43 protein-coding genes are annotated in these 55,313 nt (G+C 74.4%); 19 read left to right on the top strand and 24 right to left on the bottom strand.

Features of this window, described 5'->3' with window-relative positions; genetic code table 11:
- Window positions 1-278: 278 nt before the first annotated feature.
- Entirely contained in the window at window positions 279-1,130 is an 852-nt protein-coding gene (locus AB0O29_RS14685; RefSeq protein ID WP_365151470.1) for a DUF3626 domain-containing protein, read from the top strand.
- On the opposite strand, the gene AB0O29_RS14680 is transcribed toward AB0O29_RS14685, so the two are convergent.
- The 8 genes from AB0O29_RS14680 to AB0O29_RS14645 form a co-directional block, all read right to left on the bottom strand.
- Window positions 1,127-1,459, bottom strand: coding sequence for a DUF3040 domain-containing protein (locus AB0O29_RS14680; protein ID WP_365151467.1), 333 nt, complete (start codon window positions 1,457-1,459; stop codon window positions 1,127-1,129). The genes AB0O29_RS14685 and AB0O29_RS14680 overlap by 4 nt on opposite strands.
- A 171-nt stretch (window positions 1,460-1,630) precedes the next feature.
- The gene (locus tag AB0O29_RS14675) at window positions 1,631-2,260 is read right to left on the bottom strand and encodes a hypothetical protein (protein ID WP_365151464.1); all 630 of its coding nucleotides are present in this window, start codon (window positions 2,258-2,260) and stop codon (window positions 1,631-1,633) included.
- A gap of 202 nt (window positions 2,261-2,462) precedes the next feature.
- Entirely contained in the window at window positions 2,463-5,153 is a 2,691-nt protein-coding gene (locus AB0O29_RS14670) for a SpoIIE family protein phosphatase (RefSeq protein WP_365151461.1), read from the bottom strand.
- A gap of 167 nt (window positions 5,154-5,320) precedes the next feature.
- Window positions 5,321-6,034 carry a ribonuclease H gene (locus AB0O29_RS14665; RefSeq protein WP_365151459.1) on the bottom strand — a complete coding sequence of 238 codons (714 nt, stop codon included), beginning with the start codon at window positions 6,032-6,034 and terminating at the stop codon, window positions 5,321-5,323.
- 48 nt (window positions 6,035-6,082) lie between these two features.
- Window positions 6,083-7,324, bottom strand: a complete 1,242-nt coding sequence (locus tag AB0O29_RS14660; protein ID WP_365151457.1) for an MFS transporter — start codon at window positions 7,322-7,324, stop codon at window positions 6,083-6,085.
- On the bottom strand, window positions 7,317-8,636 hold the full coding sequence (locus AB0O29_RS14655) for a condensation domain-containing protein (protein WP_365151454.1): 1,320 nt from the start codon (window positions 8,634-8,636) through the stop codon (window positions 7,317-7,319). The genes AB0O29_RS14660 and AB0O29_RS14655 overlap by 8 nt, the downstream gene beginning before the upstream one ends.
- A 12-nt stretch (window positions 8,637-8,648) precedes the next feature.
- The gene (locus AB0O29_RS14650) at window positions 8,649-8,894 is read right to left on the bottom strand and encodes a phosphopantetheine-binding protein (protein ID WP_365151451.1); all 246 of its coding nucleotides are present in this window, start codon (window positions 8,892-8,894) and stop codon (window positions 8,649-8,651) included.
- Window positions 8,891-10,795 carry an amino acid adenylation domain-containing protein gene (locus tag AB0O29_RS14645; protein ID WP_365151448.1) on the bottom strand — a complete coding sequence of 635 codons (1,905 nt, stop codon included), beginning with the start codon at window positions 10,793-10,795 and terminating at the stop codon, window positions 8,891-8,893. The genes AB0O29_RS14650 and AB0O29_RS14645 overlap by 4 nt, the downstream gene beginning before the upstream one ends.
- A 59-nt stretch (window positions 10,796-10,854) precedes the next feature.
- Here AB0O29_RS14645 and AB0O29_RS14640 point away from each other — a divergent pair, with 59 nt between their 5' ends.
- Window positions 10,855-11,604 (top strand): HAD family hydrolase, encoded by a 750-nt coding sequence (locus tag AB0O29_RS14640; RefSeq protein WP_365151445.1) that lies wholly within the window; start codon window positions 10,855-10,857, stop codon window positions 11,602-11,604.
- An 8-nt stretch (window positions 11,605-11,612) separates the two neighbouring features.
- On the opposite strand, the gene AB0O29_RS14635 is transcribed toward AB0O29_RS14640, so the two are convergent.
- Genes AB0O29_RS14635 through AB0O29_RS14620 form a run of 4 tightly spaced genes read right to left on the bottom strand, consistent with a single transcriptional unit; the run spans window position 11,613 to window position 18,637 of the window.
- Window positions 11,613-13,046, bottom strand: coding sequence for an SDR family NAD(P)-dependent oxidoreductase (locus AB0O29_RS14635; protein ID WP_365151442.1), 1,434 nt, complete (start codon window positions 13,044-13,046; stop codon window positions 11,613-11,615).
- Window positions 13,039-15,531 carry an HAD-IIIC family phosphatase gene (locus tag AB0O29_RS14630; RefSeq protein ID WP_365151439.1) on the bottom strand — a complete coding sequence of 831 codons (2,493 nt, stop codon included), beginning with the start codon at window positions 15,529-15,531 and terminating at the stop codon, window positions 13,039-13,041. The genes AB0O29_RS14635 and AB0O29_RS14630 overlap by 8 nt, the downstream gene beginning before the upstream one ends.
- Window positions 15,531-17,363, bottom strand: a complete 1,833-nt coding sequence (locus AB0O29_RS14625) for an aminotransferase class I/II-fold pyridoxal phosphate-dependent enzyme (protein WP_365151436.1) — start codon at window positions 17,361-17,363, stop codon at window positions 15,531-15,533. The genes AB0O29_RS14630 and AB0O29_RS14625 overlap by 1 nt, the downstream gene beginning before the upstream one ends.
- Complete coding sequence (locus AB0O29_RS14620) at window positions 17,360-18,637, bottom strand: FAD/NAD(P)-binding protein (protein ID WP_365151433.1); 1,278 nt, start codon at window positions 18,635-18,637, stop codon at window positions 17,360-17,362. Before AB0O29_RS14620 ends, AB0O29_RS14625 begins: the two co-directional genes overlap by 4 nt.
- Before the next feature lie 112 nt (window positions 18,638-18,749).
- Here AB0O29_RS14620 and AB0O29_RS14615 point away from each other — a divergent pair, with 112 nt between their 5' ends.
- Entirely contained in the window at window positions 18,750-19,835 is a 1,086-nt protein-coding gene (locus tag AB0O29_RS14615) for a glycosyltransferase family 2 protein (RefSeq protein WP_365151430.1), read from the top strand.
- A 33-nt stretch (window positions 19,836-19,868) separates the two neighbouring features.
- Here AB0O29_RS14615 and AB0O29_RS14610 read toward each other — a convergent pair whose 3' ends face one another.
- Window positions 19,869-21,107, bottom strand: a complete 1,239-nt coding sequence (locus AB0O29_RS14610; protein ID WP_365151427.1) for an ATP-grasp domain-containing protein — start codon at window positions 21,105-21,107, stop codon at window positions 19,869-19,871.
- Window positions 21,108-21,357: 250 nt separating this feature from the next.
- On the opposite strand from AB0O29_RS14610, the gene AB0O29_RS14605 reads away from it, so the two are divergent.
- The 9 genes from AB0O29_RS14605 (at window position 21,358) to AB0O29_RS14565 (ending at window position 35,277) form a co-directional block, all read left to right on the top strand.
- Window positions 21,358-22,896 carry a hypothetical protein gene (locus AB0O29_RS14605; protein WP_365151424.1) on the top strand — a complete coding sequence of 513 codons (1,539 nt, stop codon included), beginning with the start codon at window positions 21,358-21,360 and terminating at the stop codon, window positions 22,894-22,896.
- Window positions 22,893-24,974, top strand: coding sequence for a hypothetical protein (locus tag AB0O29_RS14600; protein WP_365151421.1), 2,082 nt, complete (start codon window positions 22,893-22,895; stop codon window positions 24,972-24,974). The genes AB0O29_RS14605 and AB0O29_RS14600 overlap by 4 nt, the downstream gene beginning before the upstream one ends.
- 89 nt (window positions 24,975-25,063) lie before the next feature.
- Window positions 25,064-27,175, top strand: coding sequence for a DUF11 domain-containing protein (locus AB0O29_RS14595; protein WP_365151418.1), 2,112 nt, complete (start codon window positions 25,064-25,066; stop codon window positions 27,173-27,175).
- 121 nt (window positions 27,176-27,296) lie between these two features.
- Window positions 27,297-28,325 carry a galactose-1-phosphate uridylyltransferase gene (gene galT / locus AB0O29_RS14590; protein ID WP_365151415.1) on the top strand — a complete coding sequence of 343 codons (1,029 nt, stop codon included), beginning with the start codon at window positions 27,297-27,299 and terminating at the stop codon, window positions 28,323-28,325.
- Window positions 28,322-29,488 carry a galactokinase gene (gene galK, locus AB0O29_RS14585; RefSeq protein WP_365151413.1) on the top strand — a complete coding sequence of 389 codons (1,167 nt, stop codon included), beginning with the start codon at window positions 28,322-28,324 and terminating at the stop codon, window positions 29,486-29,488. Before galT ends, galK begins: the two co-directional genes overlap by 4 nt.
- Window positions 29,489-29,550: 62 nt before the next feature.
- A complete protein-coding gene (locus AB0O29_RS14580; RefSeq protein WP_365151410.1) occupies window positions 29,551-30,339 on the top strand; it encodes a crotonase/enoyl-CoA hydratase family protein in 789 nt (262 codons plus the stop codon).
- A 140-nt stretch (window positions 30,340-30,479) separates the two neighbouring features.
- The gene (locus AB0O29_RS14575) at window positions 30,480-32,615 is read left to right on the top strand and encodes a molybdopterin-dependent oxidoreductase (protein ID WP_365151407.1); all 2,136 of its coding nucleotides are present in this window, start codon (window positions 30,480-30,482) and stop codon (window positions 32,613-32,615) included.
- The gene (locus AB0O29_RS14570) at window positions 32,612-34,066 is read left to right on the top strand and encodes an FAD-dependent oxidoreductase (protein WP_365151404.1); all 1,455 of its coding nucleotides are present in this window, start codon (window positions 32,612-32,614) and stop codon (window positions 34,064-34,066) included. The genes AB0O29_RS14575 and AB0O29_RS14570 overlap by 4 nt, the downstream gene beginning before the upstream one ends.
- Window positions 34,063-35,277, top strand: coding sequence for an FAD-dependent oxidoreductase (locus AB0O29_RS14565; protein WP_365151401.1), 1,215 nt, complete (start codon window positions 34,063-34,065; stop codon window positions 35,275-35,277). Before AB0O29_RS14570 ends, AB0O29_RS14565 begins: the two co-directional genes overlap by 4 nt.
- An 83-nt stretch (window positions 35,278-35,360) precedes the next feature.
- Here AB0O29_RS14565 and AB0O29_RS14560 read toward each other — a convergent pair whose 3' ends face one another.
- The 9 genes from AB0O29_RS14560 to AB0O29_RS14520 all read right to left on the bottom strand — a co-directional run bounded on the left by AB0O29_RS14560 (window position 35,361) and on the right by AB0O29_RS14520 (window position 44,644).
- A complete protein-coding gene (locus AB0O29_RS14560; protein ID WP_365151398.1) occupies window positions 35,361-36,389 on the bottom strand; it encodes a hypothetical protein in 1,029 nt (342 codons plus the stop codon).
- A 57-nt stretch (window positions 36,390-36,446) separates the two neighbouring features.
- Window positions 36,447-36,719, bottom strand: a complete 273-nt coding sequence (locus tag AB0O29_RS14555; RefSeq protein WP_365151395.1) for a DNA-binding protein — start codon at window positions 36,717-36,719, stop codon at window positions 36,447-36,449.
- Complete coding sequence (locus AB0O29_RS14550; protein WP_365151392.1) at window positions 36,716-37,441, bottom strand: hypothetical protein; 726 nt, start codon at window positions 37,439-37,441, stop codon at window positions 36,716-36,718. Before AB0O29_RS14550 ends, AB0O29_RS14555 begins: the two co-directional genes overlap by 4 nt.
- 11 nt (window positions 37,442-37,452) lie before the next feature.
- Window positions 37,453-39,447, bottom strand: a complete 1,995-nt coding sequence (locus AB0O29_RS14545) for a hypothetical protein (protein WP_365151389.1) — start codon at window positions 39,445-39,447, stop codon at window positions 37,453-37,455.
- Window positions 39,437-39,631, bottom strand: coding sequence for an S-type pyocin domain-containing protein (locus AB0O29_RS14540; RefSeq protein ID WP_365151386.1), 195 nt, complete (start codon window positions 39,629-39,631; stop codon window positions 39,437-39,439). The genes AB0O29_RS14545 and AB0O29_RS14540 overlap by 11 nt, the downstream gene beginning before the upstream one ends.
- A 234-nt stretch (window positions 39,632-39,865) precedes the next feature.
- Complete coding sequence (locus tag AB0O29_RS14535) at window positions 39,866-40,750, bottom strand: hypothetical protein (protein WP_365151383.1); 885 nt, start codon at window positions 40,748-40,750, stop codon at window positions 39,866-39,868.
- Window positions 40,747-42,915: a hypothetical protein gene (locus AB0O29_RS14530; RefSeq protein ID WP_365151380.1), complete on the bottom strand. Its 2,169-nt coding sequence runs from the start codon at window positions 42,913-42,915 to the stop codon at window positions 40,747-40,749. Before AB0O29_RS14530 ends, AB0O29_RS14535 begins: the two co-directional genes overlap by 4 nt.
- Window positions 42,912-43,838, bottom strand: a complete 927-nt coding sequence (locus tag AB0O29_RS14525; protein WP_365151377.1) for a hypothetical protein — start codon at window positions 43,836-43,838, stop codon at window positions 42,912-42,914. The genes AB0O29_RS14530 and AB0O29_RS14525 overlap by 4 nt, the downstream gene beginning before the upstream one ends.
- 152 nt (window positions 43,839-43,990) lie before the next feature.
- Window positions 43,991-44,644, bottom strand: coding sequence for a Crp/Fnr family transcriptional regulator (locus AB0O29_RS14520; RefSeq protein ID WP_365151374.1), 654 nt, complete (start codon window positions 44,642-44,644; stop codon window positions 43,991-43,993).
- Window positions 44,645-44,855: 211 nt separating this feature from the next.
- Between AB0O29_RS14520 and AB0O29_RS14515 the strand changes: the two genes are divergently transcribed.
- The 3 genes from AB0O29_RS14515 to AB0O29_RS14505 are packed head-to-tail and all read left to right on the top strand — an operon-like array spanning window position 44,856 to window position 48,402.
- Window positions 44,856-46,532 (top strand): FAD-dependent oxidoreductase, encoded by a 1,677-nt coding sequence (locus AB0O29_RS14515; protein WP_365151371.1) that lies wholly within the window; start codon window positions 44,856-44,858, stop codon window positions 46,530-46,532.
- The gene (locus AB0O29_RS14510) at window positions 46,529-48,022 is read left to right on the top strand and encodes an ATP-binding protein (RefSeq protein WP_365151368.1); all 1,494 of its coding nucleotides are present in this window, start codon (window positions 46,529-46,531) and stop codon (window positions 48,020-48,022) included. Before AB0O29_RS14515 ends, AB0O29_RS14510 begins: the two co-directional genes overlap by 4 nt.
- Window positions 48,019-48,402, top strand: a complete 384-nt coding sequence (locus AB0O29_RS14505) for a UBP-type zinc finger domain-containing protein (RefSeq protein WP_365151365.1) — start codon at window positions 48,019-48,021, stop codon at window positions 48,400-48,402. The genes AB0O29_RS14510 and AB0O29_RS14505 overlap by 4 nt, the downstream gene beginning before the upstream one ends.
- Window positions 48,403-48,414: 12 nt before the next feature.
- On the opposite strand, the gene AB0O29_RS14500 is transcribed toward AB0O29_RS14505, so the two are convergent.
- Window positions 48,415-49,125 carry a hypothetical protein gene (locus tag AB0O29_RS14500; protein WP_365151362.1) on the bottom strand — a complete coding sequence of 237 codons (711 nt, stop codon included), beginning with the start codon at window positions 49,123-49,125 and terminating at the stop codon, window positions 48,415-48,417.
- A 417-nt stretch (window positions 49,126-49,542) separates the two neighbouring features.
- Here AB0O29_RS14500 and AB0O29_RS14495 point away from each other — a divergent pair, with 417 nt between their 5' ends.
- The 3 genes from AB0O29_RS14495 to AB0O29_RS14485 all read left to right on the top strand — a co-directional run bounded on the left by AB0O29_RS14495 (window position 49,543) and on the right by AB0O29_RS14485 (window position 53,660).
- Entirely contained in the window at window positions 49,543-51,534 is a 1,992-nt protein-coding gene (locus tag AB0O29_RS14495) for an ABC transporter ATP-binding protein (protein ID WP_365151359.1), read from the top strand.
- Window positions 51,535-51,625: 91 nt separating this feature from the next.
- Window positions 51,626-52,897, top strand: coding sequence for a hypothetical protein (locus AB0O29_RS14490; RefSeq protein ID WP_365151356.1), 1,272 nt, complete (start codon window positions 51,626-51,628; stop codon window positions 52,895-52,897).
- On the top strand, window positions 52,881-53,660 hold the full coding sequence (locus tag AB0O29_RS14485) for a hypothetical protein (protein WP_365151353.1): 780 nt from the start codon (window positions 52,881-52,883) through the stop codon (window positions 53,658-53,660). The genes AB0O29_RS14490 and AB0O29_RS14485 overlap by 17 nt, the downstream gene beginning before the upstream one ends.
- Window positions 53,661-53,683: 23 nt before the next feature.
- Here the strand turns inward: AB0O29_RS14485 and AB0O29_RS14480 are convergent, their stop codons facing one another.
- Window positions 53,684-54,421 carry an SDR family oxidoreductase gene (locus AB0O29_RS14480; RefSeq protein WP_365151350.1) on the bottom strand — a complete coding sequence of 246 codons (738 nt, stop codon included), beginning with the start codon at window positions 54,419-54,421 and terminating at the stop codon, window positions 53,684-53,686.
- Between the two features lie 173 nt (window positions 54,422-54,594).
- Here AB0O29_RS14480 and AB0O29_RS14475 point away from each other — a divergent pair, with 173 nt between their 5' ends.
- The gene (locus AB0O29_RS14475; protein WP_365151347.1) at window positions 54,595-55,182 is read left to right on the top strand and encodes a helix-turn-helix domain-containing protein; all 588 of its coding nucleotides are present in this window, start codon (window positions 54,595-54,597) and stop codon (window positions 55,180-55,182) included.
- Window positions 55,183-55,313: the final 131 nt, after the last annotated feature.

Genomic DNA, 55,313 nt, shown 5'->3' with positions numbered 1-55,313 from the left:
GGCCGCGTGGCCCCCGGGCGCGGCCCGGGCACGGGGCGACGGGGGGCGTACCGGCGGGCGGCGGCGGGCGTACCGGCGGGCGGCGGCGCGGGGCCGGGCGAGCGGGCGCGGTGGGCCCGGCGGGGCACGGCGGGCGCGGACGGGCGTGGCGAGCACGGATGGGCGTCGCGAGCGCGGACGGGCCCGGCGGGCGCGGCAGGGACGGATGTGCGCGGCAGGCCCAGCGGGCGCGGGGAAAACGGGGTGCGTGGTCCGGGCGGTGCGGGGAGACTGCGCGGATGAGCGCCGATCATCTCCCGACACCGCAGCAGAGGGCCCTGGGGCACGTGGCCGGGCTGTCGTCCGGTCCCGCCGTGGACCCGGCGCTGCGGGTGACGCTGAACTTCCACCCGGACCGCGCGGTCCGGGGCGGCCCCCTGCTGGAGGCACTCGCGGAGACCGGCGTCTACCTGTCGCAGTTCGTCACCGGGACGAGCAACGGCGGCCTCACCGCCCATCCCGGGGGCGACCGGTGGCGGTGGGAGAGCCGGATCTTCGACGGCGCCTACGACGGCGCGGCAGCGAGCGAGCGGCCCGTCTACGGGGCGCTGAACTTCCGCCGCAAGGCGGTCGGCGGGGCGCCCCGGTTCGGCTCGGCGCACCTGCGGCTCACCGCCGCGACGCTGGAGCGGACGACGTTCTGCTACCCGGACAGCTTCCTGGAGCCCTCGGACTTCGGCACCGCGGACCGCATGGGGCTCATCGCGCTCGCCCTGGCCGACCGGCAGGACGCGCTCGACGACTACATCGAGGCGCAGGTCCACGGTCCCGTCCGGCTGGACCGGGACGTCGAGGCGCTGGTCCTGGACCCCTGCTACCGGGGCACGCCCGTCGAGGCGGCGGCCGGCCGGCTCCCGTGCCCGGTGGAATGGCACGACGGGTTCCGCCTGACCGTCGAGGAGCTCCGCCGGCACCCCGCCTACCGGGGTCCGGAGTTCGTGGAACTGGGCGCCCGGATCGCCGTCGGGGGCGGCCTCGACCCGCGGATCGTCGGAGCCGCCGCGGACACCGGCGGCCACGATCCGCAGGCGGTCAAGAGGGTGTGGCACTACCTGGCCCGCTTCGGGGCTCCCGCAGACACCGCCTCCTAGAGGCGGTCGCGTCGGCTCCAGCGGCGGACGAGGAGGAACAGGCCGACGAGGGTGGCCGTGTAGGAGGAGGCGAACGCGGCGATGAGGACGGGCGCGGACGTGGCGACGGCCAGCGGCAGCAGCACGAGGGCGGCGGCCGTCAGGGCGCAGACCGTGCCGGTCAGCGTGCCGTGGCGCTCGCCGCTCCCCCCGTCCGCCCGTTCCGGGTCGCGGGGGAACAGGCGCGTCCCGAACGTCATGGCCCGGTCGAAGCGCGGGTCCGCGCGCAGGGCGCGTTCGATCGCGGTCAGGGCCCTCCGCTCCCGGTGCGAGAGTCCGTCTCCGGCCATCACGGCCTCCTGCGCGTGGGTTCCCGGGTCTGTGGTCCGGCGTCTTCCCCGCCCGTGCGGCGCCATGCGCGGCCGGGCGCCCCCGTACGTGCCGGGGGGGGCAGCACCCCCAGGTCGAACCGCCGCCGTCCGCGGGGCCGGGCAGGCCGGGACGGCCCGCCCGGGCCGGACTCAGCGGTAGTGGGCGGCCGCCTCCGCGAAGGCCACGGCCTGCGCGGGCACGGAGGCCAGCAGGGCGACCCAGGAGCCGTCCGTGAACTCCAGGTCCATCCGGCCCCGCTGGAGCACGCCCGTCGGCCTGGCGCGCACGGCGGCGACGGCCGGGCGGGGCACCTCCCAGTACTCCTTCATCACGGGCGTCGACTGCCACAGGTGCGAGACGTCGGTGAGCCCGAACCAGCGCCGGTCGGTGACGGCGAGCACGCCCGTGACCGAACCCCGGGCGCCCGCCCGGCTGATGAGGAAGTGCCCGGCCGCGCTCTGCCAGCCGCCCTCCATGCTCTTGCCGTGCATCAGCCGGGTGCCGAGCTGGTCCACGGCGTCCGGCAGCCGGTCCACCGCGGCCGCGGCGGCGGCCGGGCGCGAACGGCGCGGGTCTATGACGTGGGTCCGGACCAGCTGGGCCAGCGGCCGGGGCAGCTTGGCCTCGATCCGGCGGTGCAGCGCGGACGGATCGGCCGGGGGGACCAGCTCGTCGGGCGGGGTGGGGACACCCGGGCCCAGCTCGTACGCGCACACGGCGACGACGTGCTCCCCCGCACGCAGGAAGGGTCGGACCTGTTCGCGCCTGTCCTGGTTCAACGGGCGTGCTCCTGTCGTGCGTAGGGCCGGTGGTGACCGGCACGGTGCTGCCGGGATGGTCGTGTCCGGCGTTCCGGATTCTGCCCCATGAACCGCCACGGATGATCATCGGGGGTGCCCCGGAGCCGATACCCGGACGGGGTACCGGCGGTAAGGCCTGATGGGGGCCGGGACGGGGCCGCGCGGAGCACCCCGGGCGGGCTCAGATGGGTTCGGCGTCCAGGAAGGCCGACGGGTCCGGCTCCTCCGCTTCCGCCGCGCCGGGGGGAGCCAGCTCGGCCCAGATGACCTTGCCCTCGGGGGTGTAGCGGGTGCCCCAGTGCTCGCTGAGCTGCGCCACCAGGAACAGCCCCCGGCCGCCCTCGTCGGTGGTGGCGGCGTACCGCAGGTGCGGGGCGGTGCTGCTGCCGTCCCAGACCTCGCAGGTCAGCCCGTGGTCGTGGAGCAGCCGTACGCGGACCGGGGCGCCGCCGTGGCGCAGGGCGTTGGTGACCAGCTCGCTGAGGATCAGCTCGGTGGCGAAGCCGAGCTCCGACAGGCCCCACGCGTCGAGGGTGCGGGCCGCCGCGCCCCGGATCTCGCCGACCGCGCTCGCCTCGAACGGCACGTCCCACTGCGCGACCCGGTCCGCGCCGAGGGTGCGGGTCCGGGCGACGAGCAGGGCCACGTCGTCGGCCGGGCGCAGCGGAAGCAGCAGGTCGAGGACGTCCTTGCAGGTCTGGCGCGGGTCCCCGTCGGAGCCGCTCAGCGCGGTGCGCAGCAGCTCCAGCCCCTCGCCGATGTCCCGGCCGCGCTCCTCGACCAGCCCGTCGGTGTACAGGACGAGCCGGCTGCCCTCCTCCAGTTCGAGCTCCGCCGTCTCGAAGGGCATGCCGCCGAGGCCCAGCGGGGGTCCGGCCGGCAGGTCGACGATCTCGGTGGTGCCGTCGGGGGCGGCCACCAGGGGCGGCAGGTGTCCGGCCCGGGCCACCGTGCAGCGCCGGGAGACCGGGTCGTAGACGGCGTACAGGCAGGTCGCGCCGAGGACGGAGCCGTCGGCGTCGCCGCCCTCGTCGTCGTGGTCGATGCGCTGGACGAGGTCGTCGAGGCGGGCGAGGATCTCGTCGGGGGCGAGGTCGAGCGAGGAGAAGTTGTGCACGGCCGTGCGCAGCCGGCCCATGGTGGCGGCGGCGTGCAGGCCGTGTCCGACGACGTCCCCGACGACCAGGGCGACCCGGCAGCCCGGCAGCGGGATCACGTCGAACCAGTCCCCGCCCACCCCGGACTGGGCGGGCAGGTAGAAGTGCGCCACGTCCACGGCGCTCTGCTCGGGCAGGGCGCGGGGCAGCAGGCTGCGCTGGAGGGTCACGGCGAGGGCGTGCTCGCGGGTGTAGCGGCGGGCGTTGTCCATGCTGACGGCGGCGCGGGCGACGAGTTCCACGGCGAGCGAGAGGTCGTCCTCGTCGAAGGGCTCGGGTTTGCGCGCGCGCCAGAAGTTGACCACGCCGAGGACCACGCCGCGGGCGGTGAGCGGGGCCGCGATCAGCGAGTGGATCCCGTAGTCGATGATGGCGCGGGTGCGCTTCGGGTCCTGGGCGAGCCAGCCGGGCTCGGCGGACAGGTCGGGCACCAGTTCGGCCTTGCCGGTGCCGTAGCCGCGCGCCTGCGGGGTGGACGGCAGGAAGTCGATCAGCAGGCCCCGGGGGTAGAGGGGGTGGTCGGAGCGGACGCCGCTGACCGCGGTGCGCCGCATGTCGGCCCCGGGCCCGGGTTCCTCCCCGTCGAGGACCGGTTCGGCCAGGTCCACGGTGGCGTAGTCGGCGAAGCGGGGGACGGCGACGGCGGCGAGCTCCTCGGCGGTGCGGACCACGTCGAGGGTGGTGCCGATGTCCCCGCCCGCGTCGTAGAGCAGCTTCAGGCGGCGGCGGGCCGTCTCGGCGCGGCTGGTCAGGACCCGCATCTCGGTGGAGTCGCGGATGGTGACGGCGGTGCCGCCGTCGGCGCGGCCCCGGGGGTGGGTGCGCCGCTGGTTGACGACGAGCAGCCGGTCCCCGGTCTCCAGGACCTCGTCGGTGGCGACCCGGCCGGAGAGCAGCAGGTCGGCCATCCGGCGGTCCAGTCCGGGCACGTTGCCGATGTAGCGGCCGTCGGCGTCCTCGGGGAGGCCGAGGAGCCGTTTGGCCTCGTCGTTGGCGAGCAGCAGCCGGCCGTCCCCGTCGATGATCAGCACGCCCTCGCGGACGGCGTGGAGCACCGCGTCGTGGTGCTCGTACATGCGGGTCATCTCCAGCGGGCCCAGCCCGTGGGTCTGCCGGTTGAGCCGTCTGCTGATGAGGGCCGTGCCGGCGGTGGCCAGGGCCAGGGTGGCGGCGATGGCGAGCAGGATGACGGGGAGCTGGCGGTTCACGACCCCGGTGACGTTCTTGACCGTGAGGCCCGCCGACACCAGCCCGACGACCTTGCCGTCGGGTGCGGTGACGGGCACCACCGCCTGGATCTCCTTGCCGAGGGGGCCGTCCACGCTCTCGGTGTAGGTCTGGCCGGCGAGGGAGGGCTCGATGGTGCCGACGAACCGTTTGCCGATGCGGTCCGGCTGGGGGTGGGTGTAGCGGATGCCGTGGGTGTCCATGACCACGATGAAGTCGACCCCGGCGTCCTTGCGGGTCCGCTCCGCGAGGGGCTGCAGCAGGGCCGTCGGGTCGGGGGACTTCAGCGCCGCCTGGAGGCCCAGGGAGTGGGCGAAGGTCTGCGCGACGGCCACCGACCGGTTGCGGGCCTCGCGGTCGACGTCGTGCCGCGACTGGAGGACCAGCGCCAGCAGCGCGCCGGCCGCGAGCAACACCACGATCGCCACCTGGAGGACGAATACCTGTCTGGCGACGCTTCTGGATCGGCTGCCTAGAGGTGACCGCACCGACGTGCCCGGCACGGGTGGCGAGAAGGGGTCACGCCCCCAGTTGTAGCACTTCCGGGCGCTCTCGGCCCCCGGCCGCGACGGCGCGCCGCGGGTGGTGTCGCGCGCGCCGGCCCCGGACCCGGTCCGCCGACCGGGTCCGCCGGGCCGTGAGCCCGCCCGTCGGCTCAGGCGGGCGTGGCGGCGGGGCTGCAGTCCGGGTGGCCCCAGCGGGCGCCCAGCTTGGCGATCTTCTCCCCGGCGGCGTAGGACTGCCCGCAGGGGCAGGTGCCGCGGAACTTCGCCGTGATGGTGCGCGCAGCGCCGGAGCGGGCCGCGCCGCCCGCGGCGGCCTTCCGCGCCGGAGCCGTCCGGGCCGCGGAGGTGCGGGCCGGGGCGGTGCGGGCCGGAGCCGGGACGGGGAGGGCGGTGGCGCCGTGGGCGGTGCCGGCGGGCTCCTGGCTGACGGCGGCGTCGCTGGCGGCCTGGTCGGCGATGGCGTTGAGGTGGTCGCCGTCCTCCCGGTGGGCCGGGACGTAGCGGAACTCCACGTCCCGCTCACCGAGCAGCCCGTCGATCCGCTCGACGATCTCCCGGTTGGCCACGGGCTTGCCGGCGGCGGTCTTCCAGCCGTTGCGCTTCCAGTTCGGCAGCCACTGGGTGACGGCCTTCATGGCGTACTGGGAGTCCATCCGCACCTGGAGCGCGGTACCGGGCTCCACGGCCTCCAGCAGCCGCTGGAGGGCGGTGAGCTCGCCGACGTTGTTGGTGGCGCGCCCCAGCGGGCCGGCCTCCCAGCGCTCGGGCCGGCCCTCGGCGTCCGCGATGACCCACGCCCATCCGGCCGGGCCGGGGTTTCCCTTGGCCGCCCCGTCACAGGCGGCGATGATGCGATCAGACATCCCCCGATCTTGCCCTATCCCGGAGGGGCCGGCGGCCACCCGCCCGGATCAGGTCACCGGCTGCCGGGCGGCCGCCTCCGGGGCGGGCGTCCGGCCGGCCCGGCCGACCAGGCCCGCCGCCGTGACCACGAAGGCCACGGCCTGCACGACGCCGGCCGTGGCGAAGAGGGCGGCCGGGGCGAAGGCGGCGGCCACCCAGCCGCCGAGCAGGGCGGCCGGGAGGATCGCCGCGAAGGAGACGGCCCGGTTGACGGCGACGACCCGGCCCATGAACTCGGCGTCGACCACCTTCTGCCGGTAGGTGAACCAGCCGACCACGATCAGCGAGGTCGCGGCGCCCGCCACGGCCCAGGCCGGGGCCAGCAGCCGGACGTCGGCGGTCAGGGCCGGGGCCAGCAGGGCGGCGGCGAGCGCGCCCATCCCGGCGGTCAGCAGCCGGCCCTCGCTGAAGCGGGCCAGCAGCCGGGGGACGAAGGCCGCCCCCGCCACGGCTCCGGCGCCCTGCGCGGCGACGACCAGGCCGAGGACGAAGCGGGACTGCCCGGTGGCCTCGGTGACCACGTACACCAGGTTCGCCTCCACCGCGTGCACGGCGAAGTTGGTCAGGGTCAGCAGGATGGTCCCCGACCGCAGGACGGGCTCGGCGAACAGCATCCGGAACCCGGTCAGCAGGTCCGGCCCCATACCGCGCAGGGCCTCGCGCAGCGGCGCCGTGGCGGCCGTCGCCGGGGAGGCGGTGGTGAGCAGGATGAGGACGGCCGACAGGCCGAACGACACGGCGTTGACCCCGCTGGCCGCGGCCGGCCCGAGGAAGGCGACCACGCTGACGCCCGCGATCGGCCCGAGCATGTTGAGCAGGCTCTCCGAACCCTGGACCCAGGCGTTCATCACCGCCCGCCGCTCCTCGGGCACCCGCTCCATCAGGAAGCCCTGGAAGGCCGGGAAGTACAACGGGCGCATGCAGGCGAGGACGAAGGCGGCCGCGTACACCGCGGAGACGGGCGGGGCGTCCAGCAGGCACAGCAGGCCGATGCCGGCGACCACGACGGCCGAGGCGAGGTCGCAGCCGGTCATCAGGCGCCGCCGGTCCACCCGGTCGGCGACCACCCCGCTGAACAGTCCGACCAGCACGTACGGCACGAACTCCAGCGCGTAGGTGAAGGCGGCCAGGAGGGCCGATCCGGTGAGCTGGAGCACCAGCAGCGGCATCGCGAAGCGGAACACCCAGTCCCCGCAGGTGGAGACGATGAACGCGGCGCGCAGCAGGGTCTCGTCACGGCGCTCAGCCACGGGGCCCGTCCAGCGGCAGCAGCGGATCGCCGACGACGGCCTCCAGCAGGGACACGATCCGGTCCAGCAGGCCGGTGACGAACGCGGCGGGCAGCCGGTCGGCCTGGTAGTAGGCGGCCAGCGACAGCTCGTCGCCGCCGGCCTCGCCGACGAGCATCAGCTCGCTGCGCGGGCGGAAGCCCTCGTCCGACAGCGGGAACGGGGCCGTCGTGGCCGGGGCCAGGTCGAGGCCCTCCCCGTGGAGCTGGGAGTACAGCATGTTGAGGACCACCCCGATGGGGGCGTCCGGGTCGGCGTACTCGTCGGGGTTGAAGGCCTTGACCAGTTCGGCGAAGGGGACGGCGGCGTTCTCCTGGGCGTCGAGGCTGTCGCCGCGCACCCGGCGCAGCGCGGCCCGGAAGGTGCCGGCGCCCGCGAGGTCGCTGCGGACCACGAGGAGTTCCGCCAGCGGGGCGACCAGGTTCTCGCGGCCCTCGGTCTCCCGGTTGTAGACGTTGACGGCCACGGCCTGGTCGTCGCGCCCGGTGGCCTCGCGCAGGGCCACGTCCAGGGCGCACAGCACCAGCATGAAGAGGGTGACCCGTTCCCGGGCGGCGAACTTCCGGACGTCGTCGACGAGGCCGGACGGCAGCCGGCGCGCCTCGTAGCCGCCCTCCGGCGCGGCGCCGGGCTCCCGCCGGGGGACCTCCAGCCTCGGTATGGCGCCGGGGCCGGCCAGGCGCTCGCGCCAGAAGGACATCATCCGCTCGCCCTCGGGGCCGGCCAGCAGCCCGTTCTGCTCGCGCACGTGGTCCCGGTAGGTGTACGTGACCTCGGGGAGCGCGGGCTCCCGCCCCTGCGCCAGGCTCGTGTAGAGGGCGGACAGCTCCTGGGTCAGGACCCCGCGCGCCCAGCCGTCGACGACGAGGTGGTCGAAGACGAGGACGACGAAGTGGTCCTCGTCCCCGACCCGCACCACGCTGACCCGGAGGCGTTCCTCCCGCTCGGCCGGCAGCGGCCGGTCCGCCTCGGCGCGGACCCGGGCGACCGCCGCCGCCTCGTCCCCGGCGGCGTCGTGGAAGGCCGCGCGCAGGGTGACGGAGGGGTGGACGCTCTGGCGGCGGGGTCCGTCGAAGCGGGTGCGCAGGGCCTCGTGGCGCTGCGCCAGCCGGGCCAGCGCCTCGTCGAGCAGCGGCAGCCGCAGGGGGCCGCTGACCCGGTAGGCCTGGGAGATCGTACGGACCGAGGGCACGCCCAGGGCGCGGCTGCGCTCGTCCATCAGCAGCCTGCCCTCCTGGTAGCTCAGGGTGGGCAGGGACAGTGGTGCGGACATCTGCTCGGGCTCCTAGGCGGTGGTGCGGTGGGTTTCGGCGCGCTCGGCGACCAGGTCGGCGAACTCGCCGAACTCGGGGTACTCCAGGACCTCGCGCATGGTGACCTTGACTCCCAGGGCGGCCTCCAGCCGGGCCACCATCTGGGTGGCCAGCAGGGAGTGGCCGCCGAGGAGGAAGAAGTCGGACTCCTCGTCGATGCCGGTGCCGAGGACCTCGGTCCAGATGCGGGCGACGGTCTCCCGTACGGACGTGCTCATCGGGGCTCGCTCTCTCCGGCGCGCAGCCGGTTTCGGTCGGTCTTTCCGTTGGCGGTCAGCGGAAGGGTGTCGATGACGACGTAGCGGGCGGGGACCAGGTAGCCGGGCAGGACGGCGCGCAGGCCCGCGCGGACGGCCTTGGCCAGGCTCCGGTCGTCGCCCTCGATGTAGGCGGCGAGCCGCTTCCCGCCGAGGGGGTCGCTCTCCACGAGGACGCAGGCTCCGCGCACCCCGGGCTGGGCGAGGATCGCCTGTTCGATCTCGCCGGGTTCCACCCGATGCCCGTTGATCTTGACCTGGCCGTCCTCCCGGCCCAGGAACTCCAGGGCTCCGTCGGGCCGGAACCGGGCGAGGTCGCCGGTGCGGTAGCAGCGGACGCCGCGCAGCCGGCCGGTCGCGGGGACCGGGAAGGCGCGCGCGGTCAGTTCCGGCCGGCCGAGGTAGCCGTCGGCCAGGCCCTCGCCGGAGGCCCACAGTTCGCCGGGGACGCCCGGCGGGACGGGGTGTCCCCCGGCGTCGACCACGTGGACGCGGGTGCCGCGCACGGGGGTGCCGATGGGCACGGTGGCCGCTCCGGGCGGGGGCGGTTCGGTGAGCGGCCCGCAGCAGGTGAAGGTGGTGTTCTCGGTGGGGCCGTAGCCGTTGACGACGGTCAGTCCGGGGTGGCGGGACAGTACCGCGCCGACGTGGTGCGGGGAGACGACGTCTCCGCCGGTGAACAGGCGCCGCACCCCGGCGAAGGCGTCGGGGCGGTGCTCGGCCATCTGGTGGAAGAGCCCGGCGGTGAGCCACAGCGCGGTGACCCCGCGTCCGGTGATCAGGTCGGCCAGCTCCGTCAGGGTCAGCGGCCCGGGCGGGGCGATCTCCAGGCGGGCGCCGCGGGCCAGGGTGCACCACACCTCCAGCAGCGCCGCGTCGAAGGTGGCGGGCGCCAGGTGCAGGACGGTGTCGCCGGGGCCGAAGTCGACGCGCTCGTCCCGGGCGAGGCGGGCGATGCCCCGGTGGGTGAGCAGGACGCCCTTGGGCCGGCCGGTGGAGCCCGAGGTGTACATCACCGTGGCGATCCCGGGGTCCGCCGCCGCCGGCTCGCCGGTCGCGGGGGCGATGCCCCGGACCGGGAGGGTCTCGCCGACGGGCACTGCGGGGCCGCCGCCGGCGTCCGGGTCCGCGCCGGTCAGGGTGAGGGCGACGGCGGGGCCCGAGAGCATCAGGCGCAGCCGCTCGGCCGGGTAGTGCGGGTCGAGCGGGACCGCCGTGGCCCCGGCCAGCGCTACGGCGACGGTCGCCGCCACGGCCTCCACGCCCCGCTCGAAGAGCAGGCCGACGGCGTCGCCGGGGGCGATGCCCCGGGCCGCGAGTTCCCGGGCGATGCCGGTGGCGTACTCCAGGAGTTCGCGGTAGGTCAGCGTGGTGTCCGGCGCCGAGACGGCGATCGCGTCGGGCCGCAGCAGCGCCTGGGCGGCGAACATCCGGTACGCGGGCTCCCCGGGCGGCCCGGCGTCCTCGCCGGACCAGGCCGACAGCAGTTTCCAGTCGTCCTCGTCGGTCAGGTCCAGCTCGCCGAGGGGGCGTTCGGGCTCGGCCAGCGCGGCGGCGGCGAAGGCGTCCGCCCGGTCGGCGAGGACGGCGGCGATGTCGTCCGGCACCCCGTCGAGGGCGAACTCCGCCGTGCCGTCCGGCAGCCGTACGGCGGACGGCCCCGCTCCGGCGGCGCCCAACAGCCCTTCGGCGAGGGCCGTGTTCCCGGTGCGGCAGAGCCGGGCCGTGAGCGCGGCGCAGGCCGCGCCGAGGAGCCGCTCGGCCGTGGTCCCCGACGGCCCGGCGAGCGCGTCCGCCGCCGCGACGGTGTCCGCGCCCAGCCGTACCTTCCGGGCCATGTGCCCGGTCAGGCTCGACGACATGTCCAGCCCCTTCCCCTACGATCTTGAAAAATACGGATATCCGACCGAGGGAGCAGGCCTTGACCACCCTGATCGTCTTCGACATCGACGGCACGCTGCTGCGCAGCGTCGCCCCCCACCAGGCCGCGTTCGGCGCGGCGCTGCGGGACTGCGGGCTCACGGACGTCGACTCGGCGTGGGGCGGCTACACCCACCACACGGACTCGTGGATCTTCCGCGAGGTCTTCCGGCGCAACACGGGCCGGCTCCCCGACGAGGCGGAGAGCGGGCGGTTCGCCGGACTGCTGCAGGAGCACTTCCTGGCCGCCACGGCCGCCGGGGGCGTCGAGGAGATACCGGGCGCGGCGGCCTTCCTGCGGGCGCTGGAGGCCGACGACGCGTACGCGGTGGCCTTCGCCACCGGCGGCCTGCGCGAGGTCACGGCGGCCAAGCTGGCGCCCCTGGACGGTGGTTCGGCCGGGCCGGTGTCCACCGCGAGCGAGCACACCTTCCGCGAGCACCTGGTGCGCGAGGCCGTCCACCGGGCCGCCGAGCGGGCCGGGGGCGGTTTCGAGCGGGTGGTGTGCGTGGGCGACGGGCCGTGGGACGTACGGGCCGCGGTCGCCACGGGCAGCGAGTTCATCGGCATCGGCCCGGCCACGACGCCGTTCGGCGACTGGTTCCCCCGCACCCATCTGTTCGGTTCCTTCGACGAGGTCGACCCGGCGGCCGACTTCACCCTGGTCCCGCCGGCGGGCCGGGTGCCCGCCGAGCCGGGCGCCGACCGGGAGTTCACCGCCCGGCCTACGCCCTGCCCCTGCTGGGACTGACCGCACGCTCACGCCCCGGCCCGCTCTTCCACGAGCCGGCACAGCCGGTCGAAGCGGCCCGCGGCGGTCAGGCTCGTCGCGGGCAGGCGGATGCCGAACTCCGCCTCGACCGCGAGCACGATCTGGAGCTGGCCGAGGGAGTCCCACCCGGGGGTGAGGCCGACCCCGCCGCCCCGGACGTCGGCGGCGGGGCCCAGCACCCCGCGTACGGCGGCCTCCACCCGGTCGGCGACGCCGTCCGCGGTGTCCGGCCCGGGGCCCCGGGGGGCCTCCGCCGCGGCGGACGCGGCGGCCCGGGGGGCCGGTGCGGTCTCCTCCCGGGCGCCGCCGAGGGCGAAGCGGGTGGTCCCGTCGGGGGTGAGCCACACCCGCCGTGCCGGGGCACCGGTGTCCTCGGCCTCCGCCGCGACCAGGCCGGCGACCTCCTCGGGCAGCAGCCCGAGGCCCTCCGGGCGGACGTCGGCCGAGTAGCGGCCCTGGACGTAGCCGGGCTCCACGACGACGGAGCGGATCCCGTGGGCGCCGTGGTGGCGGTCGATGCCGTGCAGCACGCTCTCGGCGGCGGCCTTGCCCGCGACGTAGTCCGACCAGCCGCGCGGGTGGTGGCGGACGGCCTCCGAGCCGATCAGGACGAAGCAGCCGCGCTGGCGCAGGAGCATGCCGTCGAGGACCGCGTCGGCCAGGTCGCGCAGCGCCGCGTAGCCGACGTCGAGGTGGGCCCGGTACCCGGCCGCGAGGGGTGCGGCCGCCGCGTGCACGAGGACGGCCGGGTCCAGGGCGGCCAGCTCGGCGGCGGCCGCCTCCCGGGCGGCGGGGTCCGCCAGGTCTGCGGTGACCGAGTGGACGGTGGCCCCGGCGCGCTCGCAGTCCCGTACGAGCTCCTCGGCGCCGCCCCGGTGGACGAGCGCCAGGTCCCAGCCCCGGGCGGCCAGTTCCCGGGCCACGGCGGAGCCGATGTCCCCGGCCGCTCCGGTGACCACGGCGGTGCGCGGCCCGCCGGCGGGGACGAGCCGGCCCCCGGTGGTCTCGTCGGGGCGCGGGCGGGGGGCCCGCACGGTGGTGCGCACCTCCCCGTCGAGGACGACCTCGCGGTCCTGGTAGGCGAGCACCCGGCAGGTGAACACGCCGGTGCCCGGGCTCACGGACAGCACCCGCAGGGAGTAGTGGACGGGGCGTTCGAAGGCCACGGCGCGCACGGGACGGAACTCGGTGCCGAGGATGACGGCTCCGGGCCCGGGGAGCACCATGCCGATGAGCGCGGAGACCGGGCCGAGCGTCATCACCAGGGGGACGATCGGGGTTCCGAACTCGGTCTCGGCGGCGTGTCCGGCGTCGTGGTGGATCGGGTTGTGGTCGCCGGTGACGGCGGCGAAGTCCTTGAACTCGGCGGCCGTGAAGGTGTGGCTGCTGTGGGCGGTGTCGCCCGGGGTGACGTCATACACGGTGGTTCTCCGCCTCGGTCTGGTCGGCGATCTCGGTGTGGTCGGCGATCCGCAGCCATGCGGGGGCGTGGTGCTCGCCGGTCAGGTCCAGTCGCCAGGTGCCCTCGTCCGCGCCGGGGCCGAAGCCCGCGTCCGCGAACACGGTGCGGCAGGGCGCGTTGCGTTCGGTCGGGGTGACGATCCCGTGCAGGCTCGTGCGGCCGCGGGCGGCGAGGGAGGAGGCGAGCCAGCCCAGGGCGCCCGCCTCGACGCCCCGGCCCAGCACCCGGCAGGAGAGCAGGTAGGCGTCCACGGTGGTCTCGCGGCCCCGGTGGCCGAGGACCATCAGGCCCAGGTCCTCGCGTGCGCTGAACCGGTCGGCGACGCCCAGGACGAGGACGTCCGAGTCGGGGGCGGAGGCCAGCCGGCGCAGTTCGGCGGCGGTGTGGCGGCGGGTGGTGGTGTTGAACTGGTTGGTCTTGGCGCACAGTTGCGCGGCCCGCGCCGTGTTGCCCTCGGTCAGGGGGCTGATGTGCAGGGTGAGGCCGAGCGAGGCGTAGAAGTCCTCGATCCGCTCGAATCCGGTGCGCCCCCGCTCCACCCGGGCGCGGGCGCGGTACTGCTCGGTGCGCCGCCGGTCGGCCTCGGTCACGTTGAACACGGTGGTGTGCGGGTCGTCGAGGAGCGCGTCCGCGTACCCGGCGGGGTCCTCGGGCAGCTCCGGGACGATCACCTGGGGGAGGAACTCCCTGACGCGGGCCCGCTCGACGGGGTTGTCGTCGAGGAACAGCACGTTCGCCAGGCCCACGTTGAGGCGGGCGGCGATGTCGGCGATGGCCTCGGCCTTGGGCCGCCAGCTGATCTCGGTGGCGACGAAGTCCTCCTCGCGCAGCACCATCCCGGAGTGCTCGCGGATCGCGCGCAGGGCGAGGTCCTCGTCGTTCTTGCTGCTGACGGCGAGGGCCACGCCCTGGTCGCGCAGGGCCTTGAGGGCGTGCTGGAGGCGGGCGTGCGCGTTGCCGGGATGGTCGGTGCCGACCTGGATGCCGTCGATCCCGTCCTCCCCGACGACCCCGTGCCACAGGGTGTTGTCGAGGTCGGTGACGATGACCCGGGCGGTGCGGCCGGTGACCGAGAGGGCCAGCCCCCAGAACCTGCGGGCCAGGGCCCGGCTCAGGCCCGCCCCGTGGGGGACTCGGCCCACCAGCCACAGCCGCTGGTCGACCAGGGGTCCGCCGCCCGCGCGGGCGACGACCTCGGCCAGGTCGACCACGTGGACGTGGTCGTACCCGTCGAGGGCCGCGCGCAGCAGCCGGTCCGCTTCCCGCAGCAGGGGTCCGGTGTCCACCGGGGAGGGCTGGAGGGGGGCGAAGGAGAGGACGAACACGGGCCGGTCGGTGGTGTCGGCGTAGGTGCGGACCAGGCCGGTGTAGTGCTCCATCGCCTCGGCGAGCCGGTCGCCGTCGCCGGGGCCGAGGGTGTCGGTGGTGAGGACGTCCTCCAGCCGGTCGGTGAAGAACGCGGCGTGCGGGGCGAGGCCGCGCAGGCGGGATCCCGGGTCGTGGACCTCGCGGGCGAGGGTGCCGTACTCGGGCGCGTACACGGTGTGCGGGGCGTGGCCGAGTATCCGCCGGCCCTCGGCGGCCAGCTGCCCGGCGAGGATCTCCAGGTTGCGGGTGCCGAGCAGGGCGAGGCGTACGGGCTCGGCGGCGAGCTGCCGGGCCCGGTGCTCGATCACCCGGGGCTCGCGGAGCAGGACGTAGGGGTCCGCGCCGATGAGCTCCCCGCACACCCGGGCGAGGTCCGTGACGGACACCGACTCGACGGCGGCGTCCCACAGCCCGGTGCGGGCGAGGGCGCCGTCGGCGCGGAGCCGGTCGAAGACCGGCGCGAAGTCCAGGACGGAGTCCAGGGCCGTGTCGCGGACGATCATCTCCAGGTCGAGGGGGACCGGGCCGGCGCCGAAGTCCGCCGTGCCGCTCACCGTCATCGGGTGGCGGTAGGGGACCTTCGCGAGCTCCTCGTAGCGGTGGACCTGGGTGCAGGAGTTCCAGTCCGCGCCGAGGGTGACGATCCGCGCCGCGTGGCGCTCGAAGACCTCGAAGACGGTGCCGTCGCCGAAGGCGGTGTCGGAGGGGCAGTCGGCCAGTTCGTCGGCGAGGGGGCCGGCGACGGCGAAGGAGTACACGGGGTGCGGGGTGCGGCGTACCTCGGGCAGGCCGAGGAACCACTGCACGAGCACGCCGGTGTTGGGGGCGGAGGTGCGGTGGTGGTACTCCGCGGTGCGGCAGAACTCGAAGGTCACGGCGGGCAGGGCCACGGTGACGCCTTCGGCGACCAGGGCGCGCAGGGCGGCGAGGAGGTCCCCGCGCAGCCCTTCGGCGGGGGTGCGGAAGGCGAACAGCGAGGAGTGCAGCACCACCAGGCGGTCGTCGGGGCCGAGTACGGACCTCAGCGCCGCGAGGAGTTCGTCGCGGCGGGAGGGGCGGGGGGCGGCCTGGAGCATCAGGAGGCTCCCGTGGCCAGCGGGTACGGCTCTCCGACGAGCACTTCGGCGAGGGCCTCGGCCAGGCGCCGGTTCTCCTGCGGGGCGCGGCAGGCCACCCGCAGGTAGCGGTCCCCCTCGGGCATGGACTTGCCTCCGCAGTCCTTGACGAGGATGCCGTGCTCGGCGAAGGTGCGGCGGACCACCTCGTGGGCGGACTCCCCCTCGGGCAGGCGCAGCATCACGTAGTTGGCGTCCGGGGGGTAGACGGTGACGCCCGGCACCTCGCCGAGCAGGCCGGCGAGTTCGTCGCGGTCCCGGCGGACCTGGGCGCAGCTGGCGGTGAAGGCGTCCCGGTAGCGGGGCAGCAGGCGCAGGAAGGATTCGGCGAAGCCGTTGACGTTCCAGATGGGCAGGGCGGCCCGGACGCGGGCGACGAAGTCCGTGTCGGCCGAGAGCAGGTAGCCCAGGCGCAGTCCGCCGATGCCGTACACCTTGCTCATGCTCTTGACGACGGTGAGGCCGGGCAGTTCGGCGAGGTCGGGCTCCAGGCTGTGGCCGGGGGCGCAGAAGTCGACGAAGGACTCGTCCACGACGAGCCGGATCCCGTCCTCCGCCAGCAGGCGGGCGAGGGTGACGAGGTCGGCGCGGGGTACCGCCATCGAGGTGGGGTTGTTGGGCGAGGTGATGATCACGGCGGTGACGCCGGCCCGGCGCGCCTCGCCGGCCACGTGGGCCGGGTCCATGGTGAAGGCGGGGGCGGGCAGGTGGATGCGGTGGATGTCCGCCTCGTCGAAGACGGCCTCGTACTCGTTGAAGCCGGGGACGACGAGCCCGGTGCGTCCGGTGAGCCTGCCGAGGATCTTGATCAGTTCGGAGGCGCCGTTGGCGACGACCAGCCGGTCGGCGGGCTGGCCGATGGCGGCGCCGAGCAGCCGCTGGAGGGTGCCGTGGCCCACGGGGTAGTGCACGAGGGCGTCGCGGAAGTCCCGGGCCAGCTCGTCCACGAGGGGGGCCGGGGGGAAGTACAGGTTGTAGAGGAGCCGGTGGTCGACCAGGTCGTAGCGCCAGTAGCCGCCGTGCAGGTTCTCCAGGATGGCGAGCCGGTCCTCGGAACCGGCGAAGAGGTACTCGGCGGCGGCGTGGTCGGTCAGGTCGTCGACCTCGTACCAGCGCAGGTGGGCGCAGTCGACGGCGTGGACGGGGAAGCGCCCGGCGGTGACGGTGTCGGCGAGGACCAGCTCGTAGTAGGCGCCGTGGCCACCGTCGGCGATGAGGGCGTCGAGGGCCGGGACGAACTCCTCGCGCAGGTAGCGGGCGCGCAGCAGGTGCACGTTGGCGGTCTTGAAGGTGCCGGCGAGGTCGATCTCGGGGCCCTGCTGGGCGGGCAGCAGCATCGCCGAGACGGTGCCGGCGGCGTCGAGGGTGACGACCGTGCCGTTCATGCCCGGCCGGTGCGGGGCCACGGCGGTGGCCACCTCGGCGTCGGCGGCGGCGAGGGCGGGGGGCAGTTCGGGGTCGAAGACCACGTCCCCCTCGACGAGGTAGACGTCCCGGTCGAGGTGTTCGCGGGCCAGCCACAGGGAGTAGGCGTTGTTGGTGGTGCGGTAGGCGTCGGACTCGACGTAGGTCACGGCCATGCCGGCGTGGGTGTCGCCGACCGCCGCGCGCACCTCGTCGGCGAGGTAGCCGACGACGAGGACGGCCTCGCGGACACCGGCGGCGGCCAGGTGGTCGAGGGTGCGCAGCAGGATGGGCCGGCCGGCCACCGGGAGCAGCGGCTTGGCGTGGTGGAGTCCGAGGCGGCGGCCCAGCCCTGCGGCGAGGACGACGGCCTTGGTCGGCCTGTTCATGAGTGGGTCTCCCCCGTGGTCGCTTCGTTGAGCAGGTCGTCGAGGACGATTTCGCCGATGTCGTGCTGGTAGAGCCAGACGCCGTCCGCTCTGCGCGCGTAGCTCGGCTCGCCGCCGATGTCGGCGGAGGGGGCCAGCCCCGCTCCCAGCCCGTAGGCGACGAGCCGCGGGTGGGCCGCGCCCTCGGTGTCGACGAGGTGGCCCCGGTCGGTCACCACCGTGCCGGTGGGGCCGGTGGCGGGGGTGAGCGCGGTGCCGTCGGCGCGGCTGAGGGGCGGCAGGGCGGCTTCGAAGCCGTTGGCCATGACGATGACGTCGGCCTCGGCGAGCGCCTTGTGGGCGGCCTCGGCGTCCTGCGGGTCCCCGGCGCGCAGGAGCCGTACGGGCGCCGGGTCGGCGCCGGGCAGTCCGAGGGCGGCCCGGGCCAGTTCGTGGGCGCGCCCGCGCAGCCCGCCGTAGCGGTTGACGCGCCCGTTGAGGGGGCACACGTCGAGCTCCGGGTCGAAGGCGTAGCCGTCGGCGCGCGCGGCGTCGGCCCCGTCGTAGAAGAGCCTCAGGCCGGTGCGGTGGATGACGGTGACCTCGTCCGCCTCCCCGGCCAGCAGCAGGTCGACGGCCGACCAGGCGCTGTGGGATCCGCCGACGACGACGGCCTTGCCGCGGACGGCCGGCGGGGTGTGACGGGCGTCGATCAGCGACGAGGAGTGGCGGACCTTGTCCCGGTGGGGCGCGAGCTCCAGGCCGGGGACCACCTCGGCGTCCGCGTAGCCGCCGAGCGGGCGGCCGCCGGTGGCCAGCACGGCCCGGCGGGCGCCGAGTTCGCGGCCGGAGCCGGTGGTGACGACCACGCCGTCGGCGGTGAGCCGGACGGCCTCGGCCCGGTCGGCGAACACGGCGCAGCGGGGGTGCGCCTCCAGCAGGGCGCCCACGACGGCGCCGAGCCGGGTGAGGAAGGGCGCGACCACCGACAGCGGCGGGTGGTCGTCGGCGTGCTCGCGCAGCAGCCGGGTCTCGGGCAGGTCGCGGAGGGCGGCGAAGGGCCCGGTGCCGGGGAGGCCGTCGAGGCACTCCAGGAAGGGGCCGCCGAGGGAGTTGGCGCCGATGCGGTAGTGGGCGAGTCCGCCCGGGCCCAGGGGTCCGGGTTCGACGAGGGCGATCCCCCGGTCGAGGAGTTCGCCGAGCCGGCCGGAGCGGGCGGCGGTGATGATCGGGCCGAGCGCTGCGGGTCCTCCACCGCAGAACACCAGGCCGAAGTGCGGTTCGGCAGACGGCAAGAGAGATTCCCCCAAGAACATGGTCAACAGATCCCGCCGCATAACCGCCGTTTTTTATCGGCGAGTTGGGCCGGGATTTTCTGGACTGATCGCCAAATAAACCAAACACGGGGTGAACAGGTTGTCAAGACCAATTGTCCAGGGCTTCCCCAAGGGTCATGCACCTTGCCCCGGAGGACAGTTGACAATCCTGTGCTTGAATGTGCCACTCGACGAAAGGGAGCGTGCGGTGGCCAAGGTCAGCATCTGTGTGCCGGTGTACAACCGGCCGGTGGAAGTCGAGCGTGCGATACGCAGCGCCCTCGACCAGACGTATAGCGACATTGAAGTGGTCGTGGTCGACAATGCGAGCACGGATGACACCTGGAGCGTCATCGAGAAATTGGCCGGGTCCGATCCCCGGGTGCGCGCCTACCGCAATGATTCACTGGTGCCACGGGTGCTGAACTGGCGGCGCGCGCTCGAATTGAGCGAGGGTGAATACGTGAAACTCCTGTTCTCCGACGACTGGATATCGCCGGAGGCCGTCGCCCGGTCGGTGGAGGTCCTCGACCGGGATCCCGCGGTCGGATTCGTGTTCACGGCCATGACGTGGCACTACGAGCGGCCGAAGACCTTCTACCGGCGGCGCGAGGGCCGGATGTCCTCGCTGGAGTTCCTGGTGCGCTCGGCGACGGTCGAGGACCAGGTGCCCGTCAGCGCCTCCTGCACCCTGATGCGCCGGGCCGACCTGCTCGACGTGTTCCAGGACGAACTGCCGAGCAACCTGCCGTTCGAGTTCAGCCACGGCCTGGGCCTGGACGGCACGCTCCTGTGGCGGGTCGCCGACCGCTACCCGCGGCTGCACCACCTCTCCGCGGACCTGGCGCACTCCGCCGACCCGCAGGCGGGTGAGCCGAACACGCGCATGCAGATCGGCGCCGAGCGGCACGAGATGATGTGGTGGGCCTACCGCAACGCCTTCGCCCAGTCCCTGCTGGTGTCACGGCGGCCCGCGCACCAGCTGCGCGCCCTGCGGACGGCCCTGCTGGTGTCCTGCGTACCGCTGCGGCCGACGGCCGTGGCCCTGCGCAACCTGCGGCTGTTCCGGCGGATGTTCCCCCGGAACTGGTGGGACCTCTCACCGCTGGCCACGCCGGTACGGGGGCTCGTGGCCCGGCGGCTGCGGGAGCCGCTGGACCCGACGATCCCGCTGTAGGCCCGGCCCCGGGCGTGGGGCGCGGCGCGGCCCTCAGGCGTAGTCGAGCCGGATGGCCGCGTCGATGGCGCCGACCGCGGCGCGCAGCCGGTCGTGGTCGGCGGCGGTGCCGTGGACGGTGCCCAGGTGGCCCTCCGTGCCGGCCCGCCAGTGCAGGGAGCGGCCGGCGCCGGGGTCCGCCTTGACCTGCCAGACCTCGTCCATGGCGGCCACCTCGTCGAGTCCGCGGATCCCCGCGAGGGTGGCGCCGTCGTCGGCGGGGGGCGTCACGAAGTAGACGAACTCCACGGCCGGGAAGTGCAGTTCCGGCACCTCCAGCGGGAGGCCGAGGGCGGCGCGCAGCGCGGCCCGCAGCAGGTCGAAGCGGGTGGAACGGCGCAGCAGGGCGCCCACGTAGCCGCCCATCCGGCCGTTGACCTCGATCAGGCGGGGGCCGTCCGGGGTCAGCTTGATCTCCACGTGCGTGACCCCGTCGGTGACGCCGAGGGCGCGCAGGGCCTCGCCCGTCAGCGCGAGCACCTGTCCGGCCAGCGGTTCGGGCAGCGCGGCCGGCTGGAACATGCCCGTCTCCCGGAAGGGCTCGGCCAGCGGCAGTTTGCCCGTCACGCACACGTGGCGGACGGCTCCGCCGGAGCTGACCGACTCCACGGACACGTAGTCCCCGAAGCCCGGCCCGGCGGCGTCCGGGTCCCCTTCGAGGTACTCCTCCAGGACGAACTCCGCCCCGTCGCCGGCCAGGAACTCCTCCGCCACCGCCATGGCCCGCTCGAAGCCGTCGACCCGGCAGGTGTCCACGCTGCCCGCTCCCGAGCGCGGTTTGACGACCGCGGGCAGGCCGACCCGGGTGAGCGCCGCCGGCACGTCCGCGACGGTCCGCACGGCGACGCAGCGCGTCGACTGCACCCCGGCCTCGCGCAGCCGGGTCCGCTGCCGCTCCTTGTCGACCAGGGCGGCCGCCACCTCCGGGGTGTGGAAGGTCAGCCCGCAGGCCTCGGCCAGCTCGGCCGTGGCCGCGAGGCGGTACTCGCTGAAGGTGGTGATGCCGTCGGGGCGCAGCTCCAGGAGCGCCGCGCGGCGCCCTTCGGGCGACAGGCCGGTGACGTCGAGCACCCGGGCGACCTCGCCCAGCCGTGCCACCGCACCGGCCGAACCGGGCAGGTCCTCGTCGCACACGAACACGACGGAGCACAGCTTGCGGGCGGAGGCCAGGATCTCCACGGAGCCGGCCGACCCGCGTTCGAAGACCACGGCGAGCAGAGGCGGTGTGCGCATGCCGCCACGTTAGGCGGCCGTCCCGGCTCCGTCCTTGAGCGGACGTCGAGACCTCGTCGAGCGGACGTCCACCGCCGCCGGCCCCGGCCGCCGGCAGGGCCGACGGCAGGGCCGACGGGCTGAATGTGATCACCCGGAGGCCGCAAATGATCACCCGGGGAGATCCACTCGGCGGAGAAGTGTGAAGAGATGACCGCGTTGATCCGGCCCTCGGGCCGTGCCCGCCCGCGCGCCGTGTGGAGGATGACCGATGCCCAGCGTCCCCGAGAGTCCGGGCCGCCCGCCCCTGCGGGGTGCGCTGGCCGTCTCCGCGGGCACGGCGTGCCTGCTGCTGTCCCTCACCCCGGCCGCCGCGGCCGCGCCCGTACCCGCGCCGGTACCCGTATCCGTGCCCGAATCCGCGCCCGTGGCGGAGCCGGTGCCCGCGCCGGTCGCCGCGCGGCAGGTGCCGGAGCCGGTGCCGGAGGCGATGCCGGGAGCCGCGCGGCCGGTGCCGTCGGAACCCGTACCGGCGGCGGGCTCCGGGCAGCCGCCCGCGCCGGACGCCGGGCACGCGCCCCCGTCCGCGCCCGCCGCCGAGGGCGCGGCTCCCGCGCCCGGCGCGGCGGACGGCACGGCCGACGGGCGGGCCGGCGAGAGCCGGGCGGCGGGTTCCGGGGGCGGCGCGGACCTGGAGGTGGCCGCCGCCCTGCGCGCCGTTCCCGGACGGGCACCCGGCGGCCCGGTCCGCGAGGGCGTCCGCGAGACCTTCGAGTACGCGGTCACCGTGACCAACCACGGCCCCTCGACCGCCCGGCAGGTGGTCGTCACCGACCGGCTGCCCGCCGCGCTGGAGTTCGTCTCCTCGCGCGACGGCTGCGCCCCCGAGGGCCGCGACGTCCGGTGCGGTCCGCTGCCCCTCCTCGCGGTGGGCCGCTCGCACACCTGGGTGATCACGGTCCGGCTGGCCGCCTCCTACCGGGGCGACGGCTCGGACGTGGTGAACGAGGCCCTCGTCGGCGCGGAGACCGCCGACCCCGTCCCCGGGAACAACACGGCCTCGCTGACCGGGCTGAAGATCCCGCCCCACGCGCGCACCGCCGACCTCTCCCTGGCCAAGACCGCCCTGCTGGATCCCGGCCGCACCTCGGTCCGGCCCGGGGAGAAGTTCACGTATCTGATCACCGTGCGCAACCAGGGCCCGGCCACGGCCCGGGAGGTGCGGGTCACCGACCCGCTGCCGGCCCCGCTCGTCCTCATCTCCTCCCCCGACGGCTGCGAGCTCGCGGCGGGCGGGGAGCGGCGCGTGGAGTGCCCGGTGGTGGACCGGCTGGCCGCCGGGCAGAGCGCGGAGTTCCGGATCACCGTACGGGTGGCGGACCGCGACCGGGCCAACCCGCCGGGACGCGGCTGCACCCCGCTCGACAACATCGCCCGCGTCACCTCGGCCAGTCTCGACCCCGACCTCACCGACAACGCCAACCGCCCCGCAACCACCGCCCCCGGCGGCCGGCCCCTGTGCCTGCGCACGGACGGCGGACAGGGCCACGGCGGGGACGGGGGGCACGAGGGCCACGAAGGGCACGAAGGGCACGAGGGCGGGCACCGGGGCGAGGACTGCCCCCACGAGCACGACGGAGACGAGCACGAGCACGGCGACGGCCACCACGGCCGGGGAGACCTGGCCGACTCCGGCTCCCCGGCCTCCGGCTCCCTGATGTGGACCGCCGGCGGGCTCGTCGGCGCCGGGGCCGTGCTGCGGGCGGCGGCCGCCGCCCGTCGCAACCGCCGTACGGAAGCGGGCCCGTGAGCCGCTCGCCCTGGCACCGGGCGCTCACGGCCCTGCTCTGCGCGGTCGCCCTGGCACTGTCGGCCCCGTCGGCGGCGGCGGACCCGGATCCCGTGCGCGCCGCGCCCCGGGCGGTCTCGTTCCCGGTCTACGAGCCCTTCGACGGCTCCGCCAACTCGGGCACCGCCACGGGCAACGCCTCCTACCCGGATCCCGGCTGGCTGCGGCTCACCTCGAACGGCACCAACCAGGCCGGCACCTGGAAGATGAAGGACTCCTTCTCCTCCGCCCTCGGCATCGTCGCCGAGTTCACGTACGCCACGTACGGCGGCACCGCCTACGACGGCAAGCGGGGCGACGGGCTGTCGTTCTACCTCACCGACGGCTCGGCGGTCGACGGGGTGGGCGCGAGCGGCGGTTCCCTCGGTTACGCCTGCGGGATGACCGGCGCCGGCTGCACGCTCCGGGCCGGCGTGCCGGGTGCCTACCTCGGCATCGGGATCGACGAGTTCGGGAACTTCTCCTCGGGCAACGGCGGCCCCGGCGCCCAGTCGAACAGGATCGTCGTGCGGGGCGGCGGCAACGGCACCACCGGCTACCGGTACGGCACGGCGGCCACCCCGCCCGGCTCCACCGTGGAAACGGGCAGCCGCGCCAAGAACCGGACCGTCCGCGTCTCCCTCCTGCCCAGCGGCAGCAAGATGCTGCTCTCGCTGTGGTCCGACAGCGGTCCCGGCACCGACACGGTCCAGCTGATCACCGACTACGACGTGACCGCGATCCCCAACCAGCCCGCCCTGCCCTCCACCCTCAAGGTCGGCTTCTCGGCCGGTACGGGAAGCGCCACCAACTACCACGAGATCAACGAACTCAAGATCAACGTCCCGGTCGACCTGTCCGTGAGGAAGACGGTGAACACCAAGGCCGTGCCGGCCGGCGGCGGCCCGGTCACCTACACCGTGACGGTCTCGAACAGCACCAGCAACGACGTCGCCGGCGCCGCCGTCCGCGACACCGTCCCCGGCCTGACCGGCGTGACCTGGACCTGCAAGGCGGACACCGGCAACGCCTGCGGCAGGGCCTCGGGCAGCGGCAACTCCCTGGACACCACCGCGGACCTCAAACGCGGCGGGAGGGTGGTCTACACGATCACCGGCACCGCCCCGGCCCAGCCGGCCACCCTGGCCAACACCGCCACCGTGACGGCCCCCGCCGACCGCTCCGACACCAACCCCGCCGACAACACCGCCACCGCCGAGGCCGTCACGGTCACCGCGCGCGCCGACGTGGAGGCGCTCAAGGAGAGCCTCGGCACGGGGCCCGTCGCCCCCGGCGAGACTTTCGACTACCGCGTCACCGCCCGCAACAACGGCCCCTCGGACACCACCTCGGTGACGGTCTCCGACACCCTGCCCGCCTCCCTGTCCTTCGTCTCCTCCCCCAGCCGCTGCACGGCGAACGGCCAGGTGCTGGCCTGTCCGGGCCGGGCCCTCCTGGCGGCCGGCGCGCAGACCACCTGGACCTTCCGGGTCCGGCTGGACCCCGGGTACACGGGCGACGGCTCCGACCTCGGCAACACCGCGACCGTCCGGCACGCCGTCCCCGACCCGCAGCCCGCGAACGACACCAGCGCGGCGGCCGGTCCGCCGGGCGGAACCCCCGTGGCCGAGGCCGACCTGTCGACCGTGAAGGAGGCCACGACCACGGAGCGGGTGGCTCCCGGGGAGACCTTCGGCTACCGGGTGACGGTGCGCAACGCGGGCCCGTCCACGGCCCGCCGGGTGCGGATCACCGACCCGCTGCCGCCCGCCCTGGCCCTCGCCGCCCCCGCCGACGGCTGCACGGCCGCGGCCGCCACCCTGACCTGCGGTCCGCGGGCGGAGCTGGCCCCGGGCGAGAGCGTGACGTGGACCTTCACCGTCCGGCTGGACCCCGCCTACGAGGGCGACGGCACGGGGCTGACCAACACCGCCACCGCCTCGGCGGACACGGCCGACCCCGTACCGGGCAACAACAGCGGCACGGCCGGCCCGCCGGGCGGCGGCGTCCGCCCGGCCACGTCGGACCTCGAGCTCACGAAGGAGGCGAAGGCGGGCTGACCCGGAGCCGCCCGCCCCCGCCACCCGCCCCACCCCGGATTTCCGTACACCCCCCTGTACGGCCGACTCCCCACGAACGGAACGATGCGATGACGAGCACCCCCGGCCGGCGGCCCGCCGCGTGGGCCACGGCCGCGCTGATCTGCGCGGCACCCCTGTGGACCGCCCCGCCCGCCGTGGCCGCCGCGGCCCCCGCCGGCCGGCCCGCCGCCGCTCCGGCGGGTCCGCACATCGAGGTGACGGCACGGACCGTCCGGGCCCCGGGCGAGATCATCACGTACACCCTCACCGCCGTGAACCACGGCCCCTCGGTGGCCCGGAACGTGACGGCGCGCGACCGGCTCCCCGCCGGGATCACCTTCGTGGGCTCCTCCGACGGCTGCACGGCCACCGCGCAGACCGTCACCTGCGGCCCCGAGCCACAGCTCGGCGTGGGCCAGCGCAAGAGCTGGACCTTCCAGGCCCGGCTCAGCGCCTCCTACCAGGGCGACGGCTCCGACCTGGGCAACAGCGCCACCGGCAGCTCGGACGCCACCGACCCGACGCCCGACAACAACACCCCCAAGCCGGTCATCCCGCCGGGGCCGTTCGACCCGGTCTCGGACCTGGCCACCGTCAAGACCCCGCTGGGGGCCGGGCCGACGGTGCCGGGCCAGGAGTTCGAGTACGAGGTCCGCACCTCCAACAAGGGGCCGTCGGACGCCCGCAACGTCACGGTCACCGACACCCTGCCGGACGGGCTGACGTTCGTCTCCTCCGCCGACCCGTGCACCGCCTCCGGACGGAACGTCACCTGCGGCCCGCTGGCCCGGCTGGTGCCGGGGGCCGAGGTGGTGTGGCGGTTCAAGGTGAAGCTGGACGCGGCCTACTCCGGCGACGGCTCCGACCTGCACAACACGGCCACCTCCTCCTCCGCCTCCAAGGACCCCGAGCCCGCCGACAACACCTCCCGCCCCGTGCTGCCGCCCGGCGGGGTCACCGAGCCGCAGGCCGACGTCTGGACCTCCAAGCGCCCGGCGACCGACACCCCGATCGCCCCCGGGCAGACCTTCGAGTACGTGGTCACCGCCACCAACGACGGCCCCTCCCGCGCCCTGAACACCACGGTCACCGACAAGCTGCCCGCCCAGCTGGCCTTCGTGTCCTCCCCGGACGGCTGCCGCGCCGAGGACGGCACGGTGACCTGCGCCCCGGTGGCCGTGCTGGAGCCGACGGCGTCCAAGACCTGGCGCTTCACGGTCCGCCTGGACAGCACCTACACCGGCGACGGCTCCGACATCCGCAACACCGCGACGGCCACCTCCACCACCAAGGACCCGCGCCCGGCGAACAACACCAGCAGCCCGGCCGGGCTGCCCGGCAGCAGAGTCAACAAGCCGACCGCCGACCTGGCGGTGACCAAGCAGGCCGTGGGCGCCAAGGCGCCGACGCCGGGCGAGGTGTTCGACTACCGCATCCGCGTCACCAACAACGGCCCCTCGGCCGACGCCTTCAACGTCAAGCTCACCGACAGCCTCCCCGAGGGCCTGTCGTACGTGAACTCCTCGCCGGCCGGCTGCGAGGTCTCCGGCCACGTCGTCTCCTGCCGGCGCGCCACCCCGCTGAAGGTCGGCGAGACCGTCGAGTACCTGCTCACGGTCAAGGTGGACCCGGCCTACAACGGCGACGGCAGCGACCTGAAGAACACCGCGCGGGTGACCGCCGACAACATCGACCCGGCGAGCGAGAACGACTCCAACACCGCCACCGTGCCCGGCGGGAGCGTCGCCGCCCCGGCCGCGGACCTCGCCCTCACCAAGCGGGCGGTCCAGACCGAGCCGATCGCCCCGGGCGAGACCTTCGACTACGCCCTCACCGTGGTCAACAACGGCCCCTCGCAGGCCGAGCAGATCACCGTCACCGACACCCTTCCGACGGAACTGAGCTTCGTCTCGGGCGACCCCGGCTGCTCGGCCGGGCGCACGGTGACCTGCGGCACGCTGCCGAAGCTGGCCCCGGGCGCCTCGGTGACCTGGGTGATCAAGGTGAAGCTGGACGCCGACTACACCGGCGACGGCCGGGACATCCGCAACACCGCCACCGTCTCCGCCCTGACCCGCGACCCGAAGCCGGAGAACAACACCAGTGCCCCGGCGGGCCCGCCCGGCGGCCGGGTCAAGGACCCGACCGCCGACCTGGAGGTGGGCAAGACGACCCCCTGACCCCGGACCCCCGGGAGCGGGCGCGGACTGCCGCGCCCCCTCCCCCGGTCCGGTGGGAGGGCGCGCGGCGGCCGGCCGTATCCTGACCGCTGCCCGCGCACTCCCACAGACAGGCGAGGACGTGTACACGACCGTCACCGAGCTCGCGGACGGCCGCGAGCTCATCTACTACGACACCGCGCCCGGCCGGGACCGCACGGCGAAGGACCGGCGCCCCCTGGACCGCGTCGAGAACAGCCCGGAGCTGCGCCGGGACCCGGCCACCGGCGACTGGGTGACCATCGCCGCCCACCGCCAGACCCGCACCTACCAGCCGCCCGCCGACGCCTGCCCGCTGTGCCCCTCGCGGGACGGGCGGCAGAGCGAGATCCCGGCCGCCGACTACGAGGTGGCCGTCTTCGAGAACCGTTTCCCCTCCCTGTCCGGGGCGGCCGGGCGCTGCGAGGTGGTCTGCTTCACCCCCGAGCACGGGGCCGGCTTCGCCGACCTCACGCCCGGGCGGGCCCGGCTGGTGCTGGACGCCTGGACCCACCGGACCGCCGCGCTCTCCGCCCGCCCGGGGGTGGCGCAGGTGTACTGCTTCGAGAACCGGGGCGCGGAGATCGGCGTCACCCTGCCCCATCCGCACGGCCAGGTCTACGCCTTCACCGTCCCCGCCCCGCGCACCGCCAAGCACCTGGCGGCGGCCGCCGCGCACCGGGCGGCCACCGGGCGGAACCTCTTCGAGGACCTCCTCGCCGAGGCCCGCGCCGCCACCGGGCGGGTGGTGCGGGCCGGGAAGCACTGGACGGCCTTCGTCCCGTACGCCGCCCGCTGGCCCTACGAGGTCCACCTCTACCCGCACCGCCGCGTGCCCGACCTGACCTGCCTCGACGAGGCGGAGCGGGCCGAGTTCCCCGGGCTCTACCTGGACCTGCTGCGCCGCTTCGACGGGCTCTTCGGGCTGGCGGAGCCCACCCCGTACATCTCCGCCTGGCACCAGGCCCCGCTGACGGGCGGGGAGGAACTGGCGCTGCACCTGGAGCTGTTCACCGTCCGGCGGACCGCCGACAAGCTCAAGTACCTGGCCGGGACGGAGTCCGGGATGGACGCGTTCATGAACGACGTGGCGCCGGAGACGGCGGCGCGCCGGCTGCGGGAGGCCCGGTGAACGCCCGGGCGGGCCGGGGTCCCGAGCGGGTGCGCCGGGACTTCGAACGGATCCACGGCCGCGCCCCCGAGGGGGTCTGGGCGGCTCCGGGCCGGGTCAACCTGATCGGCGAGCACACCGACTACAACGACGGGTTCGCCCTTCCGATGGCGCTTCCGCAGGCCGCCCTGGCGGCCGTCCGGCGCCGCGCGGACGGGCTGCTGCGGCTGCACAGCGCCCAGGGCGACGGGCGGGTCACCGAGCTGCGGGTGGCGGACCTCGCCCCGGGCTCGGTGCCCGGCTGGGCCCGGTATCCCGCCGGGGTGGTGTGGGCGCTGCGCGAGCGGGGACTGCCCGTCGGCGGCGCGGACCTGCACCTGGACAGCGCCGTCCCGCCGGGGGCCGGGCTGTCCTCGTCGGCGGCGCTGGAGTGCGTGGTGGCCGTCGCCTACGAGGAGCTGTACGGGCTGGGGCTGGGGCGGCCGGAGCTGGCCCGGGTGGCCCAGTACGCCGAGAACGCCTTCGCCGGGGTGCCCTGCGGGGTCATGGACCAGATGGCCTCGGTGTGCTGCGCGCGGGGCAGCGCCCTGCACCTGGACAGCCGGAGCCTGGAGGTCCGCCAGGTGCCCTTCGACCTCGGGGGGCACGGACTGCGGCTGCTGGTGCTGGACACCCGCGTCAAGCACGACCTGGCCGACGGGGCGTACGCGGCGCTGCGGGCCGGCTGCGAACGGGCGGCGGGGCTGCTGGGCCTGCCCGCCCTGCGGGACCTCGCGGAGGCGGAGCTCGCCGGGGCGCTGCGCGGCCTCCCGGCCGGACTCGTACCGCTGGTCCGGCACGTGGTCACCGAGAACGCCCGTGTGGAGCGGGCCGTGGCCCGGCTGGCGGCGGGCGAACCCGAGTCCCTGGGGCCGGTGCTGACGGAGGGTCACGCCTCGCTGCGCGACGACTACGGGACCTCCTGCCCGGAGACGGACCTCGCGGTGGAGGCCGCCGTGGCGGCGGGCGCCCTGGGGGCCCGGATGACGGGCGGCGGCTTCGGCGGCTCGGTGATCGCCCTGGTGCGGGCCGGGGAGACCGCCCGGGTGACCGCGGCCGTGACGGACGCCTTCGCGCAGGCCGGCTTCCGGGCCCCGGCCGCGCTGGAGGCCGTCCCGTCGGCGGGTGCGCGGCGGGTCGGCTGAGGGCGGCCCGGGCGGGCGGAGAGGGCCTGGTGGGCGCGCGGCGGCCGGGCGAGAATGCCGCCATGACCGACACCCCCCAGTCCCCCGCCGTCCGCGTCGAGCGTGAAGGGGCCGTGACGACCGTGGTGTTGTCGCGGCCCGCCGCCCGCAACGCCGTGGACGGGCCCACCGCCCGGCGACTGGCCGACGCCTTCAGGGAGTTCGAGGCCGACGAGGGGGCGGCGGTCGCGGTGCTGTGGGGTGAGGGCGGGACGTTCTGCGCGGGCGCCGACCTCAAGGCCGTCGGCACCGCGAGCGGCAACCGGGTGGAGCCCGGGGGCGACGGGCCCATGGGGCCGACCCGGCTGCGGCTCACGAAGCCGGTGATCGCGGCCGTCGCGGGCCATGCCGTGGCCGGCGGGCTGGAGCTGGCCCTCTGGTGCGACCTGCGGGTGGTGGAGGAGGACGCGGTCTTCGGGGTGTTCTGCCGCCGCTGGGGCGTACCGCTCATCGACGGGGGCACGGTGCGGCTGCCGCGCCTGATCGGCGAGAGCCGGGCGATGGACCTCATCCTGACCGGCCGTCCGGTCCCGGCCGCCGAGGCGCACGCGATCGGGCTGGCCAACCGGCTCGTACCGCCCGGGCGGTCCCGTGCGGCGGCGGAGGAGCTCGCGCGGGAGATCGCCGCCTTCCCGCAGCTGTGCCTGCGCCACGACCGGCTCTCCGTGCGGGAGCAGCACGGACTGGCCGAGCCCGAGGCGCTGGCCAACGAACTGCGGCACGGGATGGTGCCGCTGTCCGCGGGCGAGACCCTCGCGGGCGCCGCGCGCTTCGCCTCCGGGGCCGGGCGGCACGGTTCCTTCAGCGGCTGAGGTCCCGGGGCGGGAGTTGGGTCTGATTTGCCGGGTTGGTGACGATTTGGGATTTCCTATGGCGTATCAAAACACTGCCTCGGGAAGTGCCGAACCGTTGATTTTGTCCGTTGTGCCTCCCCCGGACGGACGTGTGCCCCGTGCCCGAGACCGAACCGCCCTCCTCCCCCGCCGACCCCCCGGACTTCTCCGCCCCCTCCACCCCCTCCGCCCCCTCACCCGAACGGCCCACGGCCACCCACTGCCCCTACTGCGCCCTCCAGTGCGGGACCCTCCTCACCGGAGCGCGCGGCGCCGTCGTAGCCCAGCCCGACCCGGCCTTCCCCGCCAACCGGGGCAGCCTGTGCCACAAGGGCTGGACCGCCGCCGCCGTCCTGGGCGCCCCCGACCGGCTCACCGCCCCGCTCGTCCGCGACGCGGCCGGGCGGCTCGCCCCGGGCGGCTGGGACGAGGCCCTGGACCTGGTCGCCGGCCGGCTGCGCTCCCTGCGCGCCGCCCACGGCCCCGACTCCGTCGCCGTCCTGGGCGGCGGCGCGCTCACCAACGAGAAGGCCTACCTCCTCGGCAAGTTCGCCCGGCTGGCCCTCGGCACCAGCCGCATCGACTACAACGGCCGCTTCTGCATGGCCTCGGCCGCCGTCGCCCAGACGGCCGCCTTCGGAGTGGACCGGGGACTGCCCTTCCCGGTGACGGACCTCGACGACGCCGAGACCGTCCTCCTCGCGGGCACCAACCCCGCCGAGACCATGCCGCCCCTGATGCGCCACCTCGACCGGGCCGACCTGATCGTGGTGGACCCCCGCCGCACCCGCACCGCCGCCGCAGCGGCCCTGCACCTGCGCCCGGCCCCCGGAACCGACCTCGCCCTGGCCCTGGGCCTGCTGCACCTGGCCGTCACCGAGGGGCTGCTGGACAAGGCGTACGTCTCCGAGCGCACGAGCGGCTTCGACGAGACCTGGGCCCGCGCCTCGTCCTGGTGGCCCGAACGCGTCGAGACGGTGACCGGGGTCTCCGCCGCCGACCTGCGCACGGCCGTCCGCATGCTGGCCGGCGGCCGCCGCTCCTACGTGCTGACCGGGCGGGGCGCCGAACAGCAGAGCAAGGGCAGCGACACCGTCGCCGCCTTCGCCAACCTCGCCCTCGCCCTGGGCCTGCCGGGCCGCCCCGGCCGCGGCTTCGGCACCCTCACCGGACAGGGCAACGGCCAGGGCGGGCGCGAACTCGGCCAGAAGGCCGACCAGCTGCCCGGCTACCGCTCGATCACCGACCCGGCCGCCCGGGCCCGGGTCGCCGCCGTGTGGGGCGTCGAGCCCGACCGGCTCCCGGGCCCGGGCATCAGCGCGTACGAGCTCCTCGACGCGATCGGCGGCCCGGGCGGCCCCCGCGCCCTGCTCGTGTTCGGCTGCAACCCGGTGGTCTCCGCCCCGGACGCCGGCCGGATCGCCGAGCGGCTGGCCGCCCTCGACCTGCTCGTCGTCGCCGACTTCGTCCCCTCCGAGACGGCCCTCGCCGCCGACGTGGTCCTCCCCGTCACCCAGTGGGCCGAGGAGGAGGGCACGGTGACCAACCTGGAGGGCAGGGTGCTGCGCCGCCACCGCCTCCTCGACCCGCCCCCGGGCGTCCTGCCCGACCCGGCCGTACTGCGCGCCCTGGCCGTCCGGCTGGGCGAGCCCGCCGCGCGCTACCCGGACGCCCCGCGCGAGATCTTCGAGGAGCTGCGCGCCGCGACCCGGGGCGCCCCCGCCGACTACTCCGGCGTCGACTACGACCGGCTGGACGCCGGCGAGGCCCTGCACTGGCCCTGCCCCGAGGGCGGAGACGGCACCCCGCGGATGTTCCTCGACCGGTTCGCCCACCCCGACGGCCGGGCCCGCTTCACCCCCGTCGAACACCGCGACTCCGCCGAACGGCCCGGCCCGGCCTTCCCCCTGTACGCCACCACGGGACGCATCCTGGCCCACTACCAGACCGGGGCGCAGACCCGCCGCGTCCCCGAGCTGCTGGAGGCCGCCCCGGCCCCCTTCGTACAGGTCCACCCGGACACCGCGGCCCGCGCCGGCCTCACCGACGGGCAGTCGGCCCGGGTCGTCTCGGCGCGCGGCGAGGTGGTGGCCGAGGTGCGCTGCGACGCCTCGATGCGGACCGACACCGTGTTCGTCCCCTTCCACTTCCCGGGCGCCGGACGGGCCAACCTGTTCACCAGCGCGGCGCTCGACCCGCGCAGCCGGATGCCCGAGTTCAAGGTGTGCGCCGTACGGCTGGAGGCGGCCCGGTGAGCGGCCCGGTCCACGGCGAGCGGCTCGTCGTCATCGGGTACGGGCCGGCCGCGCACCGGCTCGTCGAACGGCTCGGCCGGCCCGGCCCGTACGCCGTCACCGTGCTGGGCGCCGAACCCGAACCCGCCTACGGCAGGCCCCTGCTGACGGCCGTCCTCGACGGGACCCTGCCCGTACGGGCGCTGCGGCTGCCGGACCCGCCGCCGGGGACGGCCCTGCGGCTCGGGGTCCGGGCCGTCTCCGTCGACCCGCGCCGGCGCCTGGTGCGCACCTCCGACGGGGCCGCCCACCCGTACGACCGGCTCGTCCTGGCGACGGGCGCCGCGCCCGTGCTCCCCGGCCCGGGCTGGGCGCGGGAGGCCGACGGGCGGCTCGCGCCCGGGGTCCGGCCGCTGCGCACCCTCGCCGACGCGGCGCGGCTCGCCTCGGGCAGCGGTCCCGTGGCGGTCGTGGGCGGCGGGGTGCTGGGGGTGGAGGCCGCCCTGGCGCTGCGCCGGCGCGGGCGGCCCGTGGTCCTCGTGCACCGAGGGCCGCACCCGCTCGACCGCCACCTGGACGCGCGGGCGGGCGAGGCCGTGACGGGCCGGCTGCGGGCCCTCTCCCTCGACCTGCGCCTCGGCCGGACCGTCGCCGCGCGCGAGGAGGCCGGTGCGGCCCTCGCCCTGGACGACGGGAGCCGGGTGGAGGCCGCGGAGGTGCTGCTGTGCGTGGGGGCGCGCCCCCGGGTGGAGCTGGCCCGGGCGGCCGGACTCGCGGTCCGCTCGGGCGTGCTCGTCGACCACCGGCTGCGCACCAGCGCCGCCCGGGTGTACGCGATCGGCGACTGCGCCGAGCCCCTCGACGGCGGCGGGTACGGTCCCGACGCCGCCCCGGGGCCCACCGGACGGCTGCCGGCCGGCGGCTTCGCCTCCGCCTGGGAGCAGGCGGAGACCCTCGCCCTGCTGCTCACGGACGGCGACGGCCGGCACCCCGGCGCGCGGGGCGTGCTGCGGCTGAAGGCTCCCGAGCTGGACCTGCTGCGGGTCGGTACGACGGCCGGGGCGGACGAGACCGTCGTCCTCGGGGACGCCGCCGCCGGCCGCTACGCCCGCCTGTCCCTGCGGGCCGGGCGGCTGACCGGGGCGGTGCTCATCGGGCTGCACCGGGCCGCCGCCGGGGTGGTGCGGCTGCACCAGCGGGGCGAGCCCGTACCGGTGGACCGGCTCGCACTGCTGCTCGGCGAGGCGCCCCGCTACGAGGCCGGTCCGCCGCCCGGTACGGCCCTGGTCTGCCACTGCAACAACGTCACCGGTGACGCCCTGGAGGCCGCCTGGCGTGCCGGGGCCCGTACGGCCGCCGCGCTGGCGGCCGCCACCCGCGCCGGGACCGGCTGCGGGGGCTGCGCCGAGGAGGTCCGCGTCCGCTGCGAGGCCTGGTCCGGGGCGGGGACACGAGAGGAGACGGTGTCATGAGGCGGGTGCTCGTCGTGGTGGGCCACGGCATGGTCGGCCACCGGCTGGTGCGCGAGGTCCGGGCCCGCGACCGGGAGGGTGCCTGGCGGATCGTGGTCCTCGCCGAGGAGCCCCGGCCCGCCTACGACCGGATCCGGCTCTCCGCGTACGCGCGGGGCGCCGACGCGGCGGAGCTCTCGCTGGAGGGGGCCTCGTTCGCCGGTGACGGGCACGTCGAGCTCGGGCTGTCGCGGCCGGCGGTGCGGATCGACCGGGAGGCGGGCGCGGTCGTCTGCGCGGACGGCTCCGCCACCCGCTACGACGCCCTGGTCCTCGCCACCGGCGCCCGCCCCTTCGTCCCGCCCGTGCCCGGGCACGACCTGCCCGGCTGCCACGTCTACCGCACCCTCGACGACGTGGCCGCGATCCGCGCGGCCGCCCGCCCCGGCGGGCCCGCGGTGGTGGTCGGCGGCGGGCTGCTCGGGCTGGAGGCGGCGGGGGCGCTGGCGGCCCTGGGCATGGAGACCCAGGTCGTGGAGGCGGCGCCCTGGCTGATGGCGGTCCAGCTGGACGAGGGCGGCGGCCAGGTGCTCGGCCGGCTCGTGGACGGCCTCGGCGTCCGGCCGCGCTGCGGGGTGGGCCTGCGCTCCGTCGACCCCGGGCCGGACGGGAGGGTCCGCTCGGTCACCCTCGCCGACGGCGAGGTCCTCGACGCCCGCCTCGTGGTCTTCTCCACCGGCGTCCGCCCCCGCGACGAGCTCGCCGCCGGAGCGGACCTGGCCACCGGCGAACGCGGCGGCTTCCTGGTCGACGCCCGCTGCCGGACCGCCGACCCGCGGATCCGGGCCGTCGGGGACTGCGCCGCCGTCGAGGGCCGCTGCCACGGGCTCGTCGGCCCCGGCTACCGGATGGCCGAGCTGGTGGCCCGGGACCTGACCGGCGACGACCCCGGCCCGGCCTTCACCGACCCCGACCTGTCCACCAAGCTCAAGCTGCTCGGCGTGGAGGTCGGCAGCTTCGGCGACGCCCACGCCCGGACCGCGGGGGCCCTGGAGTTCATCCGCACCGACCGCGGCGGCTCCCGCTACGCGAAGCTGGTCCTCGACGCCTCCACCGGCACCCTCCTCGGCGGAGTCCTGGCCGGCGACACCACGGCGTACGCCACCCTCCGCACCCTCCTCGGCCGCCCCCTCCCGGGCCCCCCGGACCTCCTCCTGGCCCCACACGGATGAAGCGCCCGGGAAGGACCGGCCTTCCTGGGCGCTTCCATCCCTCCGGCCGGCTCCTCCGTCTCCCCCGGGCAATGCGGTTTCGGTCAAGCCCTCTTGAGTTCCTCGGCCGTGTCCCGCCACTCCTCGAACACGGCCACGCTCCGGAACAGCGTCTGGAGGGACGCGCCGATCCGCCGGACAGGACGACGCAGGTGCCGGCTGGAGGTGGCGAACAGTTCCATCAACGCCATCGCCTCCCGATAGCCGCCCGTGGCCGTCTCGATGTCCCCGGAGGTGCCGACCACCTGGTCCAGGAACCCGGTCACGCCCTCCGGCCATTCACTGCGCGGGGTGTTCGCGGCCCACTCCAGGAACGCCCCGAAGGCGACGACGGCGAACTGCATGCGCCCGGCGAAGCGTTCGGCCGCGGCTTCGAGCTCCTCCGCGGGGCCGTCGATGGCCTTGGCCATCCGCTTGACCACCGCCAGCTTGGCGCTCATCGACGCACCGGGATGGCTGGCACGGACCATGTCCTCGGCGACAAGCTCCATCATGGCCCCGAGGTCCGTCAGGGCGCAGTCCACGTCCTCCATGTCACCCGAGATCGCTTCCAGTTGGGCCTCCGCCTCGGCGAGCAGGTCGAAGAGGCCGGGGGCGTCCTCGTCCTCCTCCGTCTCCTCCGCGTCCCCGCTTCCGGAACCCTCGTAGGTCAGTGCTACGGGGGTGGTCGTCTGAGCCACCGGCGGGGCCTCCGGGAAGGCGCCGGCCAGTACGGCGTCGAGCTGTCCGCGCGCCACGTCGGCGTCGGCGCGCCGAGACGGCAGCTCGACCGACGGGATCCCGCCGGCCACGAGAGGGCTGTCGGCACCTTCGGTGACGTGAACGGTGCACCGGCCGAGCGCGTGCCTCATGCCCAGCCCGAAGGACATCGCACCGTCGGAACCGGTGAGGTCCGCGATGACGACGTCCGCTTCGGCGATGAGGCGCAGCAGCTGGTCCGCGGGCAGGCCCGCGGCCGTCAATTCGTCCGCCCGGAGGACGGTGAGACCGAACCGGTCGCATGTGGGCAGCACTACATCTTCGTGGAAGTCCGCGGACCGCGAGGTCACTCCGATGGTGAGGCAGGTGGGCATTGCAGGCTCCTTCGTGGATGTTCGTGGATGTTCGTGGATGTGCCCTGGCGGGCGGATTCAGTCGAAGAGGGTGAGCGCCACTCCGTCCGCGATCTCGTCGGCGAATACGGGCCGTTCCTCGATGCCCAGAGCGCGCAGCAGGTTCACGGTGAGGACGCGGTGGCGGCCGCCGACCCGGACCGTCTCGCAGGGGAAGGCCTCAAGGGCGATGAGCTTGTACGCCGTGGCCCGGCACATGCCGAACGCCCGGGCGGCCGTCCTCAGATCCACGCTGACCGGAAGGTTGAAGATCTCGCGGAAGGTGAGGGTCGGCTCGATGTGCTGGGTCATCGCCCGCCCCCGCACCGCCGGAGGGAGACGGCTCCTACCGGGCGGCGGCTCGGGATCCGCTCCCCAGTGACCGTGTCGGCCAGACCCCACGCCTGGGCCAGTGCGCCGATCCGCACTCCTTCGACCCGGTGGGCCGGGACGGTGATCCGCAGACCCGCCAAGAGTCCGGACGAGCCGGGGGACGGGTCGTAGTCCACCTGCCAGAGGCCCTGCGGGTCGATGCCGACAGGAATTCCCTCGGTTCCGCCCACACCCTCCGTCGCGAGCTCGGGGAGGGTCTTGCGCCAGGTGGACCACGCGCGGGTACAGGCCGAGCGCAGGATCCGGCTGCCGGGTTCGGGGGTGTCCGCGTCGGTTTCCGCCAGTGCTTCGAGGTAGCAGGTGACGAGTTCGGCTTCGACGTCCGCGCGGTCGGCGCGGAGGTTACGGGTGATCCTGAACGCGGTACGGCGCAGCCCGGGAAGCCCCAGCCACACGACGGCCAAAGGCCATTCGGACTGCTCGGCGTCGAGACGTCCGCGTTCTGCGACCTGCTGCCACAGCCCGGTGCGCGCCGAGGGGTCCACGGAGCGGTCGTACAGGGCGTGACGTGCCTGTTCCAGGCTGATCGGGACGTCTTCGCCGCCCGCGGCCTCGGAAATCCTCAGTTCCGGCGCTGGATTGCGGCCCGCGCACTGCCGCTCGACAACCGCGAAGAGTCCCGGGTGAGGGGGAAGTGACATCGGTTGCTCCTTCAGTCCGTGTGTGAGGTCGGGGCCTTGCTGCGCCATACGTCCAGCAGCCGCCCGGCCAGTTCCCTGCCGGGCATGCCGTCCCGGCTCCGTTCAGCGGCAAGGAGCCAGCGGAGGAACCCGGGTTGCCGGGAATCCACCAGGCCCGTGACGAGGCCCTCCAGCGCCTCGTCCGGCCGCGCCGCGGAGTGCGCCTCGTGGCACCACAAGAGGAGGACGTCGCGCATCGCGGGGTAGGAGATCGACTCGTTCAGAGCGTGCGCGGTCAGTTCCACCACCGCCGAGGCCCTTTCCGAGCCCGCGAGGATCTGGCTGCCGCACCAGGCGAGGTCCGTACCCGCCAGCGCGGGGAAGACGAGCGCCACCAACTGACCGGGCACGCCGTCGGCGAGGGCCCAGTCGCACATTGCGTGCAGGACGGCTTGCCTCGTGGCCGGCGCTCCCTCGGCGAAGTGGTGGACCAGCGCTTCGGCGAGCGCGAGGGCGACACCCACGTCCTCCCCGTCGTCGCCCAACGCCTGCATGACCTTGTGCAGCAGGCGAAGGGACGGCTCCGCCATCAGGCCGTCGCGCTCCGAGCGGCATGCGTACGCCACGGCTCTGCGCAACGCCGGCTCGGGTGCGGAGCTCCACTCCTCCAGGAGTTCTTCCGCGCCGGCCGCCGCGGGCGCCTCGTGCAAGCAAGCGGCGAGGCACCGGGCGGCTACCTCGACCGACGCGGGCCGCGGGTCCAGTGCAAGCTCGCGCAGCAGGTCCAGGGACCTGCCTCCGGTCGCCGCGGCCAGCGCCGCGAGCGCCCGCCCGGCCCGGTCGACCTGGTCGGAGACTCCTTCGGTCTCGGCGAGCCAGAGGTGCACGAGGGCGAGCAGGTCGGGGTGTTCACGGCACAGGACCTTCCAGGCGGCCTCGCCCACGGCCGGCCAGAAGAAGGCCGCAGTGTCCACCGCATCCGTCTCCGCCCTCGGTGTGCAGCGCGCTCCGAGGAGGCGCAGGGTCCCCGGCAGAGTTCGCTGCCGAACGGCGGCCGACTCCGCTCCCCCGCTCATCAGCCCCGACAGATCGGCCGCCCGGTCCACCACGACTCCGCGCTCAAGACCGCCGAATACGCTCAGCGACGACAGGTGGGCGAAGACGACGGGGTCCTCCAGTGCCCGTGCCACGAGTCCGGGCGTCTCCGCACGGACCAGGAGGTCCAGCACACCGCTACGGGATGTACCGTCGGCCGTGGCCGACCGGGCCACGGCCTCCGCGGCCTGCGCCGCGAAGCGGGGCGGCAGGTCGTCGGGCAGCAGCTCGTCCACGAGACCGGGTCCCAGCGACCGCAGCAGCTCCGCCCCGGCCTCCTCGCCCGGGCATGCCTCCGTGAAATGGGTGGCGAAGACCTGCCGCGGATCGGGCGGCAGGTGCTTCAGCACCGGCGCGCCCAACCGGTCGGCGAGAGCGGTGGCGAGGCCGGGCGCGTCCTCCAGCACGATGAGGAGCCGTGCCTGAGCCGCCTCCAGCAGCGCTTCCAGCCGCGACAGGTCCCAGGCACGGAGCGTAAACGGATCGGGAGGCTCCATCATCAGGTAGCCGTGCACTCCAGGGGGCATCGGACCCCACCGGGTGAGGTCCGTCGCCCCGTCCACTTGGATGAGCACGGGATCCGGCCTGCCGTGGGCCAGCAGGCCAAGGGCGTGGGTCTCGCGACCGGTGCCCGGCTCTCCGATGAGCACGCAGATTCCGGAATCGAGCGCCGTGAGCGCCGCCTCGAAGCCGGGCGGTGGCACGAAGCGACGCCTCAACGCCTTCAACGTCTCCGGGCGTACGGGGCCCTGACGCGGCGGCGTCGTGCCGGGGTAGCCGCCCGGGGCACCGGAGACCGTGTGGCGTTGCCCGCCGGTCATCAGGCCAGTGTTGACGGTGCTGTTCGGTGCGACGATCGTCGTCCCCGGTTGGGCGGACAGCGCGGTGGCCAGGGCCTCGATGTCCCCGGGCCCGAGTCCCTCAAACGTCACCTTCGGCTCCCTGAACCGGGTGCTGGAGGCTCTCCGTGACCGTCAGGTGCTGACCGCCGTGAACAGTGCCGGTGTTGATGATCCCCCGATCGGCCTTCAGCACCGTCCTGGGCGAGACCGCCGGCTCCCGCGCGTCGTCCGGCACGGCCTGGGATCCCGCCGGATGAACCTGATTTTCCCGCATGTCGCCCTTCCTATCGATCGGGACGCCCGATGCTTCCTCGCACGTCCTTTCCTGGACGACTTGAGGCTCCCGCATCCGTGCCGAGCTGTCGGGTCCCGAAGCCCCCACGCCAAGTGACCGTGCTCACAGGGAAGGAGCCATACGGAGAGCGGCACTCGCGAAACGAAAAAAGAGCGGGTGTGCCGCCATCGGCGACACACCCGCTTATTCGGACAGGTTCTCGTTTTCTCCAGGTCAGACGATCCCACCGGGGACCTGGCGCCCCAGAGCGGAGATTCGGTCACGCAAGAGGTAGGAGATCTCCTTGCGTTCCTGCTCGGTCAGGGTTCCCAGCAGCGAGGCCAATTCCTCTTGCCAGTCCGTACGCGGAGGACTGAGGAGATCCTGGTGGTCGACCGACCAGTCCAGCACCTGACGTACCTGATCGGGGTGCCTGAGCAGCCAGAGCGCGGCCAGCGAGACCGGCCCGGCGTGAAGCGCCTGGAGGCAGAACTCGTACTCGCCGCGGCGGCTCGTCGTCCAGGAGTAGCGCACTCCCGCGTTCTCCGCCTGGCCGAGGAGGAGTTCCTCTCCGAGTTCCCGAAGCCGTACGTCGAACACCCGGTAGCTCAGGCCCGCTTCCTCCACACGTTGGGCGACGCCCAGGTGTTGCATCACCTCCGGCGCACCCAGACCGTTGCCCGCCGTGTCCTGCGCCTCGGCCAAGTAGCGCAGCGCGCGGGTGAGATGGGTGCGCACCGCGTGCCAGCCGTGCATCGTCTTCGTGCGCACCACCCGCACGGGATCGTGCACCCACCACGCGACCCACAGGTCCACCGATTCCGTTCCGTACACCGTCGGAAGACCGACGGCCTGGGCGTCCACGTGCTCGGCCGCATCGACGTGGAAGGTTTCGGCATAGCTGCCGCCCACAACGGGGACGCCCGCCTCGTCGAGCGCCGGAAGGTATCCGCCGGCCTCCTCCGGATCCCCGCGGCGGCCGAGCACGAAGTACCTGCCGGCCTCGTCCTTGAGCACCAAGGAGTGGTCCCGACCGGTCGACCAGCGGTGGCTGAGGATTTCCCGCCAGGGCGACCTGGCCACTCGGAAGTAGAGACGTTCGCTCGGCTCGTCGCTCATGCCGCCTCCCCGGTTTTCCCGCTCCGCCACCTGTTGAGGGCTTGGCGTGCGGATTCACGCCCTGCCCAGTCCTCGGAACCGTGCTCTTCCATCTCCACGAACAGCCGGAATTCGCCGTGCCGCATGGAGCGCGCGAGTTCGGCGAACAAATACTCCACCGCCTGTGCCGCGATTTCGTCCCAGCGCCCCCAATCGGCCCACTGCAAGAGTGCTGTACAGGTCGTGTCGAAGGATCCGGCCGAATTCAACGATCGTCGGATCACCGCCGTGATCAATTGGCCGTGGGCGGATCCCTCTGCCAGCTGTCGCTGGAACCACGTCGGCGCCTGGAACAACTGCCCGAACAGCATGAGCAGCTGCTCGTCTTCGGCCCCTTCCGCATCCAGCCACTCCACCAGCCGGCCGAACACGGTTTCCTCATTGCCCGCTTGGAACAGGCTCTGGATCGCAGCGCGCACCGCGACCTGGACCCGGGCCTGCCCGTCGTCCTCCCGGTCGCCCGGCCGCGCGCCGCGGATGAGGCGGTGGAGCAGCCTCAGCGCGACGTCCGGGCGCGACAGCCCGAACTCCGCGGCGCACGCGTAGGCGACCGTGGTCCTGAGCTGCGGGCTGACGGCCATGCTCCACTGCTGGAGGCGGTAGCGCACCTCCGCGACCAGCACGGGGTCTTCGGCCGCGATACCCAGCGCGTGTGCCGCTATCAGGCGGCTGGTGGTCCGCTCGGACTGTGCGAGAACCCGGACGTGGTGAAGTGCCCGGCGTCCGCCTCCCCAGCTCGTCGCCATTCCCATGACACGTCCGACGGGCCGGGTCAGCTCGTTGTCGTTGTTCACCTCGCTCAGCCATGTGACGAGCAGCTCGGACAGCGATCCGTACTCGCGCCATACGTGCCGCAGCACGACCTCGGCTTGCCGGTGCCTGACGAAGGCGACGGGTTCCACCCGGTACGCGTACGCTCCCTCCGAACGGATCGCACGAGGCTGCCTCGCCGCCCGGACGGCGTGCAAGAGCTCCGACAGGGGGCGCTTGAAGACGAAGTCGGGATTGGGCCGGTCCTCGCCTCGGGCGCCCTGGGAGTCCGTCGCCGGCAGTACGGCCGTCAGCCGCCCCTCGGCCAGCTCCAGCAGTCGGGACGCTTCCTCCCCGACGATGCGGTGGTCGAGTCCCTCGTAAACGCAGGCCGCCAACAGGAAGGCCAGGGCGTCCGGCTCGCTGCGCAGGTCGGCGATGAGCTGCGGGACCTCCTGTTCGGCGCGGTAGCTCAGCCGCGCGCCGAGGTCGCCGAGCGCCTCCGCGTCGCCATCGGCTTCGACGATGGCCGTGACCAGCTCCACCACCTCCGCCGGTACCAGCGCGGGGGCCAGGAGCTCCTCCAGCAGATCACCGTCCAGTGCGGCCAGCAGACGCTCCCGTTCACGCTCCTCCGGTACGACCGCACCGAGGCGGTCGGCGAACACCGACGCCGGAGGTGGCGGCTGGCAGGTCACGGGAGTGACGTGCAGGTCTTGTTCGAGGCGTCGCAGCAGGGCCGAGTCGTCGGGCAGGATGATCACCATGCACGCTCGCGCGCGCTTCAGCAGAGAGCGCACGTGTCCGAGCACAGCGGGCCCGAGCGGCCGGGAGGGGAAGAGCCCGTCCACGAGGTAGCCGCGCGCCGAGGCATCGTTGGGCTGCCACCGGTCGAGTTCTGTGACACTGTCCAGGGCCCGGAGCGCGCCGTCCTCCCCACAGCACTCACGCAGCAGGTTGAGAGCCGCGGTACGCCGGCCGGACCCTGGACTCCCGGCCAGGAAGAGCAGCCCTCCTTCGAGTTCGGCGACGGCGCTGTCGAACCAGGCGGGCTTCGCGAACCCGAAGGCGGCGGCTCGGACTTCGGCGTCCGGAACGGGGCCTTCGTGCACCCTGGTGGCCCGTCGTGCCCGCTGCTCGCCCGAGGTCTTGTTGTGGACGCGTTGGCCACCGTGCACGGAACCCGTATTGACACTGCTGTTCGGGGCGTAGACGAACGGCCCGGCGGACCCTGTCGCCCCGCTGATCGCATGGATGAGCTCGGAGATGTCGTGCTCCGCGTCTGCGGGCAGGGGCACATCCCCGGGGCCGTCCTGAGGTGCCGGGCGCTCGGGGCCGGGCAGCGCGGGCGGGGCCTCCTCGTCGGCGGCGGTCATGACCTCTTCCGGTTCTTGTCGCCGCGGACCTGGTCCCCCTGGAACCCGCGGACCCGGTTGGCCTTGTTGCCTTCAACGTAGTCCCCGGCGATGCGGTGGTTCTCGACGCTCTGGCCGCCGTGCACGGTGCCCGTGTTGATGATGCCGTGGGGAGCCCTGTAGTCCACGCGGGCGGCCTGCGCCCCGTCGGTCTTCGACGAAGGGGCGTTCTCCCGGCCCGTGGCCTCCGCACCGTCGGCGGCCGTCACGGGCTCCTCGTACAACGGCCCGGACGGCTGCGGTACGTAGAGCCAGGCCCGCTGGGCAAACGGCTTGCCGTCCACCGTGGCGGCCACCTCCACGAAGTGGTCGGGGTGCCGCCCCGTGTACCCGCCGGCGACGGCGTCCTCGAAGCAGCGGTCGGAGAGGATGGCCGCCACGTGCGTGACGTTCTCCCTGTGCGACGCGAGCACGGCCTTGACGGGCCGCGAGTCGAGCAGGCGGTGGGTGTCGTTGCGCGCCGTCCCGTTCCCGCCGAACTCGTCGCCGGTGTCCGGGAGCGGGCCGATGTTCAGGCTGACGCGGAGCCTGATGGGCACTGCCCCGTGTGACAGCACATTGAACTCGGTCAGCACCTCCTGGAGGGTGAGCAGCAAGGGGTGGATCACGAACGGCATCAGCGAGGGGTCGAACCCGAGGACGTATCCATCGCCGGTGGAGGCGGGGAACTTGCGCTCGGCCCAGAGCTCCGGCAGTCCCGCCCGGACCAGGGCCGTCTTGAGCAGTTCCGGGACGGCGCGGCTGATCACCTCGTGCTCGATAGCCGGGTGTCCGGTGAAGCCCTTCGCGTCCACCGCCAGGATGCCCTGGTAAGGGGGCAGCGGACGGCTGCGGGCGTACGGGGCGGCGCTCTGCCGTGGCAGTCCGTCGAGGTGCTCGCGCATGGGTCACTCCTCTGCGAAGCCCGCCGTGCCCGTCCGGAGCGGGCAGGGCACGACGGGGGTGGTCGGTGGCGTGCCGTCCGAGCCTCACAGCCGTCGCGGGTCTGGTCTGCTCCCGAGGACCGGACCAGACGTGACGCGGGTCACAGTCGGCGTCACGTCTTCACGGGGGAGCTCAGGGTTGCCTTCAAGGCCGCCACGTCGGTGACCGTGATGCGCCCCTTCCCACCCTGCACTCGGCCTGGTCCGAGCTGTTCCAGAGCCTGGGCCACGGCCTTGCGGCCGACGCCGATGTGCTGCGCCAGTTCCTGACGGGTAAGGGAGAAGGAGACCTCACCCCGGGAGACCTCCACCAGGCGCAGCAGGGCCGCGGTCAGGCGCTCGCGCACGCCTCCGTCGTGGGCGACGGTCTGCTCCACCAGGCGGTTGATAGCCAGCGCGGCCAGAGAGCCCTTCAGCTTGTGATCGTCGACGAAGCGGCGGAAGTCTTCGGCCGGCACTTCTGACACTTTGCACACGCTCATCGTCCACACGTCGGCCAGCCGACCACCCCCATGCTCCACCGCCATCTCACCGAGGATCTCTCCGGGGCCCCGAAAGGCCAGCAGTCGCTCGGCGCCGTCCCGATCCCGGCGGATCACCTTGACTAATCCACTGATCAGCGCGAGCACGAAGGCGCCTTCGGTGCCCTGCTCCAGCAGCCTCCGACCCGGCTGGTACGTCCGGGGATAGCGCGTCAGCCCCGCCCACGCCTCGTTCGACACCAGATCCCGCATGATCCGAACCGGGAAGACACGATCTTCGCTCATGCGATCACGCTAGGGGAGCCGGTGCCTGCGCGAATACGGAATTCAACATTTTCCGCCCGCCGTCCCGCAATGGTCCGAAACGATGCCAAGCGGCGAGAAATCGCCCCAGGCTACGCACGAGCGGTCCCGCGGGAACGCGCCTACGATGGGCGGGAGCCGGCGTGGGCAGGCCCCGGGCGCCGGTCGCCTCGAGTGCGCAGGGCGGAGGAGCATGGCACAGGCCGGCGACGCGGCGCGGACCGTCATCCTCACGGTGGACGACGACCCGGGGGTGTCCCGCGCCATCGCCCGCGACCTGCGGCGGCACTACGGCGGCGGGTACCGGATCGTGCGCGCCGAGTCCGGGGAGTCCGCGCTGGAGGCGCTGCGCGAGCTGAAACTCCGCGGCGACCTGGTCGCCGTGATCCTCGCCGACTACCGGATGCCGCAGATGAACGGCGTCGAGTTCCTGGAGCAGGCCCTCGGCGTGTACCCGGGGGCCCGGCGGGTGCTGCTGACCGCGTACGCCGACACCCACGCGGCCATCGACGCGATCAACGTCGTCGACCTCGACCACTACCTGCTGAAGCCGTGGGACCCGCCGGAGGAGAAGCTCTACCCGGTCCTCGACGACCTGCTCACGGCCTGGCGCTCCAGCGACCACCGGCCGGTGCCGGCCACCAAGGTGGTCGGGCACCGCTGGTCGGCGCCCTCCTCCGAGGTGCGGGAGTTCCTCGCCCGCAACCAGGTGCCGTACCGCTGGTACTCCTCCGACGAGCCCGAGGGCCGGCGGCTGCTGGAGGCGGCCGGGGCGGACGGCCTGCGGCTGCCGCTGGTGGTCACCGCCGACGGGACGGCGCTGGTCGCGCCGGAGGTGCCGGAGCTGGCCGCCCGCGTGGGCCTCGCGACCACCCCGGCGGCCGCGTTCTACGACCTCGTCGTCATCGGCGGGGGCCCGGCCGGGCTGGGCGCGGCGGTGTACGGGGCGTCCGAGGGGCTGCGGACCGTGCTCGTCGAGCGGTCGGCGACCGGCGGACAGGCCGGGCAGAGCTCCCGGATCGAGAACTACCTGGGCTTCCCGGACGGCGTCTCCGGCGCGCAGCTCACCGGGCGCGCCCGGCGCCAGGCCACCCGGTTCGGCGCCGAGATCCTCACGGCCCGCGAGGTGACGGGGCTGGAGGCCAACGGGCCGGCGCGGATCGTCCGGTTCTCCGACGGTTCCTCGGTGGCCGCGCACAGCGTCATCCTGGCGACCGGGGTGTCCTACCGGCAGCTCGGGGCCCCGGGCTGCGAGGACCTGACCGGGCGCGGGGTGTACTACGGCTCCTCCCTCACCGAGGCGGCGTCCTGCGAGGGGCAGGACGTGTACGTCGTGGGCGGCGCCAACTCGGCGGGGCAGGCGGCCGTGTACCTGGCGCGGGGCGCGAAGTCGGTGACCCTGCTGGTGCGCGGGGAGTCCCTGACGGCGTCCATGTCGCACTACCTGATCCAGCAGATCGAGGAGGCCCCGAACATCACGGTGCGGCCCCGGACCGTCGTGGACGCGGCGCACGGCGAGGGGCACCTGGAGCGGCTGGCGCTGCGGGACGCGGTGACGGGCGCCACGGAACTCGTCGACGCCCAGTGGATGTTCGTCTTCATCGGCGCGGCCCCGCTGACCGACTGGCTCGACGGGACGGTGCTGCGCGACGAGCACGGGTTCATCCTGGCCGGGCCGGACCTCACCCCGGACGGGCGGCCGCCGGCCGAATGGGAGCTGGACCGGCCGCCCTACCACCTGGAGACCAACGTGCCCGGCGTGTTCGTGGCGGGCGACGCCCGCGCCCAGTCCGCGAAGCGGGTGGCCTCCGCGGTGGGCGAGGGGGCCATGGCCGTCATGCTCGTCCATAGGTATCTGGAGCAGTCATGAGCGAACGGGAAGTGTCCTGCGACCCCCGGGAGATCGGCTCGCTGTTCCTGTTCGAGAAGCTCTCGCCGGAGCAGCTCGGACGGCTGTGCGCCGAGGGCCGGGTGGAGCGCTTCGAGGCCGGTCCGGTGTACACCGAGGGCGAGCCGGCCACCTGCTTCTTCGTGATGCTGGAGGGCACCGTCGTCATGTACCGGCGGGTCGGCGCCGACGACGTCGAGGTGAGCCGGACCTCCCAGCCCGGGGTGTACGCGGGGGCCATGCAGGCGTACCTGGGCGAGCGGGTCCCGCAGACGTACGTCAACTCGATGCGGGTGACCGGGCCGACGCGGTTCTTCGTCCTGCCCGCGCAGTCGTTCGCGGACATCATGCAGGAGTGGTTCCCGATGGCGGCGCACCTGCTGGAGGGCCTCTTCTTCGGGGCGAAGGACACCCAGCGGGCCATCGGACAGCGCGAACGCCTGCTGGCGCTCGGCTCGTTGTCGGCCGGTCTCACGCACGAGCTCAACAATCCGGCGGCGGCCGCCGTCCGGGCGACGGCGGCGCTGCGCGAACGGGTCGGCAAGATGCGGCACAAGCTGGCCGTCATCGCCCGGGGCCCGTACTCGCGCGAGGCCCTCGCCGAACTCATCGAGATCCAGGAACGCACTGCCGAACGGGTCGCCAAGGCGCCGGCGCTGAGCCCGCTGGAGGCCTCCGACCGGGAGGACGAGCTCGCCGACTGGCTGGAGGACCACGGCATCGCGGAGGGCTGGCGGATCGCGCCGACGTTCGTCCAGGCCGGGCTGGACACCGACTGGCTGGAGCAGGTCGCGGCGACCGTGGCCGAGGACATCCTGCCGGGGGCGGTCGGCTGGCTCAACTACACGGTCGAGACCGAACTGCTGATGGACGAGATCGACGACTCCACCACGCGCATCTCCCACCTGGTGGACGCGGCCAAGCAGTACGCGCAGCTCGACCGGGCGCCGCACCGCGTCGCCGACGTCCACGAACTCCTCGACAGCACGCTGCTGATGCTCTCCGGCAAGATCGGCCGCCGGGTGCGGGTCGTCAAGGAGTACGACCGCACCCTGCCCGAGGTGCCGGCCTACCCGGCGGAGCTCAACCAGGTGTGGACGAACCTCATCGACAACGCGGTGTCCGCCATCGGGAGCGCCGGCGGCGACGGGACGCTGACGGTCCGCACGGCGCGCGAGGGCGACCGGCTGCTGGTGGAGTTCCGCGACACCGGGCCGGGCGTGCCGGAGGAGATCCGCGACCGCATCTTCGACCCCTTCTTCACCACCAAGCCGGTCGGCGAGGGCACCGGCCTGGGGCTGGACATCTCCTGGCGGATCGTGGTCAACAAGCACCACGGCAGCCTCCAGGTCGAATCCGTCCCCGGCGACACCCGCTTCCGGGTCCTGCTGCCGCTGACCGCCCCCGAAGAACAGCCCGGCACCGAGACCGGAGCCGGCACCGGATCCGAGAGCGCGGAGGAGCCCGCATGACCGAGTCCAACGAGAGCGACGAGACCACCGCGGGCGTCGAGGGCGTCGACCCGGGCGTCCCGCCCAGCGGGACCGGCTGCGGGGACTGCGACGCGGTCGGCGGCTGGTGGTTCCACCTGCGGCGCTGCGCCCTGTGCGGGCACGTCGGCTGCTGCGACTCCTCCCCGGCCCAGCACGCGACCGCCCACTGGAAGGCCACCGGCCACCCGCTGGTGCGGAGCTTCGAACCGGGCGAGGCCTGGTTCTGGGACTACGCCGCCGACGCCCTCTACGAGTCCGGCCCCGCCCTCGCCCCACCCGAAGCCCACCCCGCCACCCAGCCGGCCCCCGGCCCCGCCGCCCGCGTCCCCGCCGACTGGCCCAGCCACCTCCACCGCTAGGGCCTGTCGGCCCTAGGCCGTCTCCCGCGCCAGCGGCCCGGCCCACGACTCCGGCGCCGGGCCGAAGGCCCGGCGGCCGGCCTTGACGGAGAGGGCGCCGAGGGCGGCGTTGGCGCCGCCGCCGATGACGGCGCCGATCCCGAACGGTGCCACCCGGCCGAGGACGATGATCCCCTGCTTGGTGCCGTACTTCGTGACGAAGTTCCTCCCCAGGACCTTGTTGATCTGCCGCAGCGTCTCGACGGGCACCTTGGCGACGACCTGCCGCCCCCAGTGCTGCCCCGTCCGCTCCGCGACCCTGGTGATGGTGGCGGAGCCGCTCCCGCCCAGCATGATGCCCATCACGATCGTCCGGCGGCGCTCCAGCTCGTCGACGGCGACCCCGTGGACCTCGGCGAGCGAGAGCGCGAAGAGGGCGCTCAGCTCCAGGGACGACAGGGCCTCACCCGCCGACAGCGCCAGCGCGACCCCCGTGCCGACTCCGGGCGCGGCGGCGGCCCCGCCGACCGCCGCGCCCGTCCCCGTCAGGGCGCTGACGTACATCCGCTCCAGGCCGCGTATCGCCTGGGCCGGTGTCGCGTCCGGGTTCCGCTGGCGGGCCCGGGCGATGTTCCTGCGCACCAGCGGGCTCTGGAGGTCGATCGCCTTGTCCAGGAGGTCGAGGATCCGCTGCCCGCGTACGGGGTCTTCCTCATCCGGTCCGCCGGGGGCGCCTGTTGCCATTCCTGAACTCCTCGGGTCGTGAACGTCCGGCCGAGTCTCCCATTCCAACGGCCGCGCGGTATGGCCGATTTCCCGAAACCTCGGCGGCGGCGGCCCGGCCGCAACCCCCCGGGCGGGTGACCTCGACCTGTTCGAGCGAGTTTCAACGCCGTCGGGCCAGCGGCCGCAGGGGGCGCGGGAGTCGGGGGAACATCCGTTCAACGATGGCCGCCGCGTTCCCCGTTACGGGTTCCCTCCGGTGCCGTTCTTGGAGCACCAGTGCCAGTCGTGCGCCCGTCCGGAGGATGCCGTGGAACCCGTACCCGACCGCTCTGTGACCCCCCGCGTATTCGAACGCCACCGTACGCCGGCCGCCGGGCCGCCCCCGCGCGCCGGCCGGGTTGACGCCCTGCGGGAGCCCGCCCGCGGGAGGGCCTCGTGAGGTGGGGGCGCGGGGCCGGGGAGGCCGCCGCGGGGGTGTCGGAGTCGGAGCGGCTGCTGTTCGGCGGCCCCCTGGCGTACGACATCGGATGGGACCAGCACGAGGGGGCCTGGCTGGGGCTCGGGCTGTGGCGGATGGCCCGGGACCTGCCCGCGATGGTGGGCACCGCGTTACGCCTGGCCCGCCGGGCCGACGCGCCCGCCCTGCGGACGGTCCTGGGCGCGGAGCTGGGCCGGGGCCTGGTCCAGGCGGCCGGGCTGGTCGCGGTGAACGCGGTCCTCGGCCACCTCATGGCCGCCGGCCCGACCACGGCCCGGCTCACCGGGTCGGCGCCCGCGCTGCTCCTCGTCGCGGTGTCCGGGGTCCTCGGCTCGCTGCTGAGGTCGGCCTCGACGGCGGCGACGGGCGCCCTGGAGCCGAAGGTGCAGCGGCTGGCCACCGAGCAGTTCCTGGCCCTGGGCCACCGGGTGGAGCTGACGGCGATCGAGGACGACGAGTTCCACCGGCTGCTGGACGCGGCCCGCTACGGGGCCGACTCGGCCCGCCGGATGATCCGCTACTGCACCAACGTGCTCAACTCGGCGGTCTCGCTGGTCGCCGCGGCGGGCGTGCTGACCGTGCTGCATCCGGTGCTGCTGCCCCTGCTGGTGCTGATGACGCTGCCCAGTGCCTGGGGGGCGCTGGTCATCAGCCGCCAGCGGTACGTCTCCTTCCACTCCTTCCTCCAGCACGCCCGGGCCGGGCACCTGCTGGGCCAGCTGCTGACCGAGCAGCAGGCCGCGGCCGAGGTCCGCGTGCACGACGTCGGCCCGTTCCTGCTCACCCATTTCCGCGGCATGGCCGAGACCAACGAGCGCGAGCAGACCCGGCTGGCCCGGCGGGCCGCCCGGACCGGTCTGATCGCCGACGCGGCGGGCGGGCTCGCGGCCCTGGCGACGTACGGGTCGCTGGGGCTGCTGCTGTGGGCCGGCCGGATGGACCTCGCGGTCGCCGGTACGGCCGTCCTCGCGATCCGTACCGGTGCCTCCAGCCTGGACAGCCTGGTCCTCCAGGTCACCGAGCTGTACCAGGAGAGCCTGTTCGTCGCCGACTTCACCCGGCTCTGCACGGAGGCGGAGGCCCGCACCATCCCCGAGGGCGGGGCCGCCCTGCCCGAGCGGGTGCGCGAAGTACGGTTCGAGAAGGTGACGTTCACCTACCCCGCCGGTGCGGGGGAAGCCCCCGAACCCGCGCTGCGGGAGGTGTCCCTCTCCTTCCCCATGGGGAAGATCGTGGCCCTCGTCGGGGAGAACGGCTCCGGAAAGTCCACCCTGGTCAAGCTGTTGTCGGGGCTCTACCTGCCGGACGAGGGGGGCGGGACGATCCGGTGGGACGGGGTCGACGCCCGTACCGCCGACCGGAGCCAGATCTTCGGACGGGTCGCGCTGATGTCGCAGAACTTCTACAACTGGCCCTTCACGGCCCGGGTGAACGTCGGCATCGGCCGCCCCGGCGAGGAGATCCGCGACGACGCGGTGGAGGCCGCGGCCGCCTTCTCCGGCGCCGACGAGGTGCTGGCCGGGCTCCCGCGCGGGCTGAGGACCCTGCTGGGCCGGGGCTACCGCGGCGGGCACCAGATCTCGGGCGGCCAGTGGCAGCGCGTCGGCATCGCCCGCGCGCACTACCGCGACGCGGCGATCCTGATCGTCGACGAACCGACCAGCGCCCTGGACCCGCTGGCGGAGCAGCGGGTCTTCGACCGGATCCGCGAGCGGGCGACCACCGGCCAGACGGTCGTGCTGATCACCCACCGCCTGCACGCGGTCCGGCACGCCGACCTGATCCACGTGCTCAAGGAGGGCCGCCTGGCCGAATCCGGAACCTTCGAGGAGCTGATGGACGAGCGCACGGGTACGGGCGACTTCCGCGCTTCCTACCTCGTCCAGGCCAACGCCTTCAGCGCCTCGCTGCCCTCGCCCCGCCCCCCGGACGCACGGCAGCACTCCTAGGAGGCGATCCTGTGGAGTGGGCACCCCGCACACCGCGTGCGGGGTGCCCGCACAGTAGGTTTGACCGACCGTCGGACCACGAAGGGCCATCATGGACGACACCTCCCCGCACCCGGGTCGGACACCCGGCGCCGCCCCTCCGGCGGAAGCCCGCATCGAGGACGCGGACCACCTGCTCGTCGCACCCGCCCCGTTGCACGGCGAGGACGCTGTGAGGGGGTTCTTCGGCCGCGTCGTCACGCCGGAGGAGCTCGCCTCCGGCACGTCCGGCCTCACGGGCAGGACCGTCTACCTGTACGGCGACGTGTCCGGGGTCGACGGCGGGCGACTGCGCTCGGCGGAGCGCGTGTTCGTGGTGCGGGAGCCGTCCGGCGGCCACCGGGACGGCCCGGGCGAGCCGTGGACCCCCGTCGGCGCGGGCCGCGTCCCCCGGCGTGCGTACGGGGCCGGGGTGTACTACCCCCGCTTCTTCGCCCCCGACGACGGCCACTTCGGGCGGATCCGCGCGGAGCACGCGTTCCAGTCCCTGACGGAGTCCACCAAGCCCGGCACGGCCCACCGCAGCGGCATCTACCTGACGCCCGTCACCCGGGACGGCGACGCCCTGCACTTCCGCCTGCTGCGGTGCTCCACGAACCTCTCGGGGCCGACCGAGGACTTCGGCCCGACCGACACGGGCATCGTCGAGGCCCTCAACCGCGAGGCAGCCGCGGTCTTCCGGGATCACGCACCGCTCAACCACGTCCTCGCCCAGACGTACCCCAACACCGCCGCGACGGCCTCGCGCAAGCAGTCCAAGGCCAGGATCTCCTCCCATGCCGACAAGACCAAGGACATGCCGGCCAACGGCATCATGGCCTTCTGCACCTTCTACGACGGCCTCGACGGGCTGCGGCCCCTGGACGGTGACCCCTTCGACCTCGGCGTGCGGGGGACGAGCGGGCTGACCCGGCTCCGGTTCCGCCTCAAGGAGCCGATCGCGGCGGGCGACGGGGGCGGGCTCCCGCCGATGTTCACCCTGACCCTCCATCCCGGCTCCGTGTTCCTCATGCCCCTGTCCACCAACCGCCTGTACACGCACGAGATCCTGCCCTCGGCGCTCGACGCCGGGCTGCTGCCGACCCGCCTGGGGTACGTGGTGCGCTGCTCCGGCACCGAAGCCGTCCACCGGGACGGCCGGACGTACCTCAGAACGGGCCCGGGGCCGGCGGACCTGGTGGAGCTGGAGGCGCCCACCCCGGAGGGCATGGACGAACTGCGCGGGCTCTACGCCGAGGAGAACAGGAGCTCGTCCTTCATCGACTACGGCGGCCGGTTCCGTTTCAGCATGAACACGGGGGACTACGTTGCGCCCCGGGCCTAGCATCGCCGACGAGATCATCACGTGTGAGCTGCCGGCCGGGGAGGAACTCTTCGCGGAACTGTCCGCGTCGGCCCTCCTGGAAGCCGTGGGCAAGGGGCGGCGGGGTGCCGTGCTCGCCAGGACCGATGGGGCGGACGGGGCGGACGGGGTGCCCCTGGTACGCACCACCACGCGGTACACCGGCCCGACTCAGCGCTTCCGGCCGGTGCACGAGCGGCTGGCTCGGCGGGTGCGGGAGCACGCGGGGCTCCCCGTCGGGTTCGACAACGCCCTCATCGAGACCTACACGAACGCCTACCGCACCATGGGCGCCCACTGCGACCAGGCCCTCGACCTGGCGGAGGACTCGTTCATCGCCGTCTTCTCCTGCTACCGCGACCCCGAGGCGGGCCCGCCGCGGAAGCTGGTCTTCGAGCGGAAGGGGTCCGATGCCGAGAGGCTGGAGATCCCCCTCACCCACCACGGCGTCGTCGCGTTCTCCGTCGCCTCGAACCGGCGTCTCAGACACCGGATCGTCCTCGACGCGCCCGCGCGGGCGGCGGACAACGAATGGCTGGGCGTGACGTTCCGGACCTCCCGCACCCACCTCCGCTTCCGCGACGGCCGGGCGTACCTCCCCGAGGGAGCACCGCTGACGGCGGCCGACGACGAGCAGCGGCGCGAGTTCTACGGCCTGCGACGCCGCGAGAACGACGAGACGGACTTCGTCTACCCGCCACTGACGTACACCGTCAGCGAGAGCGACCTGCTACCGCCGGTCTGACCCCGCCCCGTGGTGGAGGGGGCTCAGGACTGGGCGGTGGGGCGGATGGTGATCTCGCCGACGTCCACGCCCGGGGGCTGTTCGATGGCGTACGCGATGGCCGAGGCGACGGCCGAGGGGGGCATGGCGATCTCGTCGCGCATGCGGGTCATCGCGGTCGCGGTCTCGGGGGAGGCGCCCTTGCCGACGCCCTCGGTGTGGGTGAAGCCCGGTGAGACGAGGGTGACGCGCAGGTCGGGGCCCGCCTCCTGGCGCAGGCCCTCGGTGAGTACCTTCACCGCCGTCTTGGTGGCCGCGTAGACCGTCTGCGGGGACTTGACCACGTGGGCGGCGGTGGAGCCGACGTTGACGAACTGGCCGGAGCGCTGGCGGCGGAAGACGGGCAGGGCCGCCGCGATGCCGTTGAGCAGGCCGGTGATGTGGGTGGAGACCATCGCGTCCCAGTCGTCCTGGCGGAGGTCGTCGAAGGGGGAGACGGCCATCGTGCCCGCGTTGGAGACGAGGACGTCGAGCCGGCCGTGGCGGTCGACGGCCGTGTCCGTCAGGAGCCGGAGGTCCTCCCGGCGGGTGACGTCGACGACGACCCCGGTGGCGGCGGCGCCGCGGGCGGTGACGGCGTCGACGACCGCGTCCAGCCGGTCCCGCCGGCGGGCGCCGAGGACGAGGCGGGCGCCCCGCTCGGCGAGGTGGAGCGCGGTCGCCTCGCCGATGCCGCTGCTGGCGCCGGTGATCGCGACGACCTTGCCCTGGATGCCTGACATGATCCACCCGTTTTCGCTGGAGGGGACTGGAGGGGAGGGGATGTGCGCAGGCCGGAGCCGCGGCCTACAGTACGGACGTGAAATAAGCGGGGGCGTCCCCGCTTAGGTGGAGAGCGTAAGTGGGGGCGCCCCCGTTTCGCAACGGGGGGCGTCCGCACGGCACATGAGAGGGGATGCGGGACTTGACCGCCGACGGAGCACACCGACCGCTGCGGGCCGACGCACGGCGCAACCGGGAGAGGATCCTCGTCGCCGCCGCGCGCCTGTTCGCGGAGCAGGGCCTGGACGCCGGAATGGAGCGGATCGCGGCGGAGGCGGGCGTGGGGAGCGCCACCCTGTACCGCAACTTCCCCTCCCGGGAGGCCCTCGTCGAGGCGGTCTACCGCAACGAGCTGGCCCGGCTGTGCGACGCGGCCCCCGCCCTGCTGGAGCAGGGTCCGCCCGACGAGGCCCTGCGCGCGTGGACCCGGCTGTTCCTGGACTACGTCACCGCCAAGTACGGGATGATCGACGCCCTGCGCGCCATCGCCGCGACGGGCGCCGACCCCTACGGCGGCAGCCGCGAACGGGTCCGGGCCGCCATCGCCTCGCTGATGGACGCCTGCACGGCCGCCGGGACCATCCGCACCGACATCGGGCCCGCCGACCTGGCCGCCGCCCTGGAGGGCATCGCCCTCACCTCGGCGGGCGCCGAGCACAGGCGGCAGGCGGAGCGCCTGCTCGACCTCACCCTGGACGGCCTCACCGTCCGCCGCGGCTGACGCCGCCGGGCCGGGCACGGGGCCACCCTGCCCGAATCCGCGGGCCCGCGATCCGTCTCGGCGTACTTCTCCTTGAAGACGTCGGGGACGTAGTCGAACATGAACCGCTTGCCCTCGGAGTTGCGCAGCAC

It is taken from the genome of Streptomyces sp. NPDC089915 (assembly GCF_040684675.1).
Lineage (GTDB): Bacteria > Actinomycetota > Actinomycetes > Streptomycetales > Streptomycetaceae > Streptomyces.
This window is presented reverse-complemented; position numbering and strand designations above follow the sequence as displayed.

Coding starts and splice junctions, on each gene's coding strand:
- AB0O29_RS14610 (WP_365151427.1), bottom strand. CDS start 21,107: ATGCGCACACCGCCTCTGCTCGCCGTGGTCTTCGAACGCGGGTCGGCC.
- AB0O29_RS14630 (WP_365151439.1), bottom strand. CDS start 15,531: ATGCTCCAGGCCGCCCCCCGCCCCTCCCGCCGCGACGAACTCCTCGCG.
- AB0O29_RS14480 (WP_365151350.1), bottom strand. CDS start 54,421: ATGTCAGGCATCCAGGGCAAGGTCGTCGCGATCACCGGCGCCAGCAGC.
- AB0O29_RS14540 (WP_365151386.1), bottom strand. CDS start 39,631: ATGCGGGAAAATCAGGTTCATCCGGCGGGATCCCAGGCCGTGCCGGAC.
- AB0O29_RS14550 (WP_365151392.1), bottom strand. CDS start 37,441: ATGTCACTTCCCCCTCACCCGGGACTCTTCGCGGTTGTCGAGCGGCAG.
- AB0O29_RS14665 (WP_365151459.1), bottom strand. CDS start 6,034: ATGTCTGATCGCATCATCGCCGCCTGTGACGGGGCGGCCAAGGGAAAC.
- AB0O29_RS14560 (WP_365151398.1), bottom strand. CDS start 36,389: ATGCCCACCTGCCTCACCATCGGAGTGACCTCGCGGTCCGCGGACTTC.
- AB0O29_RS14475 (WP_365151347.1), top strand. CDS start 54,595: ATGCGGGACTTGACCGCCGACGGAGCACACCGACCGCTGCGGGCCGAC.
- AB0O29_RS14525 (WP_365151377.1), bottom strand. CDS start 43,838: ATGCGCGAGCACCTCGACGGACTGCCACGGCAGAGCGCCGCCCCGTAC.
- AB0O29_RS14500 (WP_365151362.1), bottom strand. CDS start 49,125: ATGGCAACAGGCGCCCCCGGCGGACCGGATGAGGAAGACCCCGTACGC.
- AB0O29_RS14605 (WP_365151424.1), top strand. CDS start 21,358: ATGCCCAGCGTCCCCGAGAGTCCGGGCCGCCCGCCCCTGCGGGGTGCG.
- AB0O29_RS14595 (WP_365151418.1), top strand. CDS start 25,064: ATGACGAGCACCCCCGGCCGGCGGCCCGCCGCGTGGGCCACGGCCGCG.
- AB0O29_RS14505 (WP_365151365.1), top strand. CDS start 48,019: ATGACCGAGTCCAACGAGAGCGACGAGACCACCGCGGGCGTCGAGGGC.
- AB0O29_RS14520 (WP_365151374.1), bottom strand. CDS start 44,644: ATGAGCGAAGATCGTGTCTTCCCGGTTCGGATCATGCGGGATCTGGTG.
- AB0O29_RS14580 (WP_365151410.1), top strand. CDS start 29,551: ATGACCGACACCCCCCAGTCCCCCGCCGTCCGCGTCGAGCGTGAAGGG.
- AB0O29_RS14625 (WP_365151436.1), bottom strand. CDS start 17,363: ATGAACAGGCCGACCAAGGCCGTCGTCCTCGCCGCAGGGCTGGGCCGC.
- AB0O29_RS14680 (WP_365151467.1), bottom strand. CDS start 1,459: ATGGCCGGAGACGGACTCTCGCACCGGGAGCGGAGGGCCCTGACCGCG.
- AB0O29_RS14555 (WP_365151395.1), bottom strand. CDS start 36,719: ATGACCCAGCACATCGAGCCGACCCTCACCTTCCGCGAGATCTTCAAC.
- AB0O29_RS14510 (WP_365151368.1), top strand. CDS start 46,529: ATGAGCGAACGGGAAGTGTCCTGCGACCCCCGGGAGATCGGCTCGCTG.
- AB0O29_RS14655 (WP_365151454.1), bottom strand. CDS start 8,636: ATGTCCGCACCACTGTCCCTGCCCACCCTGAGCTACCAGGAGGGCAGG.
- AB0O29_RS14490 (WP_365151356.1), top strand. CDS start 51,626: ATGGACGACACCTCCCCGCACCCGGGTCGGACACCCGGCGCCGCCCCT.
- AB0O29_RS14650 (WP_365151451.1), bottom strand. CDS start 8,894: ATGAGCACGTCCGTACGGGAGACCGTCGCCCGCATCTGGACCGAGGTC.
- AB0O29_RS14565 (WP_365151401.1), top strand. CDS start 34,063: ATGAGGCGGGTGCTCGTCGTGGTGGGCCACGGCATGGTCGGCCACCGG.
- AB0O29_RS14685 (WP_365151470.1), top strand. CDS start 279: ATGAGCGCCGATCATCTCCCGACACCGCAGCAGAGGGCCCTGGGGCAC.
- AB0O29_RS14530 (WP_365151380.1), bottom strand. CDS start 42,915: ATGACCGCCGCCGACGAGGAGGCCCCGCCCGCGCTGCCCGGCCCCGAG.
- AB0O29_RS14535 (WP_365151383.1), bottom strand. CDS start 40,750: ATGAGCGACGAGCCGAGCGAACGTCTCTACTTCCGAGTGGCCAGGTCG.
- AB0O29_RS14515 (WP_365151371.1), top strand. CDS start 44,856: ATGGCACAGGCCGGCGACGCGGCGCGGACCGTCATCCTCACGGTGGAC.
- AB0O29_RS14645 (WP_365151448.1), bottom strand. CDS start 10,795: ATGTCGTCGAGCCTGACCGGGCACATGGCCCGGAAGGTACGGCTGGGC.